The sequence below is a fragment of the Paenirhizobium selenitireducens ATCC BAA-1503 genome (assembly GCF_900492185.1).
GTDB lineage: Bacteria > Pseudomonadota > Alphaproteobacteria > Rhizobiales > Rhizobiaceae > Allorhizobium > Allorhizobium selenitireducens_A.
Map to the genome: position 1 here is coordinate 449,244 of NZ_UEYP01000002.1, position 53,841 is coordinate 503,084.

The window sequence follows — 53,841 nt, forward strand, 5'->3', positions numbered from 1 at the left end:
ATGTCCAGCACGTCGGCGATCGACTTGCCCTTGAAGGTGACGTCGAGGGTCTCGCGGTTGTAGCGCTTGCCGTGGCAGACGTCGCAGGTAACGTAGACGTCGGGCAGGAAATGCATCTCGATCTTGATCACGCCGTCGCCCTGGCAGGCCTCGCAGCGGCCGCCCTTGACGTTGAACGAGAAGCGGCCCGGCTGGTAGCCGCGGGCCTTGGCTTCCGGCAGGCCGGCGAACCAGTCGCGGATCGGGGTGAACGCGCCGGTATAGGTCGCCGGGTTGGAGCGCGGCGTGCGGCCGATCGGCGACTGGTCGATGTCGATCACCTTGTCGATGAATTCGAAGCCGTCGATGCGGTCGTGCTCGGCCGGGTTTTCGCGTGCGCCCATGACGCGCCGGGCGGCCGCCTTGTAGAGCGTTTCGATGAGGAAGGTCGACTTGCCGCCGCCCGACACGCCGGTGACGGCGGTGAACACGCCGAGCGGGATGGCGGCGGTGACGTTCTTCAGGTTGTTGCCACGCGCGCCGACGACCTTGACCTGCTGACCCTTCTTCGGCTTGCGGCGCTCGGAGGGTACGGCGACGCCGAGCTCGCCGGTCAAATATTTGCCGGTCAGCGATTTCGGATGGGCCATGATGTCCTGCGGCGAGCCCTGGGCGATCACCTCGCCGCCATGGATGCCGGCCGCGGGGCCGATGTCGACCACGTAGTCGGCGGTCAGGATCGCGTCCTCGTCATGCTCTACGACGATCACCGTATTGCCGATGTCGCGCAGGTGTTTCAGCGTATCGAGCAGGCGGGCATTGTCGCGCTGGTGCAGGCCGATCGACGGCTCGTCGAGCACGTAGAGCACGCCGGTTAGCCCCGAACCGATTTGCGAGGCGAGCCGGATGCGCTGGCTCTCGCCGCCCGACAGCGTGCCGGAATTGCGCGACAGGCTCAGATAGTCGAGGCCGACATCGTTGAGGAAGGCGAGGCGCTCGCGGATCTCTTTGAGGATGCGTACGGCGATTTCGTTCTGCTTGACCGTCAGCTTTTCCGGCAGGTCGACGAACCAGTTGCGCGCCACCCGGATCGACATCTCGGTCACCTGGCCGATATGCAGGCCGTTGACCTTGACCGCCAGCGCCTCGGGCTTCAGGCGGAAACCGTTGCAGGACGGGCAGGGGGCCGCCGACATGTAACGCTCGATCTCCTCCCGAGCCCAGGCGCTGTCGGTTTCCTTCCAGCGGCGCTCGAGGTTCGGCACGATGCCCTCGAAGGTCTTCGTCGTGGTGTAGGAGCGCGCGCCGTCGGCATAATGGAAGTCGATCTTCTCCTCGGTGCCGTAAAGGATCGCCTTCTGCGCGGCTTCCTTGAGATCGGACCACTTGCTCGAAAGCTTGAAGCCGAAGGCCTTGCCGAGCGCTTCGAGCGTCTGGTCGTAATAGGGCGAGGAGGATTTCGCCCAGGGGGCGATCGCGCCGTCGTTCAGCCGGCGCTGGCTTTCCGGCACGATCAGCGCGGTGTCGATCTTCTGCTGGAAGCCCAGGCCGTCGCAGGTCGGGCAGGCGCCGAAGGGATTGTTGAAGGAGAACAGCCGCGGCTCGATCTCCGGAATGGTGAAGCCGGAAACCGGGCAGGCGAACTTTTCCGAAAACAGCACGTGCTCATGCGTGTCGTTGAGCGACTTGTTGGCACTGCCGCCGGCGGCCGTCTCTTCGGGCGGCAGCGGCTTGTCGGCAAATTCGGCGATCGCCAGCCCGTCGGAGAGAACGTGAAGGCAGGTCTCGAGACTGTCGGCCAGCCGGCTTGCAATGTCGGGCCTGACCACGATGCGGTCGACGACCACGTCGATGTCGTGCTTGAACTTCTTGTCCAGCACCGGCGCCTCGGCGATCTCGTAGAACTGGCCGTCGATCTTGACGCGCTGGAAACCCTTCTTCATCAGGTCCGCCAGTTCCTTCTTGTACTCGCCCTTCCGGCCGCGCGCGATCGGCGCCAGGATGTAGAGGCGGGTGCCTTCCTCGAAGGCGAGGATGCGGTCGACCATCTGGGAAACCGTCTGGCTCTCGATGGGAAGGCCGGTCGCCGGCGAATAGGGCACACCGACGCGGGCAAACAGCAGGCGCATGTAGTCGTAGATCTCGGTGACCGTGCCGACCGTCGAGCGCGGATTGCGCGAGGTGGTCTTCTGCTCGATCGAGATCGCCGGGGACAGACCGTCGATCTGGTCCACATCCGGCTTCTGCATCATTTCGAGGAACTGCCGGGCATAGGCCGACAGGCTCTCGACATAGCGGCGCTGGCCTTCCGCATAGATGGTGTCGAAGGCGAGCGAGGATTTGCCCGAGCCGGACAGGCCGGTCATGACGATCAGCGAATTGCGCGGCAGATCGAGGTCGATGCCCTTGAGATTGTGCTCGCGCGCACCGCGGATGGAGATATGCTTCAAATCGCTCATGTGGACTGGTCTCGACTGGACAAAGCTCTGCAGGGAGGGCACTCGGGAGGAGAGCTCTCCTTATTTAGTGACGCCCGCGCCCCTGTCGAGCGGCGCGGATGGATTAAGGGGCGGTAAAATGATTCTATTGACAGTATCCTAGTGCATTACTGGAACAAATAAAGAACATTTTCGTTGTGGATTAACCCCGATCGCCGCCCAACCGCAAGACGGTTTGGTTTAAGGTGGGCGGATTTCTCTGTTTCGGAGCCGCATGATGGCGGCAGCAAGGTGAGTATTATGGCTGGCAGCGTCAACAAGGTAATTTTGATAGGCAATCTTGGCGCGGACCCGGAAATCCGCAGGACCCAGGACGGCCGTCCGATCGCCAACCTGCGCATCGCGACGTCGGAAAGCTGGCGCGACAAGAACACCGGCGAGCGCAAGGAAAAGACCGAGTGGCACACCGTGGTGATCTTCAATGAAGGTCTCTGCAAGGTTGCCGAGCAGTATCTGAAGAAGGGCTCGACCGTCTATGTCGAGGGCCAGTTGCAGACCCGCAAATGGCAGGACCAGAGCGGCCAGGACCGCTACTCGACGGAAGTCGTGCTGCAGGGCTTCAACGGCAACCTGACCATGCTCGGCGGTCGTGGCGATGGTGCCGGCGCCTCGCGCGGCGGCAGCGACTTCGGCGGCGGCTATAGCGGCGGTGGCGACGATTACGGCACACCGGCACCCCAGCGCGGCGGCGGCGGCCAGCAGCGGGGCGGCGCCAGCGCTCCCCCGTCGGGCGGCTTCTCCCGCGACCTCGACGACGACATCCCGTTCTGATTTCTGGCGGCGCTTCGGCGCCGCTTTTTTCTTGTGGGCTTTCGGCGGGAAGCCGGGCCCGATCTGCATGTTTTTGAGGGACACTAGGGGGTATCGCGATGGAAGAGACGAAACCGCAAGCCGGGCCGGCCACCTGGCGCATCATCCTGGCCTTTTTGCTGGATTTCTTTACCGCCTTCTTCGTGCTCGGGTTCGCCGTCGCATCGGTGACGGGTGGGCGGACGGAGGAGGGGTTTCAATTGAACGGGTTGCCGGCGCTGGTCCTGTTCGCTCTGATCATCGCCTATTTCATCGTCTTCAACCGCTTCCTCGGCGGCACGATCTGGAAGCGCATCCTGAAGGCGCAGCGATAAGGGTTGCAGCCTGGCGGTCGCCTGTGCCCGGGAACCGCCGGGGCGCAGGTCCGCGCTCGGGGCTGGACGGCCTCAGGCGCCGAAGGCCGATTTCACGCCGTCGACCACGAACTGCACCGAAAGGGCGGCGAGCAGCACGCCAAGCAGGCGGGTGAGCAGCGCCCGACCGGTGACGCCGAGGAAGCGGTTCAGCCGCTCGGCGAGGATCAGCGCGGCAAAGACCAGTGCCAGGCAGACGGCGATGACGGAGATCAGTTGCACCTTGCCGGCGACGCCGTCCATGGTGCCGGCGATCAGCACGGTGGCGGAGATCGCGCCCGGCCCGGCGATCAGCGGAATGGCGAGCGGGAAGACGGCCAGATTGTGAATGTGGTCCTTGGTGATCGCCGCGTCCGTGGTCTTTTCCTTGCGCTCGTTGCGCTTTTCAAAAATCATCTCGAACGAGATGACGAACAGCATCAGCCCGCCGGCAATGCGAAAGGCGCCCATGGAAATGCCGAGCGCCCCGAGAATGCCGGCGCCGAACAGGGCAAAGACGGCGAGGATGGCAAAGGCGATCAGGGAGCCGCGCACGGCGACCTGGCGGCGCTCGCCACGGTTCATGCCCTGCGTCAGTCCGAGGAACAGGGGGGCCAGCCCCGGCGGGTCGACGGTGACCAGCAGCGTGGTGAAGGCGTTGATCATCGCATCGGTGCCGGCCATGGTTTTCTCCCGCTTTTCGCAAGCATTTAAATGCCAGCGGCAGGCCGTTGGCAAGTTCTTGATCGGCCAGCCTTTCCCCCGCCCCAAAAGGCTGTTTATAACCAGCGGACGAGTCCGGCCGAAATTGGCGCTTTCCAGCCCTTTCGGCTATAAACTTCGCAGTGATTCCGAACAGAGATCGTGACCTGATTTGACTGAGCAAAACACTCCCGGCGGCGGCAAGTACCCGCAAGGCATCGAGCCGATTTCCATCACGGAGGAAATGCAGCGGTCGTATCTCGATTACGCGATGAGCGTCATCGTGAGCCGCGCGCTTCCCGACGTCCGCGACGGTCTGAAGCCCGTACACCGGCGCATTCTCTTCTCGATGAGCGAGATGGGGATCGACTGGAACAAGAAATACGTGAAGTCGGCGCGCGTCACCGGTGACGTGATGGGTAAATACCATCCGCACGGTGATTCCGCGATCTACGACGCGCTCGCCCGCATGGCGCAGGATTGGTCGCTGCGTCTGCCGCTGATCGACGGCCAGGGCAATTTCGGTTCGGTCGATGGCGACCCGCCGGCCGCCCAGCGTTACACGGAATGCCGCTTGGAGAAGGTGGCACATTCGCTACTCGACGACCTCGACAAGGAAACCGTCGACTTCCGTGAGAACTATGACGGCACCATGCAGGAACCGTCCGTCGTTCCGGCCCGCTTCCCCAACCTTTTGGTCAACGGCGCCGGCGGCATCGCGGTCGGCATGGCGACCAATATCCCGCCGCACAACCTGACCGAAGTGATCGACGGCTGCATCGCGCTGATCGACGATCCGGCAATCGAGCTTTCCGTCCTGATGCAGATCATCCCGGGTCCGGACTTCCCGACCGGCGCGATGATCCTCGGCCGCTCCGGCATCCGCTCGGCCTACGAGACCGGCCGCGGCTCCGTCATCATGCGTGGCGTCGCCCGCATCGAGCCGATGCGCGGCGATCGCGAGCAGATCATCATCTCCGAGATCCCCTATCAGGTGAACAAGGCGACGATGATCGAGAAGATGGCCGAACTGGTGCGCGAGAAGCGCATCGAGGGCATTTCCGATCTGCGCGACGAGTCCGACCGTGACGGCTATCGCGTGGTGATCGAATTGAAGCGCGACGCCAATGCCGACGTGATTCTCAACCAGCTCTATCGCTACACCCCGCTGCAGACCTCCTTCGGCTGCAACATGGTGGCGCTCAACGGTGGCAAGCCGGAGCAGCTCAGCCTGCTCGACATGCTGCGCGCCTTCATCACCTTCCGCGAGGAAGTGGTAAGCCGCCGCACCAAGTACCTGCTGCGCAAGTCGCGCGAGCGCGCCCACGTCCTGGTTGGCCTCGCGATCGCCGTCGCCAATATCGACGAGGTCATCAACCTCATCCGCCGCGCGCCAGATCCGGCCACGGCGCGCGAACAGTTGATGGAGCGCCGCTGGCCGGCGCATGACGTCGAGGCGCTGATCCAGCTGATCGACGACCCGCGCCACCGCATCAACGAGGACCGCACCTACAATCTCTCGGAAGAGCAGGCGCGAGCCATCCTTGAGCTGCGCCTTGCCCGCTTGACCGCCCTTGGCCGCGACGAAATCGACGAGGAACTGAACAAGATCGGCGCCGAGATCAGCGACTATCTCGACATCCTGTCGTCGCGCCTGCGCATCCAGACGATCGTCAAGGACGAACTGGCCGCGGTGCGCGACGAGTTCGGCACGCCGCGCCGCACGGTGATCATCGAAGGCGGTCCGGACATGGACGACGAGGATCTGATCGCCCGCGAGGACATGGTCGTCACCGTTTCGCATGCTGGCTATATCAAGCGCGTGCCGCTCGCCACCTACCGCGCCCAGCGTCGCGGCGGCAAGGGCCGCTCCGGCATGGCGATGAAGGACGAGGATTTCGCGACCCGCCTGTTCGTCGCCAATACGCACACGCCGGTGCTGTTCTTCTCCTCGCGCGGCATCGTCTACAAGGAAAAGGTCTGGCGCCTGCCGATCGGCACGCCGACCTCGCGCGGCAAGGCGCTGATCAACATGCTGCCGCTGGAGCCCGGCGAACGCATCACGACGATCATGCCATTGCCGGAGGACGAAAAGAGCTGGGACAATCTCGACGTCATGTTCGCGACGACCCGCGGCACCGTGCGCCGCAACAAGCTCTCCGACTTCGTCCAGGTCAACCGCAACGGCAAGATCGCCATGAAGCTCGAGGACGAGGGTGACGAAATCCTCTCGGTCGAGACCTGCACCGATCGTGACGACGTGCTGATGACAACAGCGCTCGGCCAGGCGATCCGCTTCCCCGTCGACGACGTGCGCGTCTTTGCCGGCCGCAACTCGATCGGCGTGCGCGGCATCTCGCTTGCCGACGGCGACCGCATCATCTCCATGACCATTCTCGGCCATGTCGATGCCGACGCCTCGGAACGTGCCGCCTATCTCAAGCGCTCCGCCAGCGAGCGACGCGCCATGGGCGTCGAGGAAGAGGACATTGCGCTGGTCGGCGAGGAAGTCGGCGAGGTCGGCGATCTGACCGAGGAGCGCTACCAGGAGCTCAAGGCGCGCGAGCAGTTCGTGCTCACCGTCTCCGAGCGCGGCTATGGCAAGCGGTCATCATCCTACGACTTCCGCATCTCGGGCCGCGGCGGCAAGGGTATCCGCGCCACCGACACCTCGAAGACTGCGGAAATCGGCGAACTGGTCGCCGCCTTCCCGGTCGAGGACAAGGACCAGATCATGCTCGTGTCCGACGGCGGCCAGCTGATCCGCGTCCCGGTCGACGGCATCCGTTTCGCCAGCCGTGCAACGAAGGGCGTCACCATCTTCTCGACCGCCAAGGACGAGAAGGTCGTGTCTGTCGAGCGCATCAACGAGCCGGAAGGCGATGAGGAGGGCGATCTCGAGGCGCTGGCCGGAGACGCGAGCGCGCCGGATGTCGCCGAGCCGCCCGCAGCCGACGACGTACAGGAATGACAGAAGGCCCGCCGGAAACGGCGGGCCTCTTCATTATAAGCTGCTTGAAGTATTGAGGAGTCGCAAGGCTCGAAACTGTTCGGTCAAATGGAGCCTTAAAGACCGGTCAGAAGGCGCGATGGCGCTCCATCAGGACTCGGAATTCATCGCCTTCGCGCCGCATCGCGCGGATCGCCGAGGCCACGGAAGCGAGGAACATGCCGCAGATCAAAGCGGCCAGAACGGTCAGGGTCGTGAACATGCTCTTCCTTTCCTTGCAACTGCGGCGTCTACGCTTCAAGCGGCGTTCGTCGAAAGCGGCTCAGCGGCCGATCGGGTAGTAGCGGGCCAGTTGCGGGCCGTATTTGCCGGCTTCGGCCTTTTCGTTCATGTAGAAGGTAGCGGACGTGGCGAGCATTGCCGTCATCATCCCCACCCATACCAGATTGATCAGCGTTACCTTGTCGTGCATCGAAGTCGTCCTTTCGGAATACGGCCTGGATTGCCGTGAAAAATGCGCGGCACGGACAAACGTTCCATGCCATTTAATCGTTTCTAAAGAGATCGAGCTGAAACGCGCCTTAACGTGCCGTTCATCTGGCGTTCATCTTCGCGAACGACGAGGCCGAAAGCGTTGCCGCCGGTCTCCAGGTAGGCGCGCAGCAGCAGCAGGCCAAACTCGGTGAAAAGCGCGGCAAGTGCGGCGAAAAGTGCGAGTAGTGCGAGCATCGTGGTCCTCCTGCATGTCGTGGGCGGCATGTTTGCCTGCCCGGTTTGACAGCCTTATCCACCCTCGCCCCTGAAGCCGTCTTGAACGCCGCATTCAGCATTCGTTCATCCGCAGGGCAGGGGCGACCGGGGCCAAATCACTTGCGGCTGGCGCGCTTCCGTGACAAAAGGCGTCGAAACAACCATCGGGCTGCCATGACGATCGCATTCTATCCCGGTTCCTTCGATCCGATGACCAACGGCCATCTCGATGTGCTCGTGCAATCGTTGAATGTGGTCGAGAAGGTGATCGTCGCGATCGGCGTTCACCCGGGCAAGACACCGCTGTTCAGCTATGATGAGCGGGCGGCTTTGATCGCCGCCGTCATCACCGAAAGCCTGCCTGAGCGCGCCGAAGACGTCTCCGTCGTTTCCTTTGATCGCCTCGCCGTCGATGCGGCGCGCCAGAACGGCGCAAGGCTCCTCATCCGCGGCCTGCGTGACGGCACCGATCTCGACTATGAAATGCAGATGGCCGGCATGAACCACCAGATGGCGCCGGACCTGCAGACGGTCTTCCTGCCGGCCGGCACCGCCTCGCGGCCCATTACGGCCACATTGGTGCGTCAGATCGCCTCCATGGGCGGCGATGTGAGTGCCTTCGTGCCACCCGTCGTCTTCCAGGCGCTGAAGTCCAAACTCTCGCGCTGATCATCGTTGAAGTTATTGGAGTGATCATGAGACTCTTTCAAATTGCCGCTGCCCTTTTTCTCGCCGTCGCCGCCATCGGCCCGGCGCACGCAGCCTCGGACGACAATACCCTGACCATACAGCTGAAGGATGGCCCGGTCGTCGTCGAGCTGATGCCCGACGTCGCGCCGAAGCACGTCGCGCAGATCAAGGAACTGGCCTCTAAGGGCGAGTATGACAACGTCGCCTTCCACCGCGTCATCGAGGGCTTCATGGCCCAGACCGGCGATGTCGAGTTCGGCGACATGGAAGACGGCTTCAATGCCGGTCGCGCCGGCACCGGCGGCTCCAACCTGCCCGACCTTCCGGCCGAGTTCTCCAAGGTTCCGTTCGAGCGCGGCGTGGTCGGCATGGCTCGTTCCCAGGATCCGAACTCCGCCAATTCGCAGTTCTTCATCATGTTCGCCGACTATCCGCCGCTCAACGGCGAATACACCGTCGTCGGCAAGGTCATGTCCGGCATGGAACTGGTCGACAAGATCAAGCGCGGCGAAGGTGGCAATGGCGAAGTGTCCGATCCCGACCGGATGATCAAGGTCACCGTCGGCAAGTAATACCAATCGGGCACAAGCCCCAAAGAGGAGAAATATCATGGCCGAGATCAAGGATCCGGAAAACACCATCATCATGGAAACCACCAAGGGCAAGGTCGTGATCGCGCTCTTCCCGGATCTGGCCCCCGGTCATGTCGCACGCGTCAAGGAACTGTCGCGCGAAGGCGCCTATGACGGCGTGGTCTTCCACCGCGTCATCGAGGACTTCATGGCCCAGACCGGCGACGTGCAGTTCGGCAAGCAGGGTTCCGACAGCTTCAACCCGGCCCGCGCCGGCATGGGCGGCTCGCAGAAGCCCGATCTCCAGGCCGAATTTTCGGCCACGCCGCATGTGCGCGGAACCTGCTCCATGGCCCGTTCGCAGAGCCCGAACTCGGCCAATTCGCAGTTCTTCATCTGCTTCACCGATGCGCCCTGGCTCAACAAGCAATATTCGGTCTGGGGCCAGGTCATCGAGGGCATGGACGTCATCGACCAGGTCAAGAAGGGCGAACCTGTGCGCGATCCCGACTCGATCGTCTCGATGAAGGTCGCCGCCGACGCCTGATCGGGCTTGATTTGGAGACCCGCCCCGGCGTATCGCGCCCGGGCGGGTTTTCGCGTTTTTAAGGAGTTGAGGTCGCGATGCGCGTAGACCAGTTCGATTTCGATCTTCCCGACGAGAATATTGCGCTGAGGCCGATCAGCCCGCGCGACCAGGCCCGGCTGCTTGTGGTTAGGCCGGACGGCCAACCCATGCTGGAAGATGCCCGGGTCTGCGACCTGCCGTCCTTCCTGTCGCCCGGCGACGCGCTGGTGTTCAACGACACCAAGGTCATCCCGGCCCAGCTCGAAGGGGTGCGGCTGCGCGACGGGGCCGAGCGCACACCCGTCTCCGCCACGCTGCACATGCGGGTCGATGCCAGCCGCTGGAAGGCCTTTGCCCGGCCGGGCAAGCGCATCAAGCTCGGCGATCGGATCGAATTCGGCCATTCCGGCAATGCCTGCCTGCTCGGCACGCTTGGCGCCGTCGTCGAGGAAAAGGGCGAAGCGGGCGAGGTGACGCTTCGCTTCGATTTCTCCGGCGCCGCTCTCGACGAGGCGATCGCCACCGTCGGCCATATTCCGCTTCCGCCCTATATCGCCTCCAAGCGCGACGAAGACGAGAAAGACCGGACCGACTACCAGACCATGTACGCGAAGGAGGAGGGGGCTGTTGCCGCCCCGACCGCCGGCCTGCATTTCACGCCCGACCTCTTTGCCCGGCTCGATGCCGCCGGGATCGAGCGCCATTTCGTCACGCTGCATGTCGGCGCCGGCACGTTTCTGCCGGTGAAGGCCGAAGACACCGCCGACCACAAGATGCACCACGAGATCGGCCAGGTCTCGCGCGCCACCGCCTCGGCGCTCAATGCCGTCAGGGCGCGGGGCGGGCGGATCGTCTCGGTCGGCACCACGTCGCTGCGCCTGCTCGAAAGCGCCACCTCCGAGGGGGGCGAGATCCAGCCCTGGTCGGGCGCGACCGACATCTTCATCACGCCGGGCTACCGCTTCCGCGCCGTCGACGTGCTGATGACCAATTTCCATCTGCCGAAGTCCACGCTGTTCATGCTGGTCTCGGCCTTTGCCGGGCTCGACACCATGCGGGCGGCCTATGCCCATGCGATCGCCGACGGCTACCGCTTCTATTCCTATGGCGATGCCAGCCTGCTCTTCCGGAAAGACACCTGAACCGATGCACGACACCTTCCAGTTCACCCTCAAGGCCACGTCGGGCAAGGCCCGGCTCGGCGAGATTTCCATGCCGCGCGGCGTGATCCGCACGCCGGCCTTCATGCCGGTCGGCACGGTCGGCACGGTAAAGGCCATGTATCTCGATCAGGTCAGGGAAGGGGGGGCCGACATCATTCTCGGCAATACCTACCACCTGATGCTGCGCCCCGGCCCGGAGCGCGTCGCCCGCCTCGGCGGCCTGCACGAACTGATCCGCTGGCCGGGACCGATCCTCACCGATTCGGGCGGCTTCCAGGTCATGTCGCTGTCGGGCCTCAGGAAGCTCGACGAGAAGGGCGTGACTTTCAAGAGCCATGTCGACGGCTCGACCCACTACATGTCGCCGGAACGCTCGATCGAGATCCAGGGCATGCTCGACAGCGACATCCAGATGCAACTCGACGAATGCGTGGCGCTGCCGGCGGAGCCCAAGGAGATCGAGCGGGCGATGGAAATGTCGCTGCGCTGGGCAGAACGCTGCCGCGTCGCCTTCGGCGAGCAGCCGGGCAAGGCGATGTTCGGCATCGTCCAGGGCGGCGACATCCCGGACCTGCGCGTCCGCTCGGCCGAAGGCCTCAAACAGCTCGACCTCAAGGGCTATGCGGTGGGTGGCCTCGCCGTCGGAGAGCCGCAGGACGTCATGCTGAAGATGCTCGGCATCACCCTGCCGGTCCTGCCGGTTGAAAAGCCGCGTTACCTGATGGGCGTCGGTACGCCCGACGACATCCTCAAATCGGTGGCCGAAGGCATCGACATGTTCGACTGCGTCATGCCGACCCGCTCCGGCCGCCATGGCCTAGCGTTCACCCGCCGCGGCAAGGTCAATATCCGCAATGCCCGCCACGCCGAGGACATGCGGCCGCTCGACGACCAGTCGAACTGCCCGGCTGCCCGCGACTATTCCCGCGCCTACCTGCATCATCTGGTGCGCTCGAACGAGGCGCTGGGCGGCATGCTGCTGTCGTGGAACAACCTGTCCTACTATCAGGAACTGATGCAGGGCATCCGCAAGTCGATCGAGGAAGGCCGCTTCGAGGACTTCAAGGCCGAGACGATGGAGATGTGGGCGAGGGGCGACATCGATCCGGTGTGACGCCGCCCGATCATACTATATGGCGAGCGAGAAATTTCCCCGCCAGTTCAACGCCTTCCGCCGAGATCGTGTGATCGAGACCGGGAAGGATCCGGCTTTCGACGTCAACGTCCAGTTTCTGCAAGGTGGTGGCTGCCTTGACTGTCTCGGCAGCCGGGATCACAGAATCCGCCGCACCATGGACGAGTAGAACCGGCGTCGCCTTGTCCGGCGAGAGCGGATATGGCGAGCCGAGGCGGCCGGAGAAACCGACGATCGCGCCGACTGGCCATCGTCCGGAGACCAGCGCGTCGAGCGCCATGATCGTGCCCTGCGAGAAGCCGACGAAGGCGACGCGGTCGAGCCTTTCAGCAAATCCGAATGTCTCGATAGTCTCACCAATGACGCGATCAAAGTCGGCGCGCGCGGCTTCGATGCGGCCGGCCCGGTTGTCCTCGGTCACGCCGGCAATGCTGAACCACTGATGGCCCATGCCGTAGGGAAAGGGGAAGGGGGCGTCGGGTGCGACAAAGACCGTGCCGGGCAGGGCATCGCGCAAGGGACCGGCAAGCGGCAGGAGGTCTGCGCCCCGGCTGCCGACGCCATGGAGGAAGATGACGAGATGGCTTGCGTCCGGCATGGTCAGTTCTCCGACACGGTGACGGGATCGAGGTCGGGCAGGTCCGGACCGACCGGCACGATCAGGTTCGGATTGAGCGCCTTGATCGAGTAATAGCCGTGCTTGATATGCGGAATGCTGACCGTTTCGCGCACGCCGGGCAGGGAGAGGATGCGCAGCATGTAGGCGGAGAGCGCCGCATAATCGGCCAGCCGGCGCAGGTTGCACTTGAAGAGGCCATGATAGGCCGCATCGAAGCGCACGAGCGTGACGAACAGCCGGATGTCGGCCTCGGTCAACTGGTCGCCGCTCAGATAGGCGCGGCCGTCGGACATGCGGGCTTCCAGCGTGTCGAGCATGTGGAAGACATCGGCGAAGGCTTCCTCATAGGCGCCTTGCGTCGTGGCGAAACCGGCGCGATAGACGCCGTTGTTGAACTTCGGATAGATCTCGGCGTTCAGCGCCTCGATCTCCTCGCGCAGCGCTTCCGGATAGAGGTCGATGTCGTTCTTCGCCAAACTGCCGAAACCCGAATTCATCATGCGCAGGATCTCGGCCGACTCGTTGTTGACCATGGTGCCGGTCTGCTTGTCCCACAGCACCGGCACGGTGGCGCGGCCGGTATAGGTTGGATCGGCCTTGGTGTAGATCTCGTGCAGGTAGGTCGCGCCGTTGAGCGCGTCGCGGTCGGCGCCAGGGAAATCGCCGAAGCGCCAGCCGAAATCAGTGAGCACGGGCTCGACCACCGAGACCGAGATCACGTCCTCCAGGCCCTTCAGCTTGCGGCCGATCAGGGTGCGCGACGCCCAGGGGCAGATCAGGGCCACATAGAGATGATAGCGGCCAGGCTCGGCCTTGAAGCCGCCGGTGCCGGTCGGCCCGGCTTCGCCGTCGACGGTCACCCAGTTGCGAAAACCCGAGGTCTGGCGCACGAAGCCGCCCTTGGCGTCGGTCGCCTGCACCGGCTGCCAGTCCGCCGTCCATTGTCCGTTGACGAGCATCGTCTGTCCTTCTCGAGGTTTGCTTGGAGACTAGACATAGGCCACGCCTGCGCTTGGCGAAACGTCTCAGGCTCGCTACAAACCGTTGCCTAATGCCGAACAATGGACGGATCGGCGCGTATCTCAGGGCGGCGTCAACGTCGCCTGCAATCAGCATCGCTGATGTTCGATATAAAGGGAGGGCGGATTGACGGGGGAAGAGGGCGAGACCGAAGCGCTGGCGCCGACGCCCCGCATGCTCGCCTGGTCGCGCAATTCGGCGCTCTACCGTCTGTCGCGCCGGATGATGACCGAGCGGGAACTGTCCGACGCCATCGCCCGCAAGGCGAAGCAGAAGTTCGAGGATATTTCGGATACGCAGGTGAAGGCTCTGTCGGCCGCGGCGGTCGAGTTCGGCCGCAGCATGCTGGCGCTCGACGATACGGCCTATGCCGAGATCCGGGCGCGCTCTTCGGCACGCAGCGGCAAGTCGAAACGTGCCATCGGCCGCAAGCTGATCGAGAAGGGCGTCGATCGGGAGATCGTGCAGCAGGCGCTGGAAGAGACCGACGATTTTCTCTCGGCGCTGGTCTTTGCCCGCAAGCGGGCCTTCGGTCCGTACCGCCGGCCGGACGTCGAGCTCGACGACAAGCGACACGCGAAAGAGTTTTCCGCCTTCGCCCGAAACGGCTTCAGCTTCGAGATCGGCCGAAGGGTGATGGCCATGGGCCGCGACGAGGCGGAAGAAATGCTCGCGGACCGGCCGTTTGTCTGATGGTGGGGAACTGCCGATCGCGGGCGCAAGGCGTAGTACCGGGGTTGGCCAAAGCCCCACCCAAAGATCGCATAAGATAGATTATGGAACCGATCAATGCGCGTTGAACTCGGCGATGCCCGGATTTCGCGCCACAAACCGGGCCCTCTGATAACGCTGGCCCGCTTGGGATCTGGCAATGCCGACGCGCTACGGTTTTAACAGGTAAGACCGGTACGAAAATGCGATGACGGATGCACGGAGCGCTCCGATCCCGTATCGCCCGAAAGTCAAAATGCGTGGAACGTCAGCGTCGTCAGCGTGCGATCGACATCGGGAATATCGACGAAAATCGCATTGACGTATTTGCCGACGTCCTCTCCCTTGGGAACGTAGATCTTCGCCAGAAGGTCATATTCGCCGCTCGTGGAATAGAGTTCGGAGACGACCTCTTTTTCGTAGATGCGATCCGCCACTTCATAGGTCTTTCCCGGACGGCAGCGAACCTGGATAAAGATGCAGTTCATGATTTTCTCCTTCCCACGTTTGCGTCATGTTGCCAATGACATACGGCTGGTTCCTGAAGGCTTGAATAAAGACGTCAGAGATCGACCGTGGTTTCGAAAGCCAGCTGGTCATAGGCCGGCTCGACATGCGGCGGGGTTTCCGCCATCACCGTCTCATAGTCGAGCGGAATATGCATGTGGGTCAGATAGGCATGACGCGGCTTCAGCCGTTCGATCCAGCCCAGCGCTTGTTCGAGCGACAGATGGCTCGGATGATGCCGGTACTGCAGCGCATCGATGATCAGCACGTCGAGGCCGTCCATCCTGGCGACCGTCTCGTCGGGAAAATCGCTGACGTCGCAGCAATAGGCGACATCGCCGATCCTCAGACCCAGCGAGGGAATGTCGCCATGCTGCTGGACCAGCGGCTGGAAACGGATCGTGCCGCCCTTCCCCGTGATCTCCAGCGGCTGCGAAAGATCCTCGATGACGATCGGCAGGACGATCGGCGGATAGTTGCTGCCGGCCGGCGTTTCCAGGCAATAGCCAAAGCCCTGGCGGATGCGCGCCATGGTGTCGGCCTCGGCATAGATCGGAATGCGATGCTTCTGCATGACGAAATAGCCGCGCAGGTCGTCGATGCCGTGCAGATGGTCGGCATGGGCATGGGTATAGATCGCCGCGTCGATATGCTGGACCTTGGCGGCGATCATCTGTTCGCGAAAGTCCGGCCCGGTGTCGACGATCACCGTCGTCATGCCGCCGTCGGGCGCGATCTGCTGCACCATGAAGGAGGCGCGGGTGCGCCGGTTGCGCGGATTGTTCGGATCGCAGGCGCCCCAGTCGCCGTTGATGCGCGGCACGCCCGGCGACGACGCGCATCCGAGGATGGTGAAACGGCGGCGATAGATCATGGCTCAGAGCCTCGGCATCTTGGTAAAGAGGCGAAAGGCGTTGTCGGTGGTGATCCGCGCCATCTCGTCGAAGCTCACACCCATGGTCTCGGCCAGGACCTCGGCCGTGTTGACCACATAGGACGGCTCGTTGCGTTTGCCCCGCCAGCGCTTCGGCGCGAGATAAGGCGCATCCGTCTCGACCAGCAGCCGGTCGAGCGGCAGGCCTTTTGCGATATCGCGCAGTTCGGTGGACTTGGGGAAGGTCAGGATGCCGGAAAAGGACACATAGCCGCCGAGCTCGATGCCGGTCCTGGCCAGCGCTTCACCGGACGAAAAGCAGTGCAGGATGAAAGGGAAGGCCCCCTTCCCCATTTCCTCGGTCAGGATCGCTGCCATGTCCTCGTCGGCGCTGCGGCTATGAATGACCAGCGGCAGCTGCGTGCGGCGCGAGGCCTCGATCTGGCGCAGGAAACCGGTCTTCTGGTCCTCCGGCTTCTGCGTGTCGTAGAAATAGTCGAGCCCGCATTCGCCGATGGCGACGATCTTGTCATGGCTTTCCGCCAGGCGGACGAATTCGTCGGCCGTGACGTCCAGTTCCTCGTCGGCATTGTTCGGATGGGTGCCGACCGAGCAGAAGACGCCCGGAAAGCGTTCCGTCAGGGCCAGCAGCGTATCGAGCTTCTTCACGCGGGTGGAGATCGTTACCATCTGCGCGACGCCTGCCTCCCTGGCGCGGGCGACCAGTTCGTCGCGTTCCGCGTCGAAGTCGGCAAAGTCGAGATGGCAATGGGTATCGATCAGCATGGACGTATCAAGCCTTCGCGTCCGCTTCCGGCGCGACATAGCGCGGGAAGACCGGCGCCGGCGCCTGAAGCTCGGTTCCGGGAACCAGACGGCCGGCTTCGCCAAGGGCGGCAAATTTGCGCTTGTCGGCGGGTGCGGCGACCAGATCCAGCAGCTTTTCCGCCGAGGCCGGCATGATCGGCTGGAACAGGATGGCGATCTGGCGCACCACTTCGGCCGTGACGTAGAGCACGGTTTCCATGCGCGGCACGTCGGTCTTGCGCAGCACCCAGGGTTCCTGCGCGGCGAAATAACGGTCGGCCTCGTTGACCGTGCCGATGATGGTGGCGACCGCCTTGTGGATCGCCTGCTCGGCCATTTCGGCGCGGCAGGTGGCGAGCATGGCGTCGGCGGTCGCCAGCATGGCCTTGTCGGCGTCGGTCAGCGGGCCGGGTGCCGGGATCTTGCCGTCGCAGTTCTTGGCGATCATCGACAGCGACCGCGAAGCGAGATTGCCGATGCCGTTGGCGAGGTCGGCATTGATGCGGGTGGCGATCGCCTCCGCGCTGTAGCTGCCGTCATGGCCGAAGGAGACTTCGCGCAGGAAGAAGTAGCGCACCTGGTCGAGGCCGAAGTGGTTGACGAGGTCGACCGGGTCGACGACGTTGCCGAGCGACTTCGACATCTTCTCGCCCTTGTTGAGCAGGAAGCCGTGGGCGAAGACGCGCTTGGGCAGCGGCAGGCCCGCCGACATCAGGAAGGCCGGCCAGTAGACGGCGTGGAAGCGGATGATGTCCTTGCCGATGATGTGCACGTCGCACGGCCAGTACTTGGCGCGCGGACCATTTTCATCTTCGACATAGCCGGTCGCGGTGATGTAGTTGGTCAGCGCATCGACCCAGACATACATGACGTGCTTCGGATCGTTCGGAACCTTGATGCCCCAGTCGAAGGTGGTGCGCGAAATCGACAGGTCCTTGAGACCGGATTTCACGAAGGACATCACCTCGTTGCGGCGCTCGTTCGGGCCGATGAAATCGGGCTGATCCTCGTAGAGCTTCAAGAGCTTGTCCTCATAGGCCGAGAGGCGGAAGAAATAGCTCTCCTCCTCGACCCATTCGACCGGCGTGCCTTGCGGCCCGTAGCGCACGCCGTCGGCGCGCATTTCGGTCTCTTCTTCCTGGTAATAGGCTTCGTCGCGAACCGAGTACCAGCCGGAATAGCTGTCCTTGTAGATGTCGCCGTTCTTCTCCATCCGGCGCCAGACTTCCTGGACCGTGATGTGGTGGCGCTGTTCCGTGGTGCGGATGAAGTCGTCGTTGGACGAATTCAGCATCTGGCCCATGGCGCGGAACTCGTCGGAATTGCGCTTGGCGAGTTCCTCGACCGCAATCCCTTCGGCCCGCGCTGTCTGCTGCATCTTCTGGCCATGCTCGTCCGTTCCGGTGAGGAAGAAGACGTCCTTTCCGTCGAGCCGCTGGAACCGCGCCATGGCGTCGGTGGCGATCAGCTCGTAGGCATGGCCGATATGCGGCTTGCCGTTCGGATAGGCGATGGCTGTGGTGATGAAGTAGGTGTCGTTCATGGTCGGTCTTATGATCCGCGTCGATTGCGCCTGTGGGAGTATTGCCGGTTCTTAGAGCATTCTTGCGCGCATAGAAACAGCCGTTTTATCGAAGCCCTGCCCTGCGGCACGGGGATGGCAGGCGGGCCGGACGCGAGCCACTCTCAGGCCGTTATGGATGCAAGCACGTCGAGGATGGTCTGCTTGCGTTCGAGATTATAGGCAGCCGCAATGCCGAGTTGCTCGGTGATCGATGCGGACAGCCGCGAATAATGCTCCGCCCGCGCCAGATTGCCGGCAAGAGCCGCCGAGCGCGCCTCATCCATCAGGAATTCGCCAAGATGCTCGGTGAAGAAACCGAAGGCGACGTCGCTGTCCTTGGCACTCAAGGCATCCGCGAGCTTGTACATCGTCTTGCGCGCCGCGGGTCCCTGCTCGCCCAGCAGCTTGCCAAACGCCTCGATGAGATCGGCGCCGCCATAATTGGCGAGCTTCAGCGCCTGCGCCACGCTGCCCTTGGACAGGGAAAGCACCGTTTCGGCCTGCCCCCGCGGGATCGAAAGTCCGAGCTGGCCGAGCGCCTGGCGCATCGCCTCGTCAGACAGGGCCGAGAGTCTCAGCGGCAGGCAGCGTGACCGGATGGTCGGCAAGAGCTTGCCCGGCGCGTGCGAGAGCACCAGGAACATCGCTCGCTTCGGCGGCTCCTCGAGGATCTTCAGGATGGCGTTCGCCGCATTCCGGTTGAGGTCGTCGGCCGGATCGATGATGACGATTCGCCAACCACCCGTGCCGGAAGTCTGCGAGAAGAAATGCCCGGCCCGACGCACCTCATCGATGGTGATCGCCGTCTTGAACTTGCCGGTCTTCTCATCGACCGGGCGGGTCAGATAGAGCAGGTTGTGGCTGGCGCCGGAGGCGATCTGCCGGCTCACCGCCGAGCCCGGATCCGGATCGGCAATCTGCTCCGGCGCGCTTTGCGGATCGGGATGCGACAGGACGTGGTTGGCGAAGCGAAAGGCCAGCGTCGCCTTGCCGATCCCCTGCGGCCCCTCGATCAGGATGGCATGGTGGCCCTTGCCCGAACGGTAGGTACGCGCCAGGAATTCTTCCGCCGCCTCGTGGCCGAAGAGCCGCGTATTGACCGCCGGCGCGATCGCCCCGTCGAGAACCCCGTAGCGCTCCTCGCTCATTCTGCGCCAACCGATTCCGGCTGGATGACTGGCTTGAGATCTGCCAAGAAAGGCTGGATCGCCCCGGCTATGTCATCGGCGATCTCGCCGACGGGGCGGTCGGCATCGATGACGCGACAGCGCTTCGGATCGGCGGCGGCGATGTCAAGGAAGGCCTGGCGACGCTTTTCGTGAGTATCCACTTCCTCCCGCTCGAAGCGGTCGGGCGCCGCACCGCCATTCGCCTCGGCGGTCAGCCGGCCGCGCGCCCGGGCGAGACCGGTTGCGGCGGCAAGATCGAGAATGAGTGTGAGATGCGGCACCACGCCGTTCACCGCAATCCGCTCCAGCGCGTCGATGAATTCCGGCTCGAGATTGCCGGTCACTCCCTGATAGACGCGCGAGGAATCCATGAAACGGTCGCACAGCACCACGAAACCCTTGGCGAGCGCCGGGCGAATCACCGTTTCCACATGGTCGTTGCGCGCGGCGGCAAACAAGAGCGCCTCCATGCGGACACCGAAGGGTTCCGCCGCACCCGACAGCAAGACATGGCGCAAGGCTTCCGCTCCGGCGGAGCCGCCAGGCTCGCGAGTGGTGATGACGTCTAGGCCCTTGCGTCGCAACATGTCGGCAAGGCGGCGGATCTGGGTCGACTTTCCGGCCCCCTCGCCCCCTTCGAAACTCACGAACAATCCGGCACCCGTCGCCAATTTCATCGTCCTGCTCTTGCGGCCGTTGTGGCCATTTTGCCCTGTGTAGCGCATTACATAGGGCCGCGAAACCGCAATCGAAACCCTAGAGCCAGAAGAACAGCAGTTCAAAAAGGGCGTCCCCGGCCTTTTGCCGGAGCGTGCCAACGCCGACCGCCTCGGCGGTCTGGAGCGGCACTTCCCGCAGCAGCCTCTCTCCTTGCGATATCTTCAACACCCCGACATTCGCACCGGCGGGCAAAGGCGCGCGCAGCGGCCAGCGATAGACGATACGCGCCTGCAGTCGCTCGGGATCGTCCGTTGCCGCATAGACATCGACCGGGCCAGGGGCGAGCAGGTCGACCTGCGGCCTGTCTCCGCCATAAACGCTGGCCGCGCCGATCGCCTCTCGGGCATCATAGAGGTGGCGCATCTCGAACGCGGAATAACCCCAGTCAAGCAGGCGAACAGCTTCCTCGGTGCGTTCCTTGTCGCTCGCCAGCCCGCTGACCGCGAGAAACAGCCGCCGCCCCCCGCGCTCGGCCGAAGCCACCAGCGCATAGCCGCTACCTTCGGCAAAGCCGGATGCGAGCCCATCGACGCCGGCGCTGCGGCCAAGAAGCGGATTGCGGTTGCGCTGCAGGATTTTGTTCCATTCGAACTCAGCCTGCGTGAACATCCGGTAGAATTCCGGATAGGTCGATTGCAGATGGCGGGCGAGCCTGATCATGTCGCTGAGCGTCGTCCGGTTTTCCGGATGGGGAAGTCCCGTCGGGTTGGCGAAGTGACTGTCCCGCAGACCGATGGCCTTCGCCCGCTCGTTCATGCGGATGGCGAACTTCTCCTCGCTGCCATTCATGCCTTCGGCAAGGATGATGCAGGCGTCATTCGCCATCTGCACCACGATCCCTTTCAGGAGATCCTCGACGCGCAATTCGGATTTGAGCGCGGCAAACATGGTCGCCGTGCGCGACGGGGCGCCGCCGGTGCGCCAGGCATGTTCGGACACGCGGTAGACCGTGTCGAAGCCGATCTCGCGGCGTCGGATGGCATCCAGCACCACTTCGAGCGTCATCAGCTTGGCGAGCGAAGCCGGCGCGAGCGCCTTGTCCTCACCCTTGGCAAGCAGCACCGTACCGGTGGAGGCCTCGATCATCAGGGCCTGGGCGGCCTTGGTCTCCAACAGCCGAGGCGCCGCCTGCTGGGCCGATAGGGGTGAGGAAACGACGAAGGCGACGAACAGGACGGCAAGGGCAAGGCTGTATCGCATGGTCTACTTCTGTTCATCGCTGCCAAGGCCACAAGCCTCGGCTTGCGGCCCGCCCGTTCAGTCTAGCGACGCGCCGACAGTTTGGTTGCGCCGCGCGCCACCGAAGACAGAATCGATGCCTCGGTCAGGCTGTCATTGCGCACCATAATCGCCTCGAAGGCAAGCGTGGAGGCCGTGGTGGCCGCCTGCCCGGCATAGGCCGACGCGGCGCTCGAACCGGGCAGCCTCAGATAGTGATCGTCAAGCGGGCGTTCCGTCGGCATGGGTCCGAAATCCGGGAGCCTGACGAGAGCGCCGAAGGCCCCAGCGGCGGACGCCTCCCCGCCGGCCGGATAAGGCGCGGACGGTGTCGGTCCGGCCAGGCTCGTCATCGTCGGCGCTGCATAGGACGGATTAACCGGCATGACCGAATTGTCGGCCGAGGCGACCATCACGCCGCTGGCGATCTGGCCTTGCGGGTCAACCACGGGCGAGCGGTCGCCCTTCTTCACATAGGAAGCCATCAGGTAGGGCATATCGTGGCCGTCCATACGCGCGGGCCCGATATACTGCACGCGAACCTTGCCGGTACCGCTGTGCTGCATGTCGAGCATGTCGGCGGTCTTGTTGGAAAGGTCGATGATGCGCCCAGCATGAAAAGGCCCGCGATCGTTGACGCGTACGACGACGGAACTGCCGTTTTCCAGATTGGTGACGCGGGCATAGCTCGGCAGCGGCAGCGTCGGATGCGCGGCGGAGAGATGATACTGGTCGTAAAGCTCGCCATTGGCAGTCTGGCGGCCGTGGAAGGCCGAGCCGTACCACGAGGCGATGCCGGTCTTGTCATAGGCCGGATTGTCCTTGGGAACATAGACCTTGCCCTTGACGCTATAGGGCTTGCCGACCATGTAGCGGCCGCCGCCCTTTGGCACCGGGCCGCTTTTCACCACGCGCGGGCTGGCTTTCACGCCATACTCGGATTCGGCGAAATATTCTTTGGAGCGCTTGCTCTTGTTCTCGCTCTTGTCGCCGGTCGTCGAACATGAGGCGAGACTGGCGCACAGGACCGTCAATGCGAGCCATTTCGCTCCGCCGAACAAGGTTGCGCCGCCAATAGATTTCATCTGTCCCACTTGCCGAATTTCCCGGTCACGGCCCCCTGCCGCCGCCGATCCGCCCTGAGGCAACCGGCCAACCGTCCTGATACGATGCAGTAAATCGGTCACAACATGGCAGAATTGCGAACAATTGCCTCAAATGATCTGGAACAAAAGCAATCATGGTTAATAGACGACTAACAATGATTGCGGCATACTGGCGACGGAATGAACGGTACTTGCGGAACTTGATCCGGACTGCCGTCGTGATGCAGGGGCTTCGGTCGCTTCTCCGTGTCGAGCAAATCCGTCTTGCAAAGCGCGCTGTCATTGCGCATAAGGCGGTTCACCGGAGGAGTGTCCGAGCGGTTTAAGGAACCGGTCTTGAAAACCGGCGTGCGGGAAACCGTACCGTGGGTTCGAATCCCACCTCCTCCGCCATGCCCATGGAATAAGCCGATGAAATAAAACGGGATCCGTTCGGATTTTACCGATGGATTTAGCCGTACCGGAACCAGTTTTGCCGCAATGTCGTTATAGGAGCGAGCGTCAGGAGCAAACAATGCGCGCCATATTCCTTGTGATCATTGCCTCGGTGCTCAGCATCCTGGCCTTCAAGTACAATGACAATTCTCTGGGCCAGGAACAACTCATGGCCTCGCCGGTGGATGTCGCCGCGGAAAAGTAGCCGTGCGTTGCGCGGGCTCCGCACAAATTCGCGATGAGCTTTTCTTTTCAAAACCCACGAAGTCGCACCGACGCAGCGAACGAAAACCCGCTCCGAGCGATCTCAGGTTTGATTTAGCCCAGCCATTGCCGCAGCCATTCCGGCGAAAGCCGCGACTCAAGTTCCTCGGCCAGTTCGTCCAGAGCGGTTTCGACACTCAGGCGATAGTCGCCTCCCCCGCCGCTGATGCCAAAACTCTCCAGAAGTATGCCCCGGTAGGCATCGCTGGCAAACAGGCCGTGCAGATAGCTGCCCATCACCCGACCATCCGCGGAGCGCGCGCCATCCGGCCGCCCTTCGATCATCACCGCCGCCCGCGCGCAATCCGGGCCTTGCGTCACCCCGAGATGGATCTCGTAACCCGACAACTCCGCATCGAATTCGACCGAGCGGGCGCGGCTGTTGCGCACCGTCTTTTCCGGCGCCATCACCGTGTCGACCTCCAGCAGACCGAGACCGGGCACCGTTCGGCTCTCTCCTTCGAGCCCGAGCGGATCGGCGACGGTGCGCCCGAGCATCTGGTAGCCGCCGCAAATGCCGATCACCCGGCCGCCGCGCCTAACATGGGCGGCGAGATCGGCGTCCCAGCCATTGGCCCGCAGGTCCTCGAGATCGCCGATCGTCGATTTCGACCCCGGCAGGATGACCAGACCCGCATCGACCGGCAGGCGCTCGCCGGCCCGCACATAGACGAGCTCCACCTCGGGCTCGGAGGCCAGTGGATCGAAATCGTCGAAATTGGCAATGCGCGACAGGACCGGCACGGCGATCTTCAGTGCGCCGGCACGACCGCTCGCCAGCCTCTCCAGCACCACCGAATCCTCGGCCGGCAGGCGACCGGCGGCCTTCAGCCACGGCACGACGCCGAAGCACGGCCAGCCGGTGAAACGGCCAATCGCTGCGATGCCGTCGTCGAACAGGCTGACGTCGCCGCGGAACTTGTTGATGATGTAGCCGACGATCTGCCGTCGGTCTTCGTCGGGCAGGATCGTATGCGTGCCGACCAGCGAGGCGATCACCCCGCCCCTGTCGATGTCGCCGACCAGCACCACCGGCACGCCGGCGCGGGTGGCAAAGCCCATATTGGCGATGTCGCCGGCCCGCAGGTTGATTTCCGCCGGCGAGCCCGCGCCTTCGACGACGACCAGATCGGCGCCGTTCTTGACCGTCTCGAAGCTCTCCAGCACCGCCGACAAAAGCTTAGGCTTGAGTTTCTGGTAGTCGCGCCCCCTCGCCTGGCCGAAAACCCTGCCCTGCACGATGATCTGGCTTCCGGTCTCGGATTGGGGTTTCAGCAGGACGGGGTTCATGTGCACCGAGGACGGCACCCGGCAGGCCAGCGCCTGAAGCCATTGCGCCCGGCCGATCTCGCCGCCATCGTCGGCGACGGCGGCATTGTTGGACATGTTCTGCGGCTTGAACGGCCTGACCTTCAGGCCGCGATTGGCGGCAAGCCGGCAAAGCCCCGCGACGAGAACCGTCTTGCCGACGTCCGACCCTGTCCCCTGCAGCATCACCGCCTTCGCCATCGCCCGTCCCCAATGGTCATCGTCTCACGCGAGGCCAGATACATCACGGAAGCGAAGGGCGCCCGCCCGGCCACGTCATTGCACACCGCGTCCACGCCGCACAAAAAGGGACCATGGTCGCCCACGCCGCCGCGCGATGTTTCCCATTGCGCCAATTCGGCTGGAATCACAAGCGGCTGACCACCCAAGGCTCTGGCCGCGCGACTCGATCGGGTTCTGAAGGAGGGGGTAAAGCGGCGGGCCACGACAGGCCCCTTCGCAGAAGAAACTTCAGCGCTCCGGGACGCAATACCAACTCCGGAGGCGCTGACGGCAATTACGCGCCGTTGGAGGCTTTGTAGCGCGGCAGTTCTTACCGGATGGTTATCCCTTCGCGTACGAGATGATATTTTTCCGCTTTTTCTGCGCGATCCTGCTCAAGCCCGCCGTATCTGGCCGGCGCGACGGAGACTGCCGAAGCGCGGCCCCAAGGTTGATTTATTCACCGGAAGCCGTAGGCTTGTCCCCACCGACACGGCGGCTCGGTTTGGTGCCCCACCCCGGTCGATCGATCGGCGCCGGACGCCCTTGGGCCAAATCTAGACAGCAATGAGTGCTGCGCGCCTTGCTTGCCGCCGATTCCGCCCTAGGTGCCAGGGATCAGCACCAATCCCTCGCGCCGCCGCCTGTGCGTCGCCAAAGATCGAGACTGGGAGGTCTTAAGCTCATGAAGAAGCTCTTCGCGTCCACCATCCTTGCCGTCGGCCTCTCTGCCTTTGCCGGCTCGGTCCAGGCCGCCGAATGCGGCGACGTGACGATTGCCGAAATGAACTGGGCCTCGGCCGGTGTCGCGGCCCATGTCGACAAGATCATTCTTGAAGCGGGCTACGGCTGCAAGGTCACGCTCGTCACCGGCGATACGATGCCGACATTCACCTCGATGAACGAGAAGGGCGAGCCTGACGTTGCGCCGGAAATGTGGGTCAACACAGCCCGCGAAGTGCTGGAAAAGGCCGTCGCCGAAGGGCGACTGCTGCAACTTGCGCCGATCCTGAGCGATGGCGGCGTCGAGGGCTGGTGGATCCCGAAATTCATCGCCGACGCCAATCCCGACATCAAGACGGTGCAGCAGGCGCTGGAACATCCGCAACTCTTCCCCGCACCGGAGGATCCCTCCAAGGGCGCCGTGATCAATTGCCCCGCCGGCTGGAGCTGCCAGATTTCTACCGCCAATCTTTACCGCGCGCTCGGCGCCAAGGAAAAGGGCTTCGAACTGATCGACACGGGTTCGGCCGCCGGGCTGGACGGATCGATCGCCAGCGCTTTCGAGAAGAAGACGGGTTGGCTGGGTTATTACTGGGCGCCGACCGCCATTCTCGGCAAGTATGAAATGGTCAAACTCTCCTTCGGCGTGGCGCACGACAAGGCCGAATGGGACAGTTGCACGGCGGTCGCCGATTGCGCCGCGCCCAAGGTCAATTCCTATCCGGTGTCGGACGTCTTTACCGTCGTCACCCAGTCATTCGCCGAGAAGAACCCGATCGCCATCGACTATTTCAAGGCGCGTCAATGGGACAATCAGACCGTCGGCCAGGTGCTCGCCTGGATGGATGAAAACCAGGCCCCGAACGAAGATGCAGCGAGGCACTTCCTTGCGACCTATCCGGACCTGTGGATGAGCTGGGTTGCTCCGGACGTGGCCGCGAAGGTCAAGGCTGCGCTCTGAGTTCCGCGCTGACCGCCATGCCTGGCCGCTGCATCGACGTTCGCGGCAGCCGCTGTTCGGCGCTGCGTCTGTCGGACGAAGGAACCCAAGGGGGTACGGGGTAATGGCGCGCGCCCTTTGTGACTATCTGCCGCAACTGCTCTGCGAGTTTCCCACGCTCGACGAAGACTTCATGCGTGATCTGCGCAAATCCGTCGATGGCGGATTCAAGTCGTTCGTGCGCAGCTATGGCGACCCGTTGGACAATGCGCTGGAGCCGTTGCAATGGTTCCTCAACTGGTTGCAGGCGCTTTTCGTCGATGCGCCGTGGATCGTCTTTCTGGCATTGCTGACCACGCTGGTCTATCTGGCCAGCCGCAGCTTGAAGATCACGCTCGGCACCGCCCTATCCATGGGAGTCATCGGTCTGGTCGGATTGTGGGAAGACACCATGGTGACGCTCGCCATGGTGACCGTTTGTACCCTGATTTCGATCGTCATCGGCCTGCCGATGGGCATCCTGATGGCCCGGTCCGACCGTATGCAGTCCAGTGTCAACCCGGTCCTCGACGTCATGCAGACCCTGCCGAGCTTCGTCTACCTGATCCCCGTCGTGATGATCTTCGGCATCGGCAAGGTGCCTGGTCTGATCGCCGTCGTGATCTACGCCGTGCCGCCAATGATCCGGCTGACCAATCTCGGCATCCGTCTCGTCGACAGGGATGTGCTGGAGGCGGCGGATGCCTTTGGCTCCTCCAGTTTCCAGAAGCTCTTCCAGGTCCAGCTTCCTCTGGCCTTGCCGACCATCATGGCCGGCATCAACCAGACGATCATGATGGCGCTGGCCATGGTCGTGGTCGCTTCGATGATCGGTGTCGGTGGCCTCGGCAAGAACGTCCTCCAGGCGATCACCAACCAGTTTTTCACCATCGGACTGCTCAACGGTTTCGCGCTCGTCGTCATCGCCATCATCTTCGACCGCACCAGCCAGGCTTACGGACGACGGCTGCAGAAGCATACCGAGAGGATCCATGGCTGAGAGCATCGAGATCCGCAACCTCTACAAGATCTTCGGCCCGCACGGTGCCGAACTGGTCGAGGCGGTGAAGGCCGGTATCACCAAGGCCGAACTCAACGACCGCCATGACCATGTCCTCGGCCTGAAGAACATCAATATCGCCATGCCGGCCGGGTGCATCACGGTCGTGATGGGGCTGTCCGGCTCCGGCAAGTCCACGCTAATCCGCCACATCAACCGCTTGATCGAGCCGACGGTCGGCGAGGTCCTGGTCGACGGCGTCGACGTCTGCCGCATGTCGCCTGCCGAATTGCGCGCGTTTCGGCGCACAAGGACGGCGATGGTGTTCCAGAAGTTCGCGCTGTTGCCGCACCGCACCGTGCTGGAAAACACCGCCTACGGGCTTGGCATCCAGGGCATTGACCGTTCCACGGCCCGGACAAGAGCCCGCAAGTGGATCGAGCGCGTCGGCCTTGCCGGTTTCGAGGACCGTTATCCGCACCAGCTTTCGGGCGGCATGCAGCAGCGTGTCGGACTCGCCCGCGCCCTCGCCACCGATGCCGGGATCCTCCTGATGGACGAGGCCTTTTCCGCACTCGACCCCCTCATCCGGATCGACATGCAGACCATGCTGCTCGAGCTCCAGCGCGACCTCAGGAAAACCGTCGTGTTCATCACCCATGACCTCGACGAGGCGCTGCGGCTCGGCGACCGGATCGCCATCCTGCGCGATGGAGCGATCGTCCAGCAGGGAACGGGCCAGGATATCGTGCTTGCCCCGGCCGACGCTTACATTTCGGCCTTCGTAAGCGAGGTCAACCGCGGCCGGGTTGTTCAGGCGGGCTCGATCATGAAGCCGCTGGAGCCGCCTTTGCCGGCCCGGCACGGCATCGCGGTGCCGGCCGACTGCGTTCTGGAGGACGCCGCCCGGCAGATGCTGGCGGCCGGCCTGGGCGCGGCAAATGTCACCGATGCCACCGGGCGCCCTATCGGCACGATAGACTTGGCCTCGATCGTCGCCGCCATGGTGACGCCGGCCGGTCACCCCCCTCACCCGCGGCCATAAAGGCCCGGCGCAAACGGGTCCTTGCGTTTGTCCGTTGCGGCTCCCGGCAGAAGCCTCTAAATCCTGTGAACCGAATTCACGAGGACAAGAAACATGGCGACCGCCCCCAATCCACTTTCCGAACTTCTGGCGCAAAAGGGCGTGCTGCTCGCCGATGGAGCGACGGGCACCAATCTCTTCGCCATGGGGCTGGAAGCCGGCGAGGCTCCGGAACTGTGGAACGAGACCCAGCCGGAGAAGATCACCAAGCTGCACCAGGACTTCGTCGACGCCGGCGCCGACATCATCCTCACCAATTCCTTCGGCGGCACGCGCCATCGCCTGAAGCTGCACCACGCACAGGACCGCGTCCATGCGCTCAACAAGAAGGCGGCCGAGATCGCCCGCGCCGTTGCCGACAAGGCGCCGCGCAAGGTCATCGTCGCCGGTTCCGTCGGTCCGACCGGAGAATTGTTGCAGCCCCTCGGCGCCATGACCTATGACGAGGCGGTCGCTTCCTTTGCCGAACAGATGGAGGGCCTGAAAGCCGGCGGGGTCGACGTCGCCTGGATCGAGACCATGTCATCGGCCGACGAGATCCGCGCCGCGGCCGAAGCTGCCGTCAAGACCGGCCTGCCCTATACCTATACCGGCTCGTTCGACACCGCCGGCAAGACGATGATGGGGCTCGATCCGAAGGACATTCACGGCGTCGCCAAAGACATCGGTTCCGGACCGCTCGCGGTCGGCGCCAATTGCGGCGTCGGCGCCTCCGACATTCTGGCGAGCCTGCTCGACATGACCGCCGCCGATCCGGCCGCGACCGTGATCGTCAAGGGCAATTGCGGCATCCCCGAATTTCGCGGCACGGAAATCCACTATTCCGGTACACCGCCGCTGATGGCGGAATATGCAAGGCTTGCCCGCGATGCCGGAGCGAAGATCATCGGCGGCTGCTGCGGCACGTCCTGCGGCCATCTTGCCGCCATGCGGGCGGCGATAGACGGCTACATGCCGGGACCGCGCCCGACCATCGAGACGATCGTCGAGAAGATCGGACCGCTGCGCAACAAGACCGCGACGGAATCCGGTGCCCAGGAAGGCGGACGGCGCACGCGCCGCCGCGGCTGAACGCTTGCCTTCGGCGCCGGCTCAGGCCGGCGCCATCATCGCCTTGACGAAGGCCACGTAGCGATCCTTCAGGCCCGGCTGCAGCCGGTCGACCATCATCAGCGCGATCTGGAACTGCATGAAGCTGTCCTGCTCCTCGATCGCCATGGTCGCAAGATGCCGGACCGTGCCGTCATAATCCTCCGGCGCGTTGGCAACCTTCTGGATGAAGGGGCCGAGCAGCCGGTTGGTGACGATCCGGCCGAGCCGCTGGCGCTGCTCGGGCTGCACCGGACTTCCTGATCGCATCGAAAGGACGAAGAGGTCGAGATACATCAGGAGACCGTCGAACTTCGTCGCCTCGGCCGGCAGACCGGCATTGCGATAGAGATCGACAACCATGCCGTCGATCTTCTCGACGGAATCCCACTTGCCCATGTTGTAGCGGAAGACCGTGCCGGGATCGTGCGCCATCTTGCCATAGCAGATCAACGCCAGCATCAGTGCCCAGTCGCAATACATGCCCTTGGTCGGATGGTGCTCGGCGAAGGCATGGATCAGCGATGTGAAGACATCGCGGCGAAACATGCTGTAGTAGAGACTGTTATTGCCCTGCGCACCGGCGACGTATTGGCCGATGCGCTCGGCGGGATCATCCGAGTCCAAGGCGAAGCCCTTGGTCTGCATCTGGCCGTGAAGGGCCGAGTACGGCACGCTGACCGGCAGGACACCGATGTAGTCCCCAGGCAGGCTCGCAAGATCGAAGGCCGGCTGCCCTTCGGCGACGGCGATCTGGTCATCGTCGCCCATCGGCATGACGAAGGGCGTCGTCGCGGCATCCAGAGCAAGGCGCATGTTGACGAGAGGCGGCGCATCGCCGGCGTCGATCACCGTCAAAAGCGGCGATCGGCCTGCAAGATAGGCGCGCTTTTCCGGATCGCCGGAATTGTCCGAAACGATCAGAACGGCATTGCGCGCCTCGCAATAGGCGATGGCGCTGTCGATCGCTGCGCGCGACTGCGCGAGGCTGCGATTGCTCGGCATGCAAATGGACAATTCTGGCATTGTAAGGCTCCGACCTGGAAGGCGCCCGTCCCGGCACGCACGACATCATTTTCGTCTTGGCCCGAATCGACGGCCAATCGTCGCGCCAGCCTTTCCACTCGCGTCCTGCCTGTCAACCAAAGGCCGAGCCTGCGGCATGCCCGGCACAAGCCTTGGATAAGGCTCGCCGCCTAGCCTCCACCAAGACTTGTCAGACCGACCACGGAAGCACTGCCTCGAATGACATCGCAACAAGGACTGCCGGCCGCGGTCGATGCCTACAAGGCCGGGCGCTTTGAACAGTGCCTTGCGCGCCTGTCGCCGCTGATCGCAAGGAGCGGTCGCGATTCCAAGCTCATCCTCATGGCCGCCCAGTGCCATGCCAAGCTCGGCCAACTGGAACAGGCGGCGCAATACTATGCCCAGGCGGCCGATCTCGATGCCGAGAACGGCCGGATGCTGCGATTGCTGGCGGCGAGAAGCTACAGGCGGGCGCGACGCCGCGCCCCTGCCCTGACGCTGGCCCGCCAGGCGGCCCGCGGCGGCCCGTTCGACGTCGAGGCGGAGAGCACCTACCGCAGCCTGCTGCGCGAGCAATTATTGCTCGCCGAATGCGAGATCGAAGATGCCCGCATGCTCGAGCGTCTGACATCCGGCGATGCGCTCGCCTTCGGCGTCGATGACCCGCACGACCACATCATGTGGTGCGTCGACGAAGGCCTGAATGCCAAGGTGACCCGGATGCACGGCGGCGCGGCGTTTACCGCGCAGTCGCGGCTCGAACGGCGCTCGCGGCCGCATGTCTTCGGCGAGCGGATCAGGGTCGGCTATCTGTCGAACGACATCTGCGACCAGCATGCGACCATGCGGTTGATCCAGGGGGTCTTTTTGTCCCACGACCGGGAAAATTTCGACGTCACCCTGTTTTGCTATACCGACGACGATGTTCTGTCGGCCGACCAGGGCCTGCGAAGCCAGTACGGGACGATCGTTTCGATCCGCGAGCTGGACGACGCACAGGCTGCCGATCTCATCCGCGCGCGCGGCATCGATATCCTCGTCGATCAGAAGGGCCACACGAAGGACGCCCGCATCAGTCTGGTCAATCGGGGACTGGCGCCGATCCAGGTTGCCTATCTCGGCTTTCCGGGCTCGGGAACCGGGATCGACTGCGACTACATCATCGGCGACCGCATCGTCACGCCGGATTCGTCCAGGCCTTATTATCACGAAAAATTCTGCCGGCTGCCGGACAGCTACCAGGCCAATGACCGCCTGCACCGGGTCCTGCCGCCCCCGGCTATGCGGGAGAGCCTCGGCCTACCCGCTGATGCCTTCGTCATCGCCTCGTTCAATGCGGTGAAAAAGATCACGCCGCGCACCGCAAGGCTGTGGGCCCGCACCCTCGTCGCCATTCCACGGGCTGTGCTGTGGATGATGTGCGACGATGACGACGCGCGGGCGAATTTCATCGCCTTCATGGCGGGCCTCGGCGTCGCCGCCGAGCGCATCCACTTTGCCCGGCGCGCCGACTATCCCGCGCACGTCGCCCGCCTTCAGGCCGCCGACATCGCCCTCGACACCTTTCCGACCAATGGCCACACCACCACATCGGACAAGCTATGGGCCGGCCTTCCCGTGCTGACCTGCAAGGGTCGCAATTTTACGTCGCGGGTGTCGGAGAGCCTGTTGAACGCCATCGGCATGCCGGAACTGGTGGCGGACGACGAGGACGGCATGGTCGAACTCTGCATCGCCCTTGCGACCGACAGCGACCGCCTCGCCGAGATCCGCGCCCGCCTTGCCGAAAACCGCCTCGTCGCACCGCTCTTCGACACCGCGCGCTTCACGCGGCATCTCGAGCGGGCCTACGAGATGATGGTCGAGCGAGAAAGGCAGGGGCTGGAACCCGACCATTTCGACGTGCCGGCGCTGCCCCGACCGGTCAGGTCCATCGCCGTCTCTCCGACCTGAACCGCCGTTTCCGCCAGATCACCAATGTCCTGATTTCAAATTGAAAAGGAGGCAACAATGCCGCAAGGCCAGACATCCCCCGACATCATCGCCGACAAGCTCCGCGGCCTGAGCGAGACCGACAAGTCCTTTCTCCAGCTCGTCTTCGAGAGTGCGGAACACGACAACAAGCTGTTCGACGGCATCGCCCTTCATCTCGACCGCGAAAGCGAGGCGCCGTTCCTCAATACGCTCAGACTGGAGCGGTGCGGCGAATGGCTCGGCAATACCGCACCGGCGCGGCTGCAGATCCGCCTGATGGAAGCCGCCCGATCCAGCCAGCACCCCGCCTACCTCGCCCTGCGCAACGGCCTTGTCCGCTCCGGCGGGCTCGAACGCGCCTATCCCAAGGCCGCCGTCTGAAGGCTCTGCAGCGACACCGTCGCTATTGCGGCACCGTGCCGATCACCGCGATGATCGGCCCCAGCGGAAAGAAATGATCGCGCCGCCCGTTTTCGGCGGCGTAGAGGCTGGAAATCGTTCCGTCGAGATAGAGCGCGTTGCGACAGCCCAATCGGTCGCGAAACAGCCGGGCGAAATCGTAGAACCGCACCGGGGCCTCCGAGACCACCATGTGCACCCTGCCCTCTGCATCGACCCCAATCCCGTTGCGGATCTTCAGGCTGTCGCTCTCGGGAAGAAATCGCGGGTGGATTGCTCCGTCGATGACCAGCATCGGCCCGGACTGCGTCGCATAATCCGCCGAACGACGCTCCTTCAGATATCGGGCTGTCTCCGTCACCCCGGCCCGGCCATCCTTCAGCCAGAAGACACCGTTCGGCAAAAGGTGGAAATTGCCCCACCCCGCCTTGGTGCTGATCGCATGGCGCTCGATGCCGTGCTCGACGAACAATCCCACCGGCGAAAGATCCTGGTGGTACATGCCGCCGTTCATCGCGACGATGAGATAATGCCGCTCGCGCCACAGCTGTCGGATGAGGGAATCAAAACTGCCGAACGCCTTTCCGCCGGCGTCCCCGTGATAGATTCGCATGACGGAGCGGGCCGGATCGACGCTGCAGAGGGTATAGGGCAACCCCTCAAAAACGTTGCCCTCGCAGGCCTGCGCAGCCATCGCGGCACCGGCGCGGACCGGAAGGAAGAGCATAATCAGGATGATGAAAATCAAATGCATGCGGTGTCCGGTTAAAGTTCCTTGCGAGATAACTCCAAGAGTTTCCGACATTGATCCCAACACGCGCGGCATTCAAGCAATTAACGAAACACTACAGCTATTTACGTCTCATTAACCAATCCCGCCAACCATGCGTTTCAGGCAGCATGAAACCCGGGCTGCGGCATGGAGCGATGACTTGGCTCGGACCTTTGTTTCATCAAGGAAAAGATATGCCAGTACTGACATTTGCCAATACCAAGGGCGGCGCAGGCAAGACGACCGCAGTCCTCATTCTCGCCAGCGAACTCGCCGGCCGCGGCCACCGCGTCACCATCGTCGATGCCGATCCGCGCGGCTGGATCAGCCGCTGGCACGCGATTGCCGGAGCAAGCAGCCTGATCTCCGTCGCCCCGGTGAGCGAAGAGACGATCGAAGCCGCAACCGCGAAGGCGAAGAAGCGCGGTGGCTATATCCTCATCGACCTGCCGTCGAGCCATGACGCCCTGCTCGCCAAGGCCGTGGGCCTTGTCGATCACGTGCTGATCCCGGTCCAGGGCTGCGCCATGGATGCACATGGCGGCGCCGAGGTTCTTGAACTGCTGAGGGAACTCGACCAGTCCTGCGGCGTGCGCATTCCGCATTCCGTCGTGCTCACTCGCGTCAATGCCGCGGTGACGACCCGTGCCCTTCAGGCGGCCAAGGATTTCCTCGCCGCCCGCGGCATCGCCACGCTGTCGACCGCGATCGCCGAGCGCGCCGCCTATCGCGACGTGTTCGACAAGGGTGGCCTGTTGCAGGCGATGAACCCCTTGGAGGTGTCGAACCTTGCTAGGGCGCTGGAGAACGGTTCGCGTCTCGCCACCGAGGTGATGGCACTCTTGCCGCAGAAGGCCGCCCGTGCCGCCGCGCCGCGCAAGGCTGCGATCGCCAAGGCTGCCTGAGCTCAAGGCTAATCGGGAGGCGGGACGAGCGCTTCCATGTGGAAGCGAAGCTGGTCTTCCGGATAGCGGAAACCTTCTCCGGCGGGACAGGCGGCCCGGGCAAGGCAACCCTTGCCCATGCAGCCTTCCCGTCCCGGCTCGCTCGCCAGAAATTTCCGGCAGGCCGTCAGGTCGAAACCGTCGGCCGTTATGGCGCCGACGGGACAGGCCGCGAGACACGGTCTGCCCGCGCAATCGTCGCACGGATGCCGCGGCATGGAGATCGGCGTTTTCTCCGGCTCGGAAATGTCCTCGGCAAACCCCAGTGCACCGCGATAGCCGTGCCACAATCCAAATTTTGGGTGGATGAGAATGCCGAGCGGAGACGCCCTCAAGCCTTCGGCCGACATGGCCCAGCGCTGGAACGGCTGGTAGGGCGGGTCCGAGGGGAAATAGGCCGTCGCACCGGTCTTGGTGGCGAGATTTTCGATCAACTGCTTCGACCAATGATCCAGCGGATCGGCACAGGCGCCGCTCCCTTGCCCGGCGTGCCATGCGCTGAAGGCCGGCCATAGCGATCCGCCGATATTGCCGATCAGCACGACCGCCCGCGCCGCCTGACCATCGCGCAGCAGGGGACCGCCCACGCCATGGGCAAACCGTGCGACGCCCCGATAGTGCAATCCCTGCGGTGCAAGCGCCCCCTCGACCACGTCGCGAATAGGCAAAAGGCCGCTCATCGCGGCCCCTCGTATTTGTAGTGCGGTCGCCAAACCGATTCCTGGATCATGTCCGCGACTTTCGCCGCTCCGCCTTGCTCCCTGGCGGGACCGGGATAATTTCAGGTGAAGGCGTCCGGCATCGAATCCTTGCGCCTGGCGATATAGGCGGTGAGCGCCTCGTCGATGGCCGGATCGAGCGGCGGGGCCTCGTAGCTGTCGAGCCAGGAGCGGCAGAGCGCGTTGGCGCGATCCTCGATCCGCTTCTTGCCCTCGATTTCCCACTGCTCGAAGGAATTGTTGTCGGCGAGCGCCGAGCGATAGAAAGCCGTCTGGAAATTCGCCTGGGTGTGAGCGCATCCGAGATAGTGGGCGCCGGGACCGACCTCGCGGATCGCGTCCATCGCCTGGCCGTCTTCCGACAGGTCGACGCCGATCGCCATCTTCTGCATCATGCCGAGCTGGTCCTGGTCGATCATGAACTTCTCGTAGCAGGCCGACAGGCCGCCCTCCAGCCAGCCGGCGGCATGCAGCACGAAATTGGTGCCGGCGAGCAGCGTCATGTTGAGCGTGTTGGCGCTCTCATGCGCGGCTTGAGCATCCGGAACCTTGGAGGCGCACAGCGAGCCGCCGGTGCGGAACGGCAGGCCGAGGCGACGCGCAAGCTGAGCGGCACCATAGGAGACCAGCGCCGGTTCCGGCGTGCCGAAGGTCGGCGCCCCCGACTGCATCGAGATCGAGGCGGCAAACGTGCCGAACAGCACCGGCGCGCCGGGGCGCACCAACTGGGTGAAGGCGGCACCGGCCAGGACCTCGGCGAGAATCTGGGTCAGCGTGCCGGCGACCGTGACCGGGCTCATGGCGCCCGAAAGGATGAAGGGCGACACCACGCAGGCCTGGTTGTGGCGGGCATAGACCTTCAGCGCGCCCAACATGGTTTCGTCGAACACCATCGGCGAATTGGCGTTGATGAGGTTGAGGGTCACGCAATTGTTCTCGACGAAGTCGTCGCCGAATACCAGCTTGGCCATGGCCACGGTGTCCTCGGCCCGCTCGGGCGCGGTAACCGATCCCATGAACGGCTTGTCCGAATATTTGATGTGGCTGTAGACCATGTCGAGATGGCGCTTGTTCACCGGGACGTCGACCGGCTCGCAGACCGTTCCGCCGGACGAATGCATCGACGGCGCCATGTAGGCGAGCTTCACGAAATTGCGGAAATCCTCGATCGTCGCATAGCGGCGATTGCCGTCGAGGTCGCGCACGAAGGGCGGGCCGTAGACCGGCGCGAACACGGTCGCCTTGCCGCCGATCTGGACGTTGCGCTCAGGATTGCGGGCGTGCCAGGTGAACTCGCTGGGCGCGGTCTTCAGCAGCGCGCGGCAGAGGCCCCTGGGGAAATGGACCCGCTCTCCCCTCACCTCGGCGCCGGCCGCCCGCCACATGTCGAGCGCTTCCGCGTCGTCACGGAACTCAATGCCGATCTCTTCCAGGATGATGTCGGCATTGCGCTCGATGATCTCCAAGCCTTCCTCGTCGAGCACTTCATAGACGGGGATCTTGCGCTGAATGTAGGGCATGGACGGTCCGGCCCCGCCACCGCTGCGGGATGCGCGGCGCGCGGCCGCCCCACGGCCCTCGCTGCGCGTGCGTCGGCCCGCACCGGTGCCGGTCTCTGCTGTGATCTCGTCCATCTTGCGTTTCCTCTGTGTCGCGCGCTGCCACGCTGTTTTCTCATCAATATGCTATTCGAATTTCGATGGGAAACATTCCTTAATGCGCCAACCATTTGCATGATGCAGACATCGGGCGCCCGCAAGGCACCGCCGCCCGTCGCATTTCACGACCGGCGACGTCGCAGACGAAAAGAGATTTTGGCGAACTTGAGGTTTAACTGTCGATGAGGCAGTCTTTTTCAGACCGCGACAGGAATCGCGCAACACCAGCCGGGAGGCACCCATGTCCGACGACGAAATCATTCTCTCGGAACTCTCCGATGACGAACTCGTGCAGCAGATGCACGACGATCTCTATGACGGCCTGAAGGAAGAGATCGAGGAGGCCACCAACATCCTGCTCGAACGCGGCTGGGCGCCCTATGACATTCTGACCCAGGCGCTGGTCGAGGGCATGCGCATCGTGGGCATAGACTTCCGCGACGGCATTCTTTTCGTCCCGGAAGTGCTGCTGTCTGCAAACGCGATGAAGTCCGGAATGAACATCCTGCGGCCGCTGCTGGCCGCGACCGGCGCCCCGAAGCAGGGCAAGATGGTGATCGGCACCGTCAAGGGCGACATCCACGACATCGGCAAGAACCTGGTCGGCATGATGATGGAAGGCGCCGGCTTCGACGTCATCGACCTCGGCATCAACAACCCGGTCGAGAACTATCTGGATGCCATCGAGCGGGAAAAGCCCGACATCGTCGGCATGTCGGCGCTTTTGACCACGACCATGCCCTACATGAAGGTGGTCATCGACACGCTCAAGGAAAAGGGCATGCGCGACGACTATATCGTGCTCGTCGGCGGTGCGCCGCTCAATGAAGAATTCGGCAAGGCGGTCGGCGCCGACGCCTATTGTCGCGATGCGGCGGTCGCGGTGGAGACGGCCAAGGAATTCATTGCCCGCAAGCACAACAGCCTGACTGCGCAGGCCTGAGGAAACACCGGTCGCGTTCAGCGATCGGAGACATAAGACATCGCGGCAGTGTTCGTCGTGCCGATGCCGTGCGGCTGCAAGCCCTCCCACAGCGTGAAGCCGCCGGCCGAGACGAGGATCGTGAGAATATAGGCGGCGCTGACCTTGGCGACGGTATCGAGCGTCATGCTCCCTGCTCCCGTCACTTTGCCGCGTTTTCGACGTTACGGCCGGCCTGTTGCGTGGCATCGACCGCATTGGCCGTATCCTGGCCCATGCCGCGGATCGTGTTGCCGCAGGAGGCAAGGCCGAAGGCAGACGCGACGAGGACGGCTGCGAGGGTGAGTTTGCGGCTGGTCATGACAGATGTCTCCCTATTGGATAAGCGAATGCGAAACGTGTCGAGAATGCGACGATGAAACGCACGGAAGCGCAAAAGGTTCAGATCATCGCCTGCGGGGCGATCGCCCGCGAAATCCTGGCGATCCGCGAGGCGAACCGTCTCGACCATATCGATCTCGAATGCCTGCCGGCGATCTGGCATGTCTATCCGGAGAAGATCGCGCCGGCGCTGCGCGAGAAAATCGCCGCGGCGAAAGCCGCCGGCTATGGCCGCATTTTCCTCGGCTATGCCGAATGTGGCACTCAGGGAGAGATCGACAAGATCTGTGCGGAGGAAGGCATCGCGCGCATTGCCGGCCCGCACTGCTACGCCTTCTTTTCCGGCACGGAGAAGTTCCTCTCCGCGTGCGAGCACGAGTTCACCGCCTTCTACCTGACGGACCTGATCACGCGCCAGTTCGAGGCCTTCGTCATCGAGCCGCTGAAGCTCGACAAGCATCCGGAATTGCGCGACATGGTGTTCGGCAACTACACCAAGATCGTCTACCTGGCGCAGACCGAGGATCAGGAATTGCAGGACAAGGCACGGTGGGCGGCCCACTATCTCGGCCTCGACTATGAATACCGCTTCACCGGCTATGGGGACCTGGACCCGGCGCTGCGCGCTCTGGCATGACCTGTCAAACCGGCAGCGACGGCTTTCTCCTACTTCACAGAATTGACGACGCTACGCCCGGCATCCTGTGTCGCGTCGACGGCATTGCCGAGATCGCGGCCGACGCCGCGAATTGTGTTGCCGCAAGACGTGAGCCACACGAGAGCGAGGCCAAGTGCCAGAGCCGAAAGGACAGGTCTTGTCGCCATGGAATGTCTCCAGAAAGGAACAGATCGGATGCCGGCGTCCTTTGCACCGACATTCGCCAAAATCAAGGCCGCAAAGTCCGTGCCCCGCACCTTTCCCCTTCCAGGCGGAAAGGCGCAAATGTCACGCCCCGCATCGGCGCATGGATTTGCATTTAACTCAACTTTTATCATGCCTGGCGAATTGACCATCACCTTAATACCTCTGCAATTGGTCCCTAACAGAATGAAGCCAGGTCGTCTCAAGAACGAAAAGGCAAAGGACAATGACCGAGGGGGCAGGAACATTGGCATATTCGCTCGCTGACCGTCACGAAAAGGAAAGGCCGGAGCATCTCTCCGACCTGCTCTTGCGGCTGGCGCGTCGCAGCGATGGCACCATCACCATCCGCGACATTGCGATCACCCTTCAGGACCGATCCTTCGGCGCCTTCCTGCTGGTCTTCTCCTTGCCGAATCTGGTGCCCATGCCGCCCGGCGCCACGCTCTTCCTCGGCCTGCCGCTGATTTTCGTCGCCTGGCAGATGCTGACCTCCGCCCAGGGACGGATCTACCTGCCCCGCCGGATCGCCAACTACGGCGTCGGCGCCTCCACCTTTCAAGGCGCCGTCAACCGTCTCGTCCCCTGGCTCAAACGTGCCGAGACGCTGGTGAAACCGCGCTTCTGGTTTCTCGAAACCCGCTTCTCCGAACGCGTGCTGGGCCTCTTCGCCCTCGTGCTCGCCATTGTCGTCTTCCTGCCGATCCCGCTCGGCAACTGGCTGCCGGCGCTGGCGCTCGCCATCATCGGTTTTGCCCATTCCCAATGCGACGGCTTCGGCGTGCTGATCGGCACGCTCGTCGGCCTGTTGTCGATCGCCGTGGCTGGTTTCGTCGTCTATACGGCCGGCGCCGTCCTGCTGCTGGTGTTCTGACCGCGAGAGGATTTTCCCCATGAGCGAGCCGAAATCGACAGAGCCATCTTCCGCAACCGTCATGGTGATGACCGCTGGCGGGCCCAATCCGGCGATCGTCATCAATGCCCTCGCCGGGCACTATCCGAACCTGCATGTCGTGCAAGAACAACCGGAATCGAAGTGGGCGATCACCCGCCGCCGGGCCCGGCTGCTCGGCTGGCTCGCCGCGCTCGGCCAGTTGGGCACGATGATCGCCGCCCGGCTGTTGCGCCCGCTCGCAAGGGGGCGGATCGACGCGCTTCTAAACGCGAACGGCCTCTCCGCGACGATCGCAACCCATGTCCGGATCCACGACGTCGCCTCGATCAACGATCCGGCCACCCTTGCGCTCGTCTCCGAGCTGAAGCCTGGCGTCATCCTGCTCGTCAGCACACGGCTGATGTCGCGAACCGCACTCGCCGCCATGCCTTGCCCGGTCATCAACCTCCATGCCGGAATCAACCCGCAATACCGCGGCCAGATGGGCGGATACTGGTCGCTCGCCGAGGAGGACGCCGCCAATTTCGGCGCGACGCTCCATCTTGTGGATGCCGGCACCGACACCGGCGGCACGCTCTACGAGGTCCGAACCCTGCCGGACGACGGCGACTTCATCGCCACCTATCCGCTCGTCCTGACGGTGGCGGCGATCGACATCACGCTTCAATCGGTCGACGATGCGGTCCATGGGCGGCTTCGCCCCTCCCAGCCGGAAGGCCCGTCTGTCCTGCGCTATCCGCCGACCCTGTGGGCCTGGCTTGTCAACGGCTTTCGGCGCAAGATCTGGTAATTCGCGGGCCACGTCGCTTTTTGCTCCTTGCGACGTCGTCGCAAGCGCAGTCCGCCGCTTTGGACCTGTGCATTGTGACAAAAAGGGGAGTGTGAGGACATGGCTGACAGGATCATCGTCTACTGGCGCGACATACCCGCCCAGGTGATTGTCAAGCAGGGACGCAAAAGCGCCAAGCGCGAGTTGTCGCTGCGCTTCACCGAGGCGATCGACATGGCGGCCATGCGATCCGGCGCGGCCGAGACCGACGACTATCTCGCCGAATGGCGCAAGGGCGACCCGGTGCCGGTCGGCGACGATCTGGAGGCGGAAGCCGACAAGGCGGCGGCCGAACTCGAGGCGGGCTATGACAAGGACCGCCTGGTTTCCCTCGTCCATGCCGGAGGCCGCGATAATGGCTGACGGCAAACCCGCTCCCGGCCCCATGCCGGGCAATGCCGCCCCGGCCAAGAAGGCGACGACCGGCGCCTATACGCCCGGCAGCGTCTCGCCCAACCGGCGCGCCCGGCGCTCCTACACGATCCGTCTGTGGTCGGTCCGCCATTCGCGCTTCCTCGAATGGTTCTACGGCCGTTTCGCCAATGCCTTCCTTCTCCTTCACCCGCTGTGGAACATGCTCGGCTATGCCCGCGTCGAGCGGCCTGTGACCTTCGTCGAGCGCAACGTCAAGGGCCTACTGTTCGACTGTCGCATGTGCGGCCAGTGCGTCCTGTCCTCGACCGGCATGTCCTGCCCGATGAACTGCCCAAAACAGCTGCGCAACGGTCCCTGCGGCGGCGTGCGCGCCAACGGCAATTGCGAGGTCGAGCCCGACATGCCCTGCGTCTGGGTCCAAGCCTGGGCCGGTTCGCGCGCCATGGTCCATGGCGACGCGATCCTGAATGTGCAGAAGCCAGTCAACCAGTCGCTGCGCGAAACCTCGTCCTGGCTGCGGGTGACGGCGCAAGCCGCCGCCGCGCGCGAAACCTCCCCCTCGGAACAGAAGCCATGAGCCCCGACTTCAATCCACACGATCCTGGCGCGCCGCTCGATCCCCTGCCCGGCCATTCCTCGCGCGGCCGGCTGGAGCGCGTGCTCAGGCGCGGCGAATTCGCCGTCACCGCCGAGCTCAATCCCCCGGACAGCGCCAACCCGCAGGACGTATACGAGCGCGCCGCGGTGTTCGACGGCTGGGTCGACGGCATCAATGCCGTGGATGCGTCCGGCGCCAATTGCCACATGTCCTCGGTCGGCATTTGCGCGCTTCTGACCCGCATGGGCTATGCGCCGATCATGCAGATCGCCTGCCGCGACAAGAACCGCATCGCCATTCAGGGCGACGTGCTCGGGGCGTCTGCCATGGGCGTGCAGAACATCCTGTGCCTGACGGGCGATGGCGTGCAGGCCGGCGACCAGCCGGGCGCCAAGCCGGTCTTCGACCTCGACTGCATGTCGCTTCTGGAAACCGTGCGCACCATGCGCGACGAATCGAAATTCCTCTCGGGCCGCAAACTCTCCACGCCGCCGCACGTCTTCCTCGGAGCGGCCATCAATCCGTTCGCCCCGCCTTACGACTTCCGCCCTTACCGGCTCGCCAAGAAGATCGAGGCCGGCGCACAGTTCGTCCAGAGCCAGTACTGCTTCGACGTGCCGATGTTCCGCGAATACATGAAGAAGGTGCGCGATCTCGGCCTGCACGAAAAGTGCTTCATCCTGGTCGGCGTCGGACCGCTCGCCTCGGCCAAGACGGCCAAGTGGATCCGCTCCAACGTGCCGGGCATCCATATTCCCGACTCGGTCATCGCACGCCTCGAAGGGGCGCAGGACCAGAAGAAGGAGGGAAAACAGCTCTGTATCGACATCATCAACGAGGTGAAGGAGATCGAGGGCATTTCCGGCATGCATGTCATGGCCTACCGGCAGGAGGAATATGTCGCCGAGATCGTCCATGAATCGGGCGTTCTGAAGGGCCGCAAGCCGTGGAGGCGCGAGGCCAACCCGGCGGACGCGCTGGTTGCTGAACGGCTCGAGCATATCCGCGAGGAAAAGGTCGAGGACCAGCAGCAGATGGCTGGCCTCGCCGCCCACCTGACCCCGAAGAATTCGCACTGACCGGCCGCGCGGCGCCTCGGCCCCGCGCGCTTGCAACCCCATTATAGGCCCGCTAGACCTTGTCTGAGCGCCCGACCGGAGAACAATAATGACCCGCACCATCGTCGCATCCGCCACACGCGAAATCATCATCGGCTTCGACCAGCCGTTCTGCGTGATCGGCGAACGCATCAATCCGACCGGCCGCAAGAAGCTCGCCGCCGAAATGATCGAGGGCAATTTCGACACCGTCATCAAGGACGCGCTGGAACAGGTCGCCGCCGGCGCCACCATGCTCGACGTCAACGCCGGCGTCACCTCGGTCAACCCCAACGAGACCGAGCCGGGCCTGCTGGTCAGGACCATGGAGATCGTGCAAGGGTTGGTCGACGTGCCGCTGTCGATCGATAGCTCCGTCACCGCCGCCATCGAGGCCGCGCTGAAGGTCGCCAAGGGCCGTCCGCTGGTCAATTCGGTGACCGGCGAGGAGGAAAAGCTGGAAGCCATCCTGCCGCTCTGCAAGAAGTACGACGTGCCGGTGGTGGCCATCTCCAACGACGAGACCGGGATTTCCATGGACCCGGACGTGCGCTTCGCCGTCGCCAAGAAGATCGTCGAGCGCGCCATGGACTACGGCATCAAGCCGCATGACGTCGTCGTCGACCCGCTGGTCATGCCGATCGGCGCGCTCGGCGATGCCGGCCGCCAGGTCTTCGCGCTGCTGCATCGGCTGCGCAACGAACTCAAGGTCAACACCACCTGCGGCCTGTCGAACATCTCGTTCGGCCTGCCGCACCGCCACGGCATCAATGCCGGCTTCATTCCCATGGTCATCGGTGCCGGCATGACGTCCGCCATCATGAACCCTTGCCGCCCGCAGGAAATGGAGGCCGTGCGCGCCGCCAACGTCTTGAACGGCACGGACCCCAATTGCGGCAACTGGATCATGACCTACCGCGACCACAAGCCGGCAGAACCCGGTGCCGCCCCCTCCACCACCGCCCCCGGCGCCTCCTCCGGCCGCCGCGGCGGCCGCGCCGCCAGAGCCGGCGCGGGTGCTGCGACGGAGTGAACTGAACCGACCTTCTGTTTTACAATTGCCTATACAAATGTTTAGTGTGAGCCGATGAAGCAGATGATTTCCGGTTTCGATTGGGACGAAGGCAATTGGCCGAAATGTGCCAAGCACGGCTTGACGAAACCGGAAATCGAACAGGTCTTCGAAAACCGCCCGAGCATCTTTGCCGACCCGAGTTCCAACGAGGTTCGGTCGCGAGCGATAGGAAAGACCCAGGCCGGACGGTATATTTTTGTTGTCTTCACGCTTCGGCGGATTGCCACGGAGACCTATATCCGGCCCATCAGCGCAAGGTTCATGCATGACCGGGAGATTAGGCGTTATGAACAAGGATAAATTGAAGAAACTTCCCGTTTTGAAATCCGATGAGGAAGCAGAAGCCTTCGTCGACACCGCGGATCTGTCCGAATACGACCTTTCGGTTTTCAAGCCGGTTCAGTTCGAATTCGAGAAAAAGTCTGCGCAGTTGAACATGCGGCTGCCGCAAGCGCTTCTGGCGGCAGTCAAGGAGAAGGCGAAGGAGCGTGGCATTCCCTATACGCGCCTGATCCGGGAAGCTTTGGAACAGACAGTAGCCAAGTAGATGTCCGCTTCTCCTAAGGGGGCGGGATATGGGGCGTGGCCCTCGACGTTTGAAAGACTGAAATGACCGAAATCGACCCCCTCGTCCTCTTCATGCCGTCCGGCAAGCGCGGCCGGTTCCCGGTCGGCACGCCGGTGCTTGATGCCGCGCGCCAGCTCGGCGTCTATGTCGAGAGCGTCTGCGGCGGTCGCGCCACCTGCGGTCGCTGCCAGATCGAGGTGCAGGAGGGCAATTTCGCCAAGCATGGCATCGTCTCGTCCAACGACCACATCTCGCCGCCCGGCCCGAAGGAAAAGCGCTATGCCGAGGTGCGCACACTGCCCGAAGGTAGGCGGCTTTCCTGTTCCGCGACCATCGAGGGCGATCTCGTCGTCGACGTGCCGCAGGATGCCGTGGTCAATGCCCAGGTGGTGCGCAAGGCCGCCAGCGATCGCGTGATCGAGCGCAATCCCGCCGTCCATCTTTGCTATGTCGAGGTCGACGAGCCCGACATGCACAAGCCGCTCGGCGATCTCGACCGCATGAAGGTCATGCTGGAGAAGGACTGGGGCTATACCGACCTGCAGGTCGAGCCTTATCTGCTGCCGCAGGTGCAGAAGATCCTGCGCAAAGGCAACTGGACGGTGACCGCCGCCATCCACCGCGACAGCGACACCCAGCGCCCGACCATTATCGCGCTCTGGCCCGGCCTGCACAACGAGGCCTACGGCCTGGCCTGCGACATCGGTTCGACCACCATTGCCATGCACCTCGTCTCGCTGCTTTCCGGCCGCGTCGTCGCCTCGTCGGGCACGTCCAACCCGCAGATCCGCTTCGGCGAGGACCTGATGAGCCGCGTCTCCTATGTGATGATGAACCCGGACGGCCGGGAAGCCATGACGAAGGCGGTGCGCCACGCGGTCTCCGAACTCGTCGACCAGGTCTGCAGAGAGGGCGGCGTCGCCCGCACCGACATTCTCGATTCGGTGTTCGTCGCCAATCCGATCATGCACCACCTGTTCCTCGGTATTGACCCGACCGAGCTCGGCCAGGCGCCCTTCGCGCTCGCCGTTTCCGGTGCCGTGTCCTGCGCGGCGCGCGACATCGAGTTGTCGCTCAATCCCGGCGCCCGCACCTACCTGCTCCCCTGCATCGCCGGCCATGTCGGCGCGGATGCCGCCGGCGCGACGCTTGCCGAAGGGCCGCACCGCCAGGACCGCATGATGCTGCTGGTCGATGTCGGCACCAATGCCGAGATCGTGCTCGGTAACCGGACACGCACCGTCGCCGCCTCCTCGCCGACGGGTCCTGCCTTCGAGGGCGCCGAAATCTCCTGCGGCCAGCGCGCCGCGCCCGGCGCCATCGAACGCGTGCGCATCGACGCACAGACACTGGAACCGCGCTTCAAGGTCATCGGCGTCGAGCAGTGGTCCGACGAGGACGGCTTTGCCGAGGCCGCCGAAAAAACCGGCATTACCGGCATCTGCGGCTCGGCGATCATCGAGGTCGTTGCGGAAATGTATCTCTTCGGCGTGATCTCCACCGACGGCGTGGTGGATGGCGGCATGGCGGCGAAAAGCCCGCGCATCCTCGCGACCGGCCGCACCTTCTCCTACCTTCTGCATGACGGCGCCCAGACGATCACGGTGACGCAGAACGACGTGCGCGCCATCCAGCTCGCCAAGGCCGCCCTTTATGCCGGCATCAAGCTCCTGATGGAAAAGCTCGGCGTCGAGACGGTCGACACGATCCGCTTTGCCGGCGCCTTCGGCTCCTTCATCGATCCGAAATACGCCATGGTGCTCGGGCTTATCCCCGATTGCGAGCTTTCCGAGGTCAAGGCGGTCGGCAATGCGGCCGGCACCGGGGCACTGATGGCGCTCTTGAACCGCGGCCACCGCCGCGAGATCGAGGACACCGTCACCCGCATCGAGAAGATCGAGACGGCGCTGGAGCCGCATTTCCAGCAGCTTTTCATCGACGCCATGGCGCTGCCTAACAAGGTCGACCCCTTCCCCAGGCTCGCCGCGGCGGTGACGCTGCCGGAACGCAAGATCCTCTCGGACGGCGATGGCGAAGGCGGAGGCCGCCGGCGGCGCAGAAACAGGGAATGACACCGGGTTGCCGTTGCGCGCCCGGTCGGCCTAGGCATTTCTGCCAACGGGCAGCGCTCCCTGGCGCGATCTATCAGGCGGCGATGCCGATCATTTCGGAAAAGGCGAAGCGCACGCTGTCGGCCACCGCGCGGATGGTCTCGCTGGTCTCCGGCCCGGTCAGCAGGCGCACCTCGAACGAGCCGAGATCCGGCAGGCCCTGCTTGGAGCCGAGCGCGGTCATGTCGTCGGTCAGGTAGCTGCGCGGCAGCGGCGCGACCGCCAGATCGGCGATCACCGCGGCGCGCTGCGCCATCGTGTGGGCGGACAGATAGGCGATCCGGTAGGGGCGCTTGTCGCGGTCGAGGCGTGACAGCGCATCGGCCCGCCAGCAGCAGCCATCCTCCCAGATCGACACCGGCAGGGGATCACGCAGATGGGCCGTGCCGCACTTGGCGCCGGCCCAGACCAGCTGCTCGGTATGTATCACCTCGCCATCATGGCTCACCATGCCCGGCGCGCAATTGACCAGGGTGAGGTCCAGGCGTTGCTCCTGCAGACGGCGGCGCAACTGACCGGACGTGTCGACCGTCAGGTCGACCATGATGGCCGGATAAATCTCGGCAAAGCGGCGCAGGATGGTCGGCATGAAACGCTCGCCGATATCGTCGGGCGCGCCGAGGCGCACGACGCCCTTCATCTCCGGCATGCGGAACCGTCCGACCGCCTCGTTGGACAGCGCCAGCATGCGCCGCGCATAGGGCAGCAGCGTCTCGCCGCTCTCGGTCAGGGTGACGGAACGCGCGTCGCGCAGGAAGAGCGTCGCGCTCAGCTGCTCCTCCAGCTTCTTGATCTGCATGGAAACCGCAGACGGCGTGCGGAACACCCGGTCGGCCGCTGAGGTGAAACTACCGGTCTCGGCGATGGCGACGAAGGTGCGCAGGATATCGTTGTCGAGCAGCGGCAACGGTTGGCGGATCATCAAAGTCATCGGTGCGCATCCTTCAATAAAACTGATTTTAAGAACGATATCATCGCGTTTGATTGAATGTCAATCGAGGCGCATGCTGCAACCATCAAGAGAACACAAGGAGGCGACAATGCTGATTGCAACCCTGCTCGACATGGTGCGCCGCTGGCACGATGTCCTGCCACTGACGCCGGGCGCACGCCAAAACCTGAGAGCGCGCCGGGAACTGGCTTCCCTATCGCCCGAACTGCAACGCGATACGGCTGGCCGCCGGAGGAGTACACGGCCATCGAGCCGCACCGGACACAGCACAGAAATCGATCACTCGCATCATAAACATTCGTTTGAATGATGAATAAGAGGCGGGCAAAACATCAAGGCCAGACAGGCAACCGAAAAGGATGAAGACGATGACCCTCGTTGGTTATGACAGCCGGATCACTTTGCAGAACCGCCGTTTTCCGACGGTCGTGCACCCCATCGCCATTCTCATGACCGCAGGGCGGGCCGTGCGGCAATGGCAGGAGCGCCGGGCCAATGCCCGGGCGCTGGAAGCCCTGCCCCTCGACCTGCGCAAGGATCTCGGCTGGCCCGCCACCGACAGACCGATGCCCAGACTTTGAGACATTTGCGACACGGCCCGCCCCGCCGCGTCGCAATCGGGCCGAGCCGGGTTTTCCCCATTTCCCGGCTCGCGCCCGAAATTCCGTCGGTCTTTCAAGTTGATGCCTCAGGCGCCGCAAATGCACCGCACCTTTGCAGGTCGCAACGAGAAAACTGCGAAACGGGCGTCGCATTTTCGCCTGTCCCGCGCTATTCTGCCGTGTTCCTGAAGACACGCGTCGCATTCGGAACATCTCCATGACGCCTGCCACGCAAGGAATAGCGGAAAAACGCGGGAACACTGGGCATCACACATGAACAAGGCGCCAAACAAGAAACGTTCGCTGGTCTTCTTTCTCGTCCCCCATTTCACGCTCCTGCCCTTTGCAGGCGCGATCGAAACGCTGCGCATCGCCAACCGGATGCTCGGCTATCAGGCCTATGAATGGCGGCTTGCCTCGACCGACGGGCAGAAGGTCCATTCCTCGAGCGGCATCGCCATGGAGGTCAATTCCTCGCTCGCCGACGAGCGGCGCTACCTGTCCGGCGAAAACCGGCCGAGCATGGTGATCGTCTGTTCCGGCGTCTATGTCGAGGAGTTCCACAACAAGTCGGTCAATGCCTGGCTGCGCGAGGCCTACAACCGGGGTGCTGCCGTCGGCAGCCTCTGTACCGGCGCCCATGTGCTGGCCCAGGCCGGCCTGCTAAACGGCAAGCGTTGCGCCATCCATTGGGAAAACCTGCCGGGCTTTGCCGAGGCCTTTCCGCAGGCGGAGGTCTATGCCGACCTCTACGAGGTCGACAGCAATCTCTATACCTGCGCCGGAGGCACTGCCTCGCTCGACATGATGCTGAACCTGATCGGCCAGGATTTTGGCGAAGGCCTGGTCAACCGGGTCTGCGAGCAGCACCTGACCGACCGGGTACGTAGCCCGACCGACCGTCAGCGCCTGCCGCTCCGGGCCCGTCTCGGCGTGCAGAACTCCAAGGTCCTGTCGATCATCGAACTGATGGAAAGCAATCTCGCCGAACCGCTGACGCTCGTCGAGATCGCAGAAGATGCCGACCTGTCGCGGCGCCAGATCGAGCGCCTGTTTCGCCAGGAAATGGGCCGCTCGCCGGCCCGCTACTATCTCGAGATCCGGCTCGACCGCGCCCGCCACCTGCTGGTACAGTCGTCCATGCCGGTGGTCGAGGTGGCTGTCGCCTGCGGCTTCGTCTCCGCGTCGCACTTCTCCAAGTGTTATCGCGAAGTCTACAACCGCTCACCGCAACAGGAGCGCGCCGATCGCAAGCTGAGCATGGCGGCGATGCGCTCAGGCGCTGCCGCCTGAGGCCATCGGCTCGTGACGCGCCGCTCAGCCGTAAAGGCTGTAGAAGAAGCGGGCCGAGACGAAGATCAGGAACAGGCCGAACCCGATCTCCAGCTGGCGCTTGCTCATCGCATGGGCGATTTTCGCACCGTAGGGGGCGACGACCAGCGTTACCGGAATGATCAACGCCACGGCGATCCAGTTTATGAAGCCGGTCGACATCAGCGGCAGCCCTTCCTTGCCCCATCCGGCCCAGATATAGCCGAACAGGCCCGGCAGCGAGATCAGCACGCCGACGCCGGCCGAGGTTGCCACGGCCTGGTGGATCGGCCGGCCGTAGAGGCTCATGAAGGTATTGTTGAGCACGCCGCCGCCGATCCCCATCAGCCCGGAAAACACGCCAATGCCGGTGCCGACGACAAAGCGCAGCGGCTCGCCGGGCAGGTCGGAACCGAGATGCCAGCGCGACGAGAAGAACATCATGCGGGAAGCGAGCAGCAGCGTGATCACCGCGAAGATCAGCCGCAACGCCTCGCTCGACGCCTCGGCGGCGATCACCGCGGCAAGGATCGCCCCGAGCGGCACGGCGACGACCCAGCCCCTCAGCAACTGCATGTCGACGGCGCCCCGCCGCCGGTGGGCGGCAAACGACCTCAGCGAGGTCGGCACGATGATGGCGATCGATGTGCCCACGGCGAGATGCATGCGCACCGCGTCATCAATGCCGGCGAGCCCGAAGATCTGGTAGAAGACCGGAACCAGCACCGCCCCGCCGCCAATGCCGAACACGCCGGCGAGCAGGCCGGCCACGCCACCGGCAACCACCAGCAGGCCGGCAAACAATATCAGTTCCGAAACGGGGGGCATCACGGCCGGTCCTTCCTGGCGCGCATCGGGTTGCCGCGCCTGTCATCAATCCGTGTCGCTTCTATCCTATCGTCGGCTTCAGGCAAGGACAGGCAGCCGCAACGCGGTACGCCTGGCAAGCAAACCCCGTTCGTCAGGGCGGCAGCCTTGCCGGTTTCGACACAGTGATTTCACACAGGCATTTTCGATCAATCCCTTTGCGACCGGCGGCAATGTCCCCCGCCCCATTGCCCTGGTCAGAAAGCCGGCGTCCCGCCGGCTTTCTCCTGGGGGCGAGCCTGAACGCTTACAATTGGAGCGACGGATCGGCCACCCGCGGCGGCGACGGCGTCAAGGCCGTGGGATTGTCGGTGCCGATACCGTCGACCACCGGCTGGCTTGTTTCACCTTCGGCGATCGCCATCGGACCCTGCGGCACCATGATCTGCGCGGCGGGAGCCGGTGGCTTTGCCTCACCAAAGTCGGTCCGGTTTTCGTCGCCGATGCCGAGCTCGGCATCGATATTCACGCCTTCCGCCGGAATGGCGTGTTCAGCGGCTTGCGGCATGGGTTGCTGCGGCGCCTGCTCGCGCAAGGACGGCTGCTGGTCGGCCAATGCCATGGCTTCACCCGGCGCGGCGGGCGTTGTGACGCCACGCGGATCATTGACCCCGAGCGGATCATCATCCGACCGATTGTCGACCCCGACAAGGTTCGGCGTGTCGAGATAGTCGATCGCGTCCGTGGCGCGGTTGGCACCCACGGTCGCCGGCGCATAAGCGGCACGGGCTTCGACCGGACCGAGCAATTCCCTGTCGGCAACGCGGCCTTCCAGTTGCAGGCGCGACGAAGGCGCCGGCGGCGTCATGCCGTCGCCGTTACAAGAAAAAAGGCTGGTCGCCAAAAGGATGACCAATGCGGAACGCTGCAGAAAGATCGAGAACGCCATACCGAAACCCACTCTGCCGCCGCCGAAAGCCGGACGTCATCCGGTCCAGAGACTAACACAGGGCCGTTAAGCCTTGGTTTAGGGCCTCGATGAATCCCTTACGTGCCGGTGGCCGCCAGGCTTTTCATCCGCTCGATCCATGTTCCTGACCGGACCGCTGACCGCCATTTTGCGCTCCGGCAGCGACATCACGCTGACGCCGGACGAGACGACCCTCAGGGCGCGACGTTTTACCCTGAACGGGTCTTCGGCCGCTCTCGGCCGGCTCGGCCCCACGTGCGGCGCTCGGTGACCGCGCAAAGGACAAACGAAAGCCGGCGTGAAGTCCCGCCGGCGTCCTGTCTCATGCGCAAGGGTAGATCTCAGGCTGCGTGACGCCTGCCCGGCTGCGCGGAGGTGTCTGCCTCGAGCTTGAGCCGCGAGAGCAGTTGGCGCAAGTGCCGGCTCTCCTCCGCCAGCGTCTGGCCGGCGGCCGAGGTTTCCTCGACCATGGCGGCGTTCTGCTGGGTCATCTGGTCCATGTGGTTGACCGAGGTATTGATCTCCTGCAGGCCGGTCGCCTGTTCGCGCGAGGCCGTGGCGATGCTGTTGACGTGGTCGTTGACCTGGTTGACCAGTTTCTCGATCTCGACCAGCGCCTCGCCGGTCGAGCGCACCAGCGCAACGCCGTTGCCGACTTCGGCGGCCGAAGCGCTGATCAGTGTCTTGATTTCCTTCGCGGCATTGGCGGAACGCTGGGCGAGTTCGCGCACTTCCTGGGCAACGACCGCAAAACCGCGACCGGCCTCCCCGGCACGCGCGGCCTCGACGCCGGCGTTCAGGGCCAAGAGGTTGGTCTGGAAAGCGATCTCGTCGATCACCGAGATGATCTGGTTGATGCGCGCCGAAGAGCTTTCGATCCGACCCATGGCATCGACCGCATTGCGGACGATCTCGCCGGAGCGGTTGGCGCTCTTCTTGGTCTCGGCGACCATGTCGCGGGCCTCGTTGGCGCGTTCCGATGCGGTGCGAACCGCAACCGTGATCTCGTCGAGGGCGGCGGCGGTCTCCTCGAGGGCGGCTGCCTGCTGCTCGGTGCGGCGCGACAGATTGTTGGTCGCCTCGCTGATGTCGCCGGCGCTGTCGCTGACCACATTGCTCGTCTGATTGATCGAGCCCATGACGCTGCTGAGGGCTGCAACGGCGGCGTTGAAATCGCGGCGCAGCTTGTCATACTCGGCACCGATCTCGCCGACACTGACGGTCAGGTCGCCCTGGGCCAGCCGTTCCAGAGCGTCGCCGATCTGGTGGATCGCATGGTCCTGCCGCTCGGAAGCGGTGCGCAGAACCGTCTCGTTGTTCTGTCGCTCGGCGTCGATCTTCTGCTGCTGTTCGGCTTCGCGGCCACGCATGTCGATGCGGTCGCGCACCGAATCGCGCAAGACGATCAGGGCGTCGGCCATGCCGCCGATTTCGTCCCGGCGGTCGGCATCGACGATCTCGGTGTCGACCTTCTCCTGGGCGATCCGGCCCATGGCGCTCTTCAGGCGGGCGATCGGACCAACGACGCTGCGAACCACGGCATAGGCGCAGGAAAGGATGACGATCACGCTGGCGGCGATGATGGCACCGAACGACCAGGCATTGCTGTAGAACATCGCGGCAAGGTCGTCGGCGTAGACGCCGGTGCCGACGATCCAGCCCCAGGGCTCGAAACCGACGACGTGGGAGAACTTCAGGACCGGCGCCTCGAAGCCAGGCTTCGGCCAGTAATAGTCGACGAAGCCTTCCTTGTTGGCCTTCACGGTCTTCACGAATTCCATGAAGATGTGCTTGCCGTTCGGATCCTTGTTCTGGCTGAGGTCCTTGCCGTTCAGCTCGGGCTTGATCGGATGCATGATCATGACCGGCTGCATGTCGTTGACCCAGAGATAGCCGTCCTTGCCATAGCGCATGGCGCCGATGACCTCGAGGGCCTTGGCCTGGGCCTCCTCGCGCTTCAGCACGCCGTCCTGCTCCATCTTGTAGTATTTGGAGAAGACCGCGAGCGCCGTCTGGTCGATCGAGGCAAGGCCCGCCCGGCGCTCGTCGGCCAGCGAGTTATACGAATAGAACAGGCTGAAGGTCAGCGTCGCCACGAGCACGCAAAGCGCCAGCGCCACCAACAGATACAGCCGTATTGAAATGCTCAAATTCTTCACCGAAGGTACTCCCCCATAATTCTGATGGGAAAACGATGCCATGCGAGAATTACGAAATCGATAAAGAGCGATACCCTAAATTTAGCGGTGAGTACTTAAGTTTGAGCCCGGATTCTCCACGTCTCTCCGAGGGCGTATTGCCGGGCCCTTGGCAATTTCATAGCCTTGCCAACACTGGGCGATTCCGACTTGGATCAGGCCCCGCGAAGCAGATGGGACAGACAATGCGCAGCGCAGCAGCAACGACCGGCGAGCTCACCTTGAGGA

Annotated in this window: 59 protein-coding genes and 1 tRNA gene (2 of these 60 running past the window's edge); 33 read left to right on the top strand and 27 right to left on the bottom strand. The window is 63.7% G+C overall.

What is annotated here, in order from left to right; translation table 11 throughout:
• Window positions 1-2,438 carry the 5' portion of an excinuclease ABC subunit UvrA gene (gene uvrA, locus RHIZ70P_RS05895; protein WP_115669445.1) on the bottom strand. The gene continues 487 nt to the left of window position 1, outside the view, so 2,438 of the gene's 2,925 nt are visible here — the first part of the coding sequence; its start codon is at window positions 2,436-2,438; its stop codon lies beyond the left edge, outside the window.
• Between the two features lie 279 nt (window positions 2,439-2,717).
• Between uvrA and RHIZ70P_RS05900 the strand changes: the two genes are divergently transcribed.
• Entirely contained in the window at window positions 2,718-3,248 is a 531-nt protein-coding gene (locus RHIZ70P_RS05900) for a single-stranded DNA-binding protein (RefSeq protein WP_115669446.1), read from the top strand.
• Between the two features lie 98 nt (window positions 3,249-3,346).
• On the top strand, window positions 3,347-3,601 hold the full coding sequence (locus RHIZ70P_RS05905; protein ID WP_115669447.1) for a hypothetical protein: 255 nt from the start codon (window positions 3,347-3,349) through the stop codon (window positions 3,599-3,601).
• 72 nt (window positions 3,602-3,673) lie between these two features.
• Here RHIZ70P_RS05905 and RHIZ70P_RS05910 read toward each other — a convergent pair whose 3' ends face one another.
• Window positions 3,674-4,303 (bottom strand): MarC family protein, encoded by a 630-nt coding sequence (locus tag RHIZ70P_RS05910; protein ID WP_115669448.1) that lies wholly within the window; start codon window positions 4,301-4,303, stop codon window positions 3,674-3,676.
• A 190-nt stretch (window positions 4,304-4,493) separates the two neighbouring features.
• Between RHIZ70P_RS05910 and gyrA the strand changes: the two genes are divergently transcribed.
• Window positions 4,494-7,292, top strand: a complete 2,799-nt coding sequence (gyrA, locus tag RHIZ70P_RS05915; protein ID WP_115669449.1) for a DNA gyrase subunit A — start codon at window positions 4,494-4,496, stop codon at window positions 7,290-7,292.
• A gap of 106 nt (window positions 7,293-7,398) precedes the next feature.
• Here gyrA and RHIZ70P_RS23395 read toward each other — a convergent pair whose 3' ends face one another.
• From RHIZ70P_RS23395 to RHIZ70P_RS22920, 3 genes are all read right to left on the bottom strand, one after another.
• The gene (locus RHIZ70P_RS23395; RefSeq protein ID WP_268877516.1) at window positions 7,399-7,533 is read right to left on the bottom strand and encodes a hypothetical protein; all 135 of its coding nucleotides are present in this window, start codon (window positions 7,531-7,533) and stop codon (window positions 7,399-7,401) included.
• Between the two features lie 60 nt (window positions 7,534-7,593).
• Window positions 7,594-7,743, bottom strand: coding sequence for a hypothetical protein (locus RHIZ70P_RS22915; RefSeq protein ID WP_181903949.1), 150 nt, complete (start codon window positions 7,741-7,743; stop codon window positions 7,594-7,596).
• 83 nt (window positions 7,744-7,826) lie between these two features.
• Entirely contained in the window at window positions 7,827-8,000 is a 174-nt protein-coding gene (locus RHIZ70P_RS22920; protein WP_181903950.1) for a hypothetical protein, read from the bottom strand.
• Window positions 8,001-8,195: 195 nt separating this feature from the next.
• Here RHIZ70P_RS22920 and coaD point away from each other — a divergent pair, with 195 nt between their 5' ends.
• The 5 genes from coaD (at window position 8,196) to tgt (ending at window position 12,128) form a co-directional block, all read left to right on the top strand.
• Window positions 8,196-8,690: a pantetheine-phosphate adenylyltransferase gene (coaD, locus tag RHIZ70P_RS05920; RefSeq protein WP_115669450.1), complete on the top strand. Its 495-nt coding sequence runs from the start codon at window positions 8,196-8,198 to the stop codon at window positions 8,688-8,690.
• Window positions 8,691-8,716: 26 nt separating this feature from the next.
• A complete protein-coding gene (locus RHIZ70P_RS05925; RefSeq protein ID WP_115669533.1) occupies window positions 8,717-9,283 on the top strand; it encodes a peptidylprolyl isomerase in 567 nt (188 codons plus the stop codon).
• 37 nt (window positions 9,284-9,320) lie between these two features.
• Entirely contained in the window at window positions 9,321-9,830 is a 510-nt protein-coding gene (locus tag RHIZ70P_RS05930; protein ID WP_115669451.1) for a peptidylprolyl isomerase, read from the top strand.
• A 77-nt stretch (window positions 9,831-9,907) separates the two neighbouring features.
• A complete protein-coding gene (gene queA, locus RHIZ70P_RS05935; protein ID WP_115669452.1) occupies window positions 9,908-10,993 on the top strand; it encodes a tRNA preQ1(34) S-adenosylmethionine ribosyltransferase-isomerase QueA in 1,086 nt (361 codons plus the stop codon).
• 4 nt (window positions 10,994-10,997) lie between these two features.
• A complete protein-coding gene (tgt, locus tag RHIZ70P_RS05940) occupies window positions 10,998-12,128 on the top strand; it encodes a tRNA guanosine(34) transglycosylase Tgt (RefSeq protein ID WP_115669453.1) in 1,131 nt (376 codons plus the stop codon).
• Window positions 12,129-12,138: 10 nt separating this feature from the next.
• Here the strand turns inward: tgt and RHIZ70P_RS05945 are convergent, their stop codons facing one another.
• Complete coding sequence (locus RHIZ70P_RS05945; protein ID WP_115669454.1) at window positions 12,139-12,747, bottom strand: alpha/beta hydrolase; 609 nt, start codon at window positions 12,745-12,747, stop codon at window positions 12,139-12,141.
• Window positions 12,748-12,749: 2 nt separating this feature from the next.
• Window positions 12,750-13,727 (bottom strand): glutathione S-transferase family protein, encoded by a 978-nt coding sequence (locus RHIZ70P_RS05950; protein ID WP_115669455.1) that lies wholly within the window; start codon window positions 13,725-13,727, stop codon window positions 12,750-12,752.
• Between the two features lie 187 nt (window positions 13,728-13,914).
• Between RHIZ70P_RS05950 and recX the strand changes: the two genes are divergently transcribed.
• The gene (gene recX, locus RHIZ70P_RS05955) at window positions 13,915-14,481 is read left to right on the top strand and encodes a recombination regulator RecX (RefSeq protein WP_268877517.1); all 567 of its coding nucleotides are present in this window, start codon (window positions 13,915-13,917) and stop codon (window positions 14,479-14,481) included.
• A 269-nt stretch (window positions 14,482-14,750) separates the two neighbouring features.
• Here recX and RHIZ70P_RS05960 read toward each other — a convergent pair whose 3' ends face one another.
• The 8 genes from RHIZ70P_RS05960 to RHIZ70P_RS05995 all read right to left on the bottom strand — a co-directional run bounded on the left by RHIZ70P_RS05960 (window position 14,751) and on the right by RHIZ70P_RS05995 (window position 22,443).
• On the bottom strand, window positions 14,751-14,987 hold the full coding sequence (locus RHIZ70P_RS05960) for an Lrp/AsnC ligand binding domain-containing protein (protein ID WP_115669456.1): 237 nt from the start codon (window positions 14,985-14,987) through the stop codon (window positions 14,751-14,753).
• Window positions 14,988-15,061: 74 nt separating this feature from the next.
• Window positions 15,062-15,880 carry an MBL fold metallo-hydrolase gene (locus tag RHIZ70P_RS05965; protein ID WP_115669457.1) on the bottom strand — a complete coding sequence of 273 codons (819 nt, stop codon included), beginning with the start codon at window positions 15,878-15,880 and terminating at the stop codon, window positions 15,062-15,064.
• Window positions 15,881-15,883: 3 nt separating this feature from the next.
• The gene (locus RHIZ70P_RS05970) at window positions 15,884-16,666 is read right to left on the bottom strand and encodes a TatD family hydrolase (RefSeq protein WP_115669458.1); all 783 of its coding nucleotides are present in this window, start codon (window positions 16,664-16,666) and stop codon (window positions 15,884-15,886) included.
• A gap of 7 nt (window positions 16,667-16,673) precedes the next feature.
• Window positions 16,674-18,230, bottom strand: coding sequence for a methionine--tRNA ligase (gene metG, locus RHIZ70P_RS05975; RefSeq protein ID WP_115669459.1), 1,557 nt, complete (start codon window positions 18,228-18,230; stop codon window positions 16,674-16,676).
• A gap of 143 nt (window positions 18,231-18,373) precedes the next feature.
• The gene (locus tag RHIZ70P_RS05980) at window positions 18,374-19,399 is read right to left on the bottom strand and encodes a DNA polymerase III subunit delta' (RefSeq protein WP_115669460.1); all 1,026 of its coding nucleotides are present in this window, start codon (window positions 19,397-19,399) and stop codon (window positions 18,374-18,376) included.
• On the bottom strand, window positions 19,396-20,091 hold the full coding sequence (gene tmk, locus RHIZ70P_RS05985) for a dTMP kinase (protein WP_115669535.1): 696 nt from the start codon (window positions 20,089-20,091) through the stop codon (window positions 19,396-19,398). The genes RHIZ70P_RS05980 and tmk overlap by 4 nt, the downstream gene beginning before the upstream one ends.
• Window positions 20,092-20,176: 85 nt before the next feature.
• Window positions 20,177-21,340, bottom strand: coding sequence for a D-alanyl-D-alanine carboxypeptidase family protein (locus tag RHIZ70P_RS05990; protein WP_115669461.1), 1,164 nt, complete (start codon window positions 21,338-21,340; stop codon window positions 20,177-20,179).
• Window positions 21,341-21,402: 62 nt separating this feature from the next.
• The gene (locus RHIZ70P_RS05995; protein ID WP_115669462.1) at window positions 21,403-22,443 is read right to left on the bottom strand and encodes a septal ring lytic transglycosylase RlpA family protein; all 1,041 of its coding nucleotides are present in this window, start codon (window positions 22,441-22,443) and stop codon (window positions 21,403-21,405) included.
• A gap of 324 nt (window positions 22,444-22,767) precedes the next feature.
• On the opposite strand from RHIZ70P_RS05995, the gene RHIZ70P_RS06000 reads away from it, so the two are divergent.
• Both RHIZ70P_RS06000 and RHIZ70P_RS23400 read left to right on the top strand, forming a co-directional pair.
• Window positions 22,768-22,857, top strand: a tRNA-Ser gene (locus RHIZ70P_RS06000).
• A 121-nt stretch (window positions 22,858-22,978) separates the two neighbouring features.
• Window positions 22,979-23,104 carry a hypothetical protein gene (locus RHIZ70P_RS23400; RefSeq protein ID WP_268877518.1) on the top strand — a complete coding sequence of 42 codons (126 nt, stop codon included), beginning with the start codon at window positions 22,979-22,981 and terminating at the stop codon, window positions 23,102-23,104.
• Window positions 23,105-23,217: 113 nt separating this feature from the next.
• Here the strand turns inward: RHIZ70P_RS23400 and RHIZ70P_RS06005 are convergent, their stop codons facing one another.
• Complete coding sequence (locus tag RHIZ70P_RS06005; RefSeq protein WP_115669463.1) at window positions 23,218-24,672, bottom strand: cobyric acid synthase; 1,455 nt, start codon at window positions 24,670-24,672, stop codon at window positions 23,218-23,220.
• 706 nt (window positions 24,673-25,378) lie between these two features.
• Here RHIZ70P_RS06005 and RHIZ70P_RS06010 point away from each other — a divergent pair.
• From RHIZ70P_RS06010 to bmt, 4 genes are all read left to right on the top strand, one after another.
• On the top strand, window positions 25,379-26,377 hold the full coding sequence (locus tag RHIZ70P_RS06010) for an ABC transporter substrate-binding protein (protein ID WP_115669464.1): 999 nt from the start codon (window positions 25,379-25,381) through the stop codon (window positions 26,375-26,377).
• A gap of 103 nt (window positions 26,378-26,480) precedes the next feature.
• Window positions 26,481-27,395: an ABC transporter permease gene (locus RHIZ70P_RS06015; protein ID WP_115669465.1), complete on the top strand. Its 915-nt coding sequence runs from the start codon at window positions 26,481-26,483 to the stop codon at window positions 27,393-27,395.
• Window positions 27,388-28,440 (top strand): quaternary amine ABC transporter ATP-binding protein, encoded by a 1,053-nt coding sequence (locus tag RHIZ70P_RS06020; RefSeq protein WP_115669466.1) that lies wholly within the window; start codon window positions 27,388-27,390, stop codon window positions 28,438-28,440. Before RHIZ70P_RS06015 ends, RHIZ70P_RS06020 begins: the two co-directional genes overlap by 8 nt.
• 93 nt (window positions 28,441-28,533) lie before the next feature.
• On the top strand, window positions 28,534-29,550 hold the full coding sequence (gene bmt, locus RHIZ70P_RS06025) for a betaine--homocysteine S-methyltransferase (protein WP_115669467.1): 1,017 nt from the start codon (window positions 28,534-28,536) through the stop codon (window positions 29,548-29,550).
• Between the two features lie 21 nt (window positions 29,551-29,571).
• On the opposite strand, the gene RHIZ70P_RS06030 is transcribed toward bmt, so the two are convergent.
• A complete protein-coding gene (locus tag RHIZ70P_RS06030; RefSeq protein WP_147293968.1) occupies window positions 29,572-30,594 on the bottom strand; it encodes a glycosyltransferase family 2 protein in 1,023 nt (340 codons plus the stop codon).
• A gap of 219 nt (window positions 30,595-30,813) precedes the next feature.
• On the opposite strand from RHIZ70P_RS06030, the gene RHIZ70P_RS06035 reads away from it, so the two are divergent.
• Window positions 30,814-32,547, top strand: a complete 1,734-nt coding sequence (locus tag RHIZ70P_RS06035; protein WP_115669469.1) for a hypothetical protein — start codon at window positions 30,814-30,816, stop codon at window positions 32,545-32,547.
• 57 nt (window positions 32,548-32,604) lie between these two features.
• Window positions 32,605-32,949: a hypothetical protein gene (locus RHIZ70P_RS06040; protein ID WP_115669470.1), complete on the top strand. Its 345-nt coding sequence runs from the start codon at window positions 32,605-32,607 to the stop codon at window positions 32,947-32,949.
• A 22-nt stretch (window positions 32,950-32,971) separates the two neighbouring features.
• Here RHIZ70P_RS06040 and RHIZ70P_RS06045 read toward each other — a convergent pair whose 3' ends face one another.
• Window positions 32,972-33,721: a phosphodiester glycosidase family protein gene (locus tag RHIZ70P_RS06045; RefSeq protein WP_115669471.1), complete on the bottom strand. Its 750-nt coding sequence runs from the start codon at window positions 33,719-33,721 to the stop codon at window positions 32,972-32,974.
• Window positions 33,722-33,933: 212 nt separating this feature from the next.
• Between RHIZ70P_RS06045 and RHIZ70P_RS06050 the strand changes: the two genes are divergently transcribed.
• On the top strand, window positions 33,934-34,644 hold the full coding sequence (locus tag RHIZ70P_RS06050) for a ParA family protein (RefSeq protein WP_115669472.1): 711 nt from the start codon (window positions 33,934-33,936) through the stop codon (window positions 34,642-34,644).
• An 8-nt stretch (window positions 34,645-34,652) separates the two neighbouring features.
• Here RHIZ70P_RS06050 and RHIZ70P_RS06055 read toward each other — a convergent pair whose 3' ends face one another.
• Together RHIZ70P_RS06055 and RHIZ70P_RS06060 are read right to left on the bottom strand one after the other, a co-directional pair.
• The gene (locus RHIZ70P_RS06055) at window positions 34,653-35,363 is read right to left on the bottom strand and encodes a 4Fe-4S dicluster domain-containing protein (RefSeq protein WP_115669473.1); all 711 of its coding nucleotides are present in this window, start codon (window positions 35,361-35,363) and stop codon (window positions 34,653-34,655) included.
• 101 nt (window positions 35,364-35,464) lie between these two features.
• The gene (locus RHIZ70P_RS06060; RefSeq protein ID WP_115669474.1) at window positions 35,465-37,036 is read right to left on the bottom strand and encodes a trimethylamine methyltransferase family protein; all 1,572 of its coding nucleotides are present in this window, start codon (window positions 37,034-37,036) and stop codon (window positions 35,465-35,467) included.
• A 265-nt stretch (window positions 37,037-37,301) separates the two neighbouring features.
• Here RHIZ70P_RS06060 and RHIZ70P_RS06065 point away from each other — a divergent pair, with 265 nt between their 5' ends.
• Window positions 37,302-38,003 (top strand): corrinoid protein, encoded by a 702-nt coding sequence (locus RHIZ70P_RS06065; protein WP_115669475.1) that lies wholly within the window; start codon window positions 37,302-37,304, stop codon window positions 38,001-38,003.
• A 17-nt stretch (window positions 38,004-38,020) separates the two neighbouring features.
• Here the strand turns inward: RHIZ70P_RS06065 and RHIZ70P_RS22925 are convergent, their stop codons facing one another.
• Both RHIZ70P_RS22925 and RHIZ70P_RS06070 read right to left on the bottom strand, forming a co-directional pair.
• On the bottom strand, window positions 38,021-38,170 hold the full coding sequence (locus tag RHIZ70P_RS22925) for a hypothetical protein (protein WP_181903951.1): 150 nt from the start codon (window positions 38,168-38,170) through the stop codon (window positions 38,021-38,023).
• 14 nt (window positions 38,171-38,184) lie between these two features.
• A complete protein-coding gene (locus RHIZ70P_RS06070; RefSeq protein WP_115669476.1) occupies window positions 38,185-38,343 on the bottom strand; it encodes an entericidin A/B family lipoprotein in 159 nt (52 codons plus the stop codon).
• 54 nt (window positions 38,344-38,397) lie between these two features.
• Here RHIZ70P_RS06070 and RHIZ70P_RS06075 point away from each other — a divergent pair, with 54 nt between their 5' ends.
• Entirely contained in the window at window positions 38,398-39,000 is a 603-nt protein-coding gene (locus tag RHIZ70P_RS06075) for a DUF1638 domain-containing protein (RefSeq protein WP_115669477.1), read from the top strand.
• A 29-nt stretch (window positions 39,001-39,029) separates the two neighbouring features.
• On the opposite strand, the gene RHIZ70P_RS22930 is transcribed toward RHIZ70P_RS06075, so the two are convergent.
• Window positions 39,030-39,188 (bottom strand): entericidin B signal peptide protein, encoded by a 159-nt coding sequence (locus RHIZ70P_RS22930; protein WP_181903952.1) that lies wholly within the window; start codon window positions 39,186-39,188, stop codon window positions 39,030-39,032.
• Window positions 39,189-39,472: 284 nt separating this feature from the next.
• Between RHIZ70P_RS22930 and RHIZ70P_RS06080 the strand changes: the two genes are divergently transcribed.
• The 9 genes from RHIZ70P_RS06080 to RHIZ70P_RS06120 all read left to right on the top strand — a co-directional run bounded on the left by RHIZ70P_RS06080 (window position 39,473) and on the right by RHIZ70P_RS06120 (window position 46,734).
• The gene (locus tag RHIZ70P_RS06080) at window positions 39,473-40,099 is read left to right on the top strand and encodes an exopolysaccharide biosynthesis protein (protein ID WP_235842155.1); all 627 of its coding nucleotides are present in this window, start codon (window positions 39,473-39,475) and stop codon (window positions 40,097-40,099) included.
• A 19-nt stretch (window positions 40,100-40,118) separates the two neighbouring features.
• Complete coding sequence (locus RHIZ70P_RS06085; protein ID WP_235842156.1) at window positions 40,119-40,910, top strand: formyl transferase; 792 nt, start codon at window positions 40,119-40,121, stop codon at window positions 40,908-40,910.
• 99 nt (window positions 40,911-41,009) lie between these two features.
• Entirely contained in the window at window positions 41,010-41,312 is a 303-nt protein-coding gene (locus RHIZ70P_RS06090) for a virulence factor (RefSeq protein ID WP_115669479.1), read from the top strand.
• Window positions 41,305-41,901, top strand: coding sequence for a methylenetetrahydrofolate reductase C-terminal domain-containing protein (locus tag RHIZ70P_RS06095; protein WP_181903953.1), 597 nt, complete (start codon window positions 41,305-41,307; stop codon window positions 41,899-41,901). Before RHIZ70P_RS06090 ends, RHIZ70P_RS06095 begins: the two co-directional genes overlap by 8 nt.
• Complete coding sequence (locus RHIZ70P_RS06100; RefSeq protein WP_115669480.1) at window positions 41,898-43,001, top strand: methylenetetrahydrofolate reductase; 1,104 nt, start codon at window positions 41,898-41,900, stop codon at window positions 42,999-43,001. The genes RHIZ70P_RS06095 and RHIZ70P_RS06100 overlap by 4 nt, the downstream gene beginning before the upstream one ends.
• 88 nt (window positions 43,002-43,089) lie before the next feature.
• Complete coding sequence (locus RHIZ70P_RS06105; RefSeq protein WP_115669481.1) at window positions 43,090-44,052, top strand: methyltetrahydrofolate cobalamin methyltransferase; 963 nt, start codon at window positions 43,090-43,092, stop codon at window positions 44,050-44,052.
• Window positions 44,053-44,106: 54 nt separating this feature from the next.
• Window positions 44,107-44,394: a BrnT family toxin gene (locus RHIZ70P_RS06110; RefSeq protein ID WP_235842157.1), complete on the top strand. Its 288-nt coding sequence runs from the start codon at window positions 44,107-44,109 to the stop codon at window positions 44,392-44,394.
• On the top strand, window positions 44,381-44,641 hold the full coding sequence (locus RHIZ70P_RS06115) for a CopG family antitoxin (protein WP_115669483.1): 261 nt from the start codon (window positions 44,381-44,383) through the stop codon (window positions 44,639-44,641). Before RHIZ70P_RS06110 ends, RHIZ70P_RS06115 begins: the two co-directional genes overlap by 14 nt.
• A 62-nt stretch (window positions 44,642-44,703) precedes the next feature.
• Window positions 44,704-46,734, top strand: coding sequence for an ASKHA domain-containing protein (locus RHIZ70P_RS06120; protein WP_115669484.1), 2,031 nt, complete (start codon window positions 44,704-44,706; stop codon window positions 46,732-46,734).
• Between the two features lie 73 nt (window positions 46,735-46,807).
• On the opposite strand, the gene RHIZ70P_RS06125 is transcribed toward RHIZ70P_RS06120, so the two are convergent.
• The gene (locus RHIZ70P_RS06125) at window positions 46,808-47,704 is read right to left on the bottom strand and encodes a LysR family transcriptional regulator (RefSeq protein WP_115669485.1); all 897 of its coding nucleotides are present in this window, start codon (window positions 47,702-47,704) and stop codon (window positions 46,808-46,810) included.
• 109 nt (window positions 47,705-47,813) lie between these two features.
• Between RHIZ70P_RS06125 and RHIZ70P_RS22745 the strand changes: the two genes are divergently transcribed.
• The 3 genes from RHIZ70P_RS22745 to RHIZ70P_RS06135 all read left to right on the top strand — a co-directional run bounded on the left by RHIZ70P_RS22745 (window position 47,814) and on the right by RHIZ70P_RS06135 (window position 49,620).
• On the top strand, window positions 47,814-48,035 hold the full coding sequence (locus RHIZ70P_RS22745) for a hypothetical protein (protein WP_147293969.1): 222 nt from the start codon (window positions 47,814-47,816) through the stop codon (window positions 48,033-48,035).
• 58 nt (window positions 48,036-48,093) lie between these two features.
• Window positions 48,094-48,306, top strand: coding sequence for a hypothetical protein (locus tag RHIZ70P_RS06130; RefSeq protein WP_147293970.1), 213 nt, complete (start codon window positions 48,094-48,096; stop codon window positions 48,304-48,306).
• Window positions 48,307-48,600: 294 nt separating this feature from the next.
• Complete coding sequence (locus RHIZ70P_RS06135) at window positions 48,601-49,620, top strand: GlxA family transcriptional regulator (protein ID WP_115669487.1); 1,020 nt, start codon at window positions 48,601-48,603, stop codon at window positions 49,618-49,620.
• A gap of 24 nt (window positions 49,621-49,644) precedes the next feature.
• Here RHIZ70P_RS06135 and RHIZ70P_RS06140 read toward each other — a convergent pair whose 3' ends face one another.
• From RHIZ70P_RS06140 to RHIZ70P_RS06150, 3 genes are all read right to left on the bottom strand, one after another.
• A complete protein-coding gene (locus RHIZ70P_RS06140; protein WP_115669488.1) occupies window positions 49,645-50,466 on the bottom strand; it encodes a sulfite exporter TauE/SafE family protein in 822 nt (273 codons plus the stop codon).
• Window positions 50,467-50,752: 286 nt separating this feature from the next.
• On the bottom strand, window positions 50,753-51,394 hold the full coding sequence (locus tag RHIZ70P_RS06145; RefSeq protein ID WP_115669489.1) for a hypothetical protein: 642 nt from the start codon (window positions 51,392-51,394) through the stop codon (window positions 50,753-50,755).
• 362 nt (window positions 51,395-51,756) lie between these two features.
• On the bottom strand, window positions 51,757-53,574 hold the full coding sequence (locus tag RHIZ70P_RS06150; RefSeq protein ID WP_115669490.1) for a methyl-accepting chemotaxis protein: 1,818 nt from the start codon (window positions 53,572-53,574) through the stop codon (window positions 51,757-51,759).
• 224 nt (window positions 53,575-53,798) lie between these two features.
• On the opposite strand from RHIZ70P_RS06150, the gene RHIZ70P_RS06155 reads away from it, so the two are divergent.
• Window positions 53,799-53,841, top strand: the beginning of a protein-coding gene (locus RHIZ70P_RS06155) for an acyl-CoA thioesterase (RefSeq protein ID WP_115669491.1). Its footprint extends 344 nt past the window's final position; only the first 43 of its 387 coding nucleotides appear in the window; its start codon is at window positions 53,799-53,801; its stop codon lies off the right edge, out of view.

What these genes read in the sequence shown, in the direction of transcription:
- RHIZ70P_RS05900 (WP_115669446.1), top strand. Translation starts at nt 2,718, where the DNA reads ATGGCTGGCAGCGTCAACAAGGTAATTTTGATAGGCAATCTTGGCGCG.
- RHIZ70P_RS05905 (WP_115669447.1), top strand. Translation starts at nt 3,347, where the DNA reads ATGGAAGAGACGAAACCGCAAGCCGGGCCGGCCACCTGGCGCATCATC.
- RHIZ70P_RS05910 (WP_115669448.1), bottom strand. Translation starts at nt 4,303, where the DNA reads ATGGCCGGCACCGATGCGATGATCAACGCCTTCACCACGCTGCTGGTC.
- RHIZ70P_RS23395 (WP_268877516.1), bottom strand. Translation starts at nt 7,533, where the DNA reads ATGTTCACGACCCTGACCGTTCTGGCCGCTTTGATCTGCGGCATGTTC.
- RHIZ70P_RS22915 (WP_181903949.1), bottom strand. Translation starts at nt 7,743, where the DNA reads ATGCACGACAAGGTAACGCTGATCAATCTGGTATGGGTGGGGATGATG.
- RHIZ70P_RS22920 (WP_181903950.1), bottom strand. Translation starts at nt 8,000, where the DNA reads ATGCTCGCACTACTCGCACTTTTCGCCGCACTTGCCGCGCTTTTCACC.
- coaD (WP_115669450.1), top strand. Translation starts at nt 8,196, where the DNA reads ATGACGATCGCATTCTATCCCGGTTCCTTCGATCCGATGACCAACGGC.
- RHIZ70P_RS05925 (WP_115669533.1), top strand. Translation starts at nt 8,717, where the DNA reads ATGAGACTCTTTCAAATTGCCGCTGCCCTTTTTCTCGCCGTCGCCGCC.
- RHIZ70P_RS05930 (WP_115669451.1), top strand. Translation starts at nt 9,321, where the DNA reads ATGGCCGAGATCAAGGATCCGGAAAACACCATCATCATGGAAACCACC.
- queA (WP_115669452.1), top strand. Translation starts at nt 9,908, where the DNA reads ATGCGCGTAGACCAGTTCGATTTCGATCTTCCCGACGAGAATATTGCG.
- tgt (WP_115669453.1), top strand. Translation starts at nt 10,998, where the DNA reads ATGCACGACACCTTCCAGTTCACCCTCAAGGCCACGTCGGGCAAGGCC.
- RHIZ70P_RS05945 (WP_115669454.1), bottom strand. Translation starts at nt 12,747, where the DNA reads ATGCCGGACGCAAGCCATCTCGTCATCTTCCTCCATGGCGTCGGCAGC.
- RHIZ70P_RS05950 (WP_115669455.1), bottom strand. Translation starts at nt 13,727, where the DNA reads ATGCTCGTCAACGGACAATGGACGGCGGACTGGCAGCCGGTGCAGGCG.
- RHIZ70P_RS05960 (WP_115669456.1), bottom strand. Translation starts at nt 14,987, where the DNA reads ATGAACTGCATCTTTATCCAGGTTCGCTGCCGTCCGGGAAAGACCTAT.
- RHIZ70P_RS05965 (WP_115669457.1), bottom strand. Translation starts at nt 15,880, where the DNA reads ATGATCTATCGCCGCCGTTTCACCATCCTCGGATGCGCGTCGTCGCCG.
- RHIZ70P_RS05970 (WP_115669458.1), bottom strand. Translation starts at nt 16,666, where the DNA reads ATGCTGATCGATACCCATTGCCATCTCGACTTTGCCGACTTCGACGCG.
- metG (WP_115669459.1), bottom strand. Translation starts at nt 18,230, where the DNA reads ATGAACGACACCTACTTCATCACCACAGCCATCGCCTATCCGAACGGC.
- RHIZ70P_RS05980 (WP_115669460.1), bottom strand. Translation starts at nt 19,399, where the DNA reads ATGAGCGAGGAGCGCTACGGGGTTCTCGACGGGGCGATCGCGCCGGCG.
- RHIZ70P_RS05990 (WP_115669461.1), bottom strand. Translation starts at nt 21,340, where the DNA reads ATGCGATACAGCCTTGCCCTTGCCGTCCTGTTCGTCGCCTTCGTCGTT.
- RHIZ70P_RS05995 (WP_115669462.1), bottom strand. Translation starts at nt 22,443, where the DNA reads ATGAAATCTATTGGCGGCGCAACCTTGTTCGGCGGAGCGAAATGGCTC.
- RHIZ70P_RS23400 (WP_268877518.1), top strand. Translation starts at nt 22,979, where the DNA reads ATGCGCGCCATATTCCTTGTGATCATTGCCTCGGTGCTCAGCATCCTG.
- RHIZ70P_RS06005 (WP_115669463.1), bottom strand. Translation starts at nt 24,672, where the DNA reads ATGGCGAAGGCGGTGATGCTGCAGGGGACAGGGTCGGACGTCGGCAAG.
- RHIZ70P_RS06010 (WP_115669464.1), top strand. Translation starts at nt 25,379, where the DNA reads ATGAAGAAGCTCTTCGCGTCCACCATCCTTGCCGTCGGCCTCTCTGCC.
- RHIZ70P_RS06015 (WP_115669465.1), top strand. Translation starts at nt 26,481, where the DNA reads ATGGCGCGCGCCCTTTGTGACTATCTGCCGCAACTGCTCTGCGAGTTT.
- RHIZ70P_RS06020 (WP_115669466.1), top strand. Translation starts at nt 27,388, where the DNA reads ATGGCTGAGAGCATCGAGATCCGCAACCTCTACAAGATCTTCGGCCCG.
- bmt (WP_115669467.1), top strand. Translation starts at nt 28,534, where the DNA reads ATGGCGACCGCCCCCAATCCACTTTCCGAACTTCTGGCGCAAAAGGGC.
- RHIZ70P_RS06030 (WP_147293968.1), bottom strand. Translation starts at nt 30,594, where the DNA reads ATGCCAGAATTGTCCATTTGCATGCCGAGCAATCGCAGCCTCGCGCAG.
- RHIZ70P_RS06035 (WP_115669469.1), top strand. Translation starts at nt 30,814, where the DNA reads ATGACATCGCAACAAGGACTGCCGGCCGCGGTCGATGCCTACAAGGCC.
- RHIZ70P_RS06040 (WP_115669470.1), top strand. Translation starts at nt 32,605, where the DNA reads ATGCCGCAAGGCCAGACATCCCCCGACATCATCGCCGACAAGCTCCGC.
- RHIZ70P_RS06045 (WP_115669471.1), bottom strand. Translation starts at nt 33,721, where the DNA reads ATGCATTTGATTTTCATCATCCTGATTATGCTCTTCCTTCCGGTCCGC.
- RHIZ70P_RS06050 (WP_115669472.1), top strand. Translation starts at nt 33,934, where the DNA reads ATGCCAGTACTGACATTTGCCAATACCAAGGGCGGCGCAGGCAAGACG.
- RHIZ70P_RS06055 (WP_115669473.1), bottom strand. Translation starts at nt 35,363, where the DNA reads ATGAGCGGCCTTTTGCCTATTCGCGACGTGGTCGAGGGGGCGCTTGCA.
- RHIZ70P_RS06060 (WP_115669474.1), bottom strand. Translation starts at nt 37,036, where the DNA reads ATGGACGAGATCACAGCAGAGACCGGCACCGGTGCGGGCCGACGCACG.
- RHIZ70P_RS06065 (WP_115669475.1), top strand. Translation starts at nt 37,302, where the DNA reads ATGTCCGACGACGAAATCATTCTCTCGGAACTCTCCGATGACGAACTC.
- RHIZ70P_RS22925 (WP_181903951.1), bottom strand. Translation starts at nt 38,170, where the DNA reads ATGACGCTCGATACCGTCGCCAAGGTCAGCGCCGCCTATATTCTCACG.
- RHIZ70P_RS06070 (WP_115669476.1), bottom strand. Translation starts at nt 38,343, where the DNA reads ATGACCAGCCGCAAACTCACCCTCGCAGCCGTCCTCGTCGCGTCTGCC.
- RHIZ70P_RS06075 (WP_115669477.1), top strand. Translation starts at nt 38,398, where the DNA reads ATGAAACGCACGGAAGCGCAAAAGGTTCAGATCATCGCCTGCGGGGCG.
- RHIZ70P_RS22930 (WP_181903952.1), bottom strand. Translation starts at nt 39,188, where the DNA reads ATGGCGACAAGACCTGTCCTTTCGGCTCTGGCACTTGGCCTCGCTCTC.
- RHIZ70P_RS06085 (WP_235842156.1), top strand. Translation starts at nt 40,119, where the DNA reads ATGAGCGAGCCGAAATCGACAGAGCCATCTTCCGCAACCGTCATGGTG.
- RHIZ70P_RS06090 (WP_115669479.1), top strand. Translation starts at nt 41,010, where the DNA reads ATGGCTGACAGGATCATCGTCTACTGGCGCGACATACCCGCCCAGGTG.
- RHIZ70P_RS06095 (WP_181903953.1), top strand. Translation starts at nt 41,305, where the DNA reads ATGGCTGACGGCAAACCCGCTCCCGGCCCCATGCCGGGCAATGCCGCC.
- RHIZ70P_RS06100 (WP_115669480.1), top strand. Translation starts at nt 41,898, where the DNA reads ATGAGCCCCGACTTCAATCCACACGATCCTGGCGCGCCGCTCGATCCC.
- RHIZ70P_RS06105 (WP_115669481.1), top strand. Translation starts at nt 43,090, where the DNA reads ATGACCCGCACCATCGTCGCATCCGCCACACGCGAAATCATCATCGGC.
- RHIZ70P_RS06110 (WP_235842157.1), top strand. Translation starts at nt 44,107, where the DNA reads ATGAAGCAGATGATTTCCGGTTTCGATTGGGACGAAGGCAATTGGCCG.
- RHIZ70P_RS06115 (WP_115669483.1), top strand. Translation starts at nt 44,381, where the DNA reads ATGAACAAGGATAAATTGAAGAAACTTCCCGTTTTGAAATCCGATGAG.
- RHIZ70P_RS06120 (WP_115669484.1), top strand. Translation starts at nt 44,704, where the DNA reads ATGACCGAAATCGACCCCCTCGTCCTCTTCATGCCGTCCGGCAAGCGC.
- RHIZ70P_RS06125 (WP_115669485.1), bottom strand. Translation starts at nt 47,704, where the DNA reads ATGACTTTGATGATCCGCCAACCGTTGCCGCTGCTCGACAACGATATC.
- RHIZ70P_RS22745 (WP_147293969.1), top strand. Translation starts at nt 47,814, where the DNA reads ATGCTGATTGCAACCCTGCTCGACATGGTGCGCCGCTGGCACGATGTC.
- RHIZ70P_RS06130 (WP_147293970.1), top strand. Translation starts at nt 48,094, where the DNA reads ATGACCCTCGTTGGTTATGACAGCCGGATCACTTTGCAGAACCGCCGT.
- RHIZ70P_RS06135 (WP_115669487.1), top strand. Translation starts at nt 48,601, where the DNA reads ATGAACAAGGCGCCAAACAAGAAACGTTCGCTGGTCTTCTTTCTCGTC.
- RHIZ70P_RS06140 (WP_115669488.1), bottom strand. Translation starts at nt 50,466, where the DNA reads ATGCCCCCCGTTTCGGAACTGATATTGTTTGCCGGCCTGCTGGTGGTT.
- RHIZ70P_RS06145 (WP_115669489.1), bottom strand. Translation starts at nt 51,394, where the DNA reads ATGGCGTTCTCGATCTTTCTGCAGCGTTCCGCATTGGTCATCCTTTTG.